67 protein-coding genes and 3 pseudogenes (2 of these 70 cut by a window edge) are annotated in these 57,671 nt (G+C 31.0%); 17 read left to right on the forward strand and 53 right to left on the reverse strand.

The genetic code is table 11. From position 1 onward, the window contains the following. A protein-coding gene (locus ABID96_RS12930; RefSeq protein WP_192602397.1) for a hypothetical protein crosses the window boundary here: on the forward strand, positions 1–87 show its final stretch. The gene continues 177 nt to the left of window position 1, outside the view; the window shows 87 of its 264 coding nt (coding positions 178–264); the start codon falls outside the window, past its left edge; the stop codon is at positions 85–87. 32 nt (positions 88–119) lie between these two features. Here the strand turns inward: ABID96_RS12930 and ABID96_RS12935 are convergent, their stop codons facing one another. From ABID96_RS12935 to ABID96_RS12950, 4 genes are all read right to left on the reverse strand, one after another. Next, the gene (locus tag ABID96_RS12935) at positions 120–1,199 is read right to left on the reverse strand and encodes a DUF4030 domain-containing protein (RefSeq protein ID WP_192602398.1); all 1,080 of its coding nucleotides are present in this window, start codon (positions 1,197–1,199) and stop codon (positions 120–122) included. Beyond that, on the reverse strand, positions 1,192–1,770 hold the full coding sequence (locus ABID96_RS12940) for a sigma-70 family RNA polymerase sigma factor (protein WP_192602399.1): 579 nt from the start codon (positions 1,768–1,770) through the stop codon (positions 1,192–1,194). The genes ABID96_RS12935 and ABID96_RS12940 overlap by 8 nt, the downstream gene beginning before the upstream one ends. Before the next feature lie 189 nt (positions 1,771–1,959). Continuing rightward, positions 1,960–2,811, reverse strand: coding sequence for a GNAT family N-acetyltransferase (locus ABID96_RS12945; RefSeq protein WP_192602400.1), 852 nt, complete (start codon positions 2,809–2,811; stop codon positions 1,960–1,962). Positions 2,812–3,056: 245 nt separating this feature from the next. Continuing rightward, positions 3,057–3,797 carry a DUF2161 domain-containing phosphodiesterase gene (locus ABID96_RS12950; RefSeq protein WP_192602401.1) on the reverse strand — a complete coding sequence of 247 codons (741 nt, stop codon included), beginning with the start codon at positions 3,795–3,797 and terminating at the stop codon, positions 3,057–3,059. Positions 3,798–4,167: 370 nt separating this feature from the next. On the opposite strand from ABID96_RS12950, the gene ABID96_RS12955 reads away from it, so the two are divergent. Further along, entirely contained in the window at positions 4,168–4,998 is an 831-nt protein-coding gene (locus tag ABID96_RS12955) for a hypothetical protein (RefSeq protein WP_192602402.1), read from the forward strand. Positions 4,999–5,969: 971 nt separating this feature from the next. Here the strand turns inward: ABID96_RS12955 and ABID96_RS12960 are convergent. The 4 genes from ABID96_RS12960 to ABID96_RS12975 all read right to left on the reverse strand — a co-directional run bounded on the left by ABID96_RS12960 (position 5,970) and on the right by ABID96_RS12975 (position 8,451). Further along, positions 5,970–6,368: a hypothetical protein gene (locus tag ABID96_RS12960; RefSeq protein WP_192603193.1), complete on the reverse strand. Its 399-nt coding sequence runs from the start codon at positions 6,366–6,368 to the stop codon at positions 5,970–5,972. Positions 6,369–6,591: 223 nt separating this feature from the next. Then, positions 6,592–6,759 carry a hypothetical protein gene (locus ABID96_RS12965; protein WP_192602403.1) on the reverse strand — a complete coding sequence of 56 codons (168 nt, stop codon included), beginning with the start codon at positions 6,757–6,759 and terminating at the stop codon, positions 6,592–6,594. 262 nt (positions 6,760–7,021) lie between these two features. Beyond that, entirely contained in the window at positions 7,022–7,600 is a 579-nt protein-coding gene (locus tag ABID96_RS12970; protein ID WP_192602404.1) for a dihydrofolate reductase family protein, read from the reverse strand. A 422-nt stretch (positions 7,601–8,022) separates the two neighbouring features. After that, a complete protein-coding gene (locus ABID96_RS12975) occupies positions 8,023–8,451 on the reverse strand; it encodes a hypothetical protein (protein ID WP_192602405.1) in 429 nt (142 codons plus the stop codon). A gap of 305 nt (positions 8,452–8,756) precedes the next feature. Here ABID96_RS12975 and ABID96_RS12980 point away from each other — a divergent pair, with 305 nt between their 5' ends. Next, positions 8,757–9,101, forward strand: a complete 345-nt coding sequence (locus tag ABID96_RS12980; RefSeq protein WP_192603139.1) for a DUF1259 domain-containing protein — start codon at positions 8,757–8,759, stop codon at positions 9,099–9,101. A gap of 350 nt (positions 9,102–9,451) precedes the next feature. Here ABID96_RS12980 and ABID96_RS12985 read toward each other — a convergent pair whose 3' ends face one another. From ABID96_RS12985 to ABID96_RS13005, 5 genes are all read right to left on the reverse strand, one after another. Next, entirely contained in the window at positions 9,452–9,703 is a 252-nt protein-coding gene (locus ABID96_RS12985) for a hypothetical protein (RefSeq protein WP_192602406.1), read from the reverse strand. 879 nt (positions 9,704–10,582) lie between these two features. Beyond that, positions 10,583–10,816 (reverse strand): hypothetical protein, encoded by a 234-nt coding sequence (locus ABID96_RS12990; protein ID WP_377896886.1) that lies wholly within the window; start codon positions 10,814–10,816, stop codon positions 10,583–10,585. A gap of 539 nt (positions 10,817–11,355) precedes the next feature. After that, entirely contained in the window at positions 11,356–11,889 is a 534-nt protein-coding gene (locus ABID96_RS12995; RefSeq protein WP_192602408.1) for a hypothetical protein, read from the reverse strand. A 280-nt stretch (positions 11,890–12,169) separates the two neighbouring features. Continuing rightward, complete coding sequence (locus ABID96_RS13000) at positions 12,170–12,556, reverse strand: hypothetical protein (RefSeq protein WP_192602409.1); 387 nt, start codon at positions 12,554–12,556, stop codon at positions 12,170–12,172. Positions 12,557–12,805: 249 nt separating this feature from the next. Further along, a complete protein-coding gene (locus tag ABID96_RS13005; protein ID WP_192602410.1) occupies positions 12,806–13,351 on the reverse strand; it encodes a DUF1003 domain-containing protein in 546 nt (181 codons plus the stop codon). Positions 13,352–13,957: 606 nt separating this feature from the next. On the opposite strand from ABID96_RS13005, the gene ABID96_RS13010 reads away from it, so the two are divergent. Beyond that, positions 13,958–14,239, forward strand: a complete 282-nt coding sequence (locus tag ABID96_RS13010; RefSeq protein ID WP_377896887.1) for a transporter — start codon at positions 13,958–13,960, stop codon at positions 14,237–14,239. A 656-nt stretch (positions 14,240–14,895) separates the two neighbouring features. Here ABID96_RS13010 and ABID96_RS13015 read toward each other — a convergent pair. The 6 genes and pseudogenes from ABID96_RS13015 to ABID96_RS13040 all read right to left on the reverse strand — a co-directional run bounded on the left by ABID96_RS13015 (position 14,896) and on the right by ABID96_RS13040 (position 20,652). Next, complete coding sequence (locus tag ABID96_RS13015; protein ID WP_192602412.1) at positions 14,896–15,204, reverse strand: hypothetical protein; 309 nt, start codon at positions 15,202–15,204, stop codon at positions 14,896–14,898. Positions 15,205–15,535: 331 nt separating this feature from the next. Then, positions 15,536–15,913 carry a cysteine-rich CWC family protein gene (locus tag ABID96_RS13020; RefSeq protein ID WP_192602413.1) on the reverse strand — a complete coding sequence of 126 codons (378 nt, stop codon included), beginning with the start codon at positions 15,911–15,913 and terminating at the stop codon, positions 15,536–15,538. Positions 15,914–16,385: 472 nt separating this feature from the next. After that, the gene (locus tag ABID96_RS13025; protein WP_192602414.1) at positions 16,386–16,841 is read right to left on the reverse strand and encodes a cell wall hydrolase; all 456 of its coding nucleotides are present in this window, start codon (positions 16,839–16,841) and stop codon (positions 16,386–16,388) included. An 86-nt stretch (positions 16,842–16,927) separates the two neighbouring features. After that, on the reverse strand, positions 16,928–18,034 hold the full coding sequence (locus tag ABID96_RS13030; protein WP_192602415.1) for a Ger(x)C family spore germination protein: 1,107 nt from the start codon (positions 18,032–18,034) through the stop codon (positions 16,928–16,930). Beyond that, positions 18,031–19,133 (reverse strand): annotated as a pseudogene (locus tag ABID96_RS13035) (GerAB/ArcD/ProY family transporter). Before ABID96_RS13035 ends, ABID96_RS13030 begins: the two are co-directional and overlap by 4 nt. 4 nt (positions 19,134–19,137) lie before the next feature. Further along, a complete protein-coding gene (locus ABID96_RS13040; RefSeq protein ID WP_377896888.1) occupies positions 19,138–20,652 on the reverse strand; it encodes a spore germination protein in 1,515 nt (504 codons plus the stop codon). A 359-nt stretch (positions 20,653–21,011) separates the two neighbouring features. Between ABID96_RS13040 and ABID96_RS13045 the strand changes: the two genes are divergently transcribed. From ABID96_RS13045 to ABID96_RS13065, 5 genes are read left to right on the forward strand one after another with little or no spacing between them, the layout of a single operon-like run. Further along, the gene (locus ABID96_RS13045; protein WP_069032682.1) at positions 21,012–21,257 is read left to right on the forward strand and encodes a spore gernimation protein GerQ; all 246 of its coding nucleotides are present in this window, start codon (positions 21,012–21,014) and stop codon (positions 21,255–21,257) included. A gap of 15 nt (positions 21,258–21,272) precedes the next feature. Further along, the gene (locus ABID96_RS13050) at positions 21,273–21,641 is read left to right on the forward strand and encodes a spore coat protein (protein ID WP_192602417.1); all 369 of its coding nucleotides are present in this window, start codon (positions 21,273–21,275) and stop codon (positions 21,639–21,641) included. Positions 21,642–21,660: 19 nt separating this feature from the next. Then, positions 21,661–22,797, forward strand: a complete 1,137-nt coding sequence (locus ABID96_RS13055) for a zinc-dependent alcohol dehydrogenase (RefSeq protein ID WP_192602418.1) — start codon at positions 21,661–21,663, stop codon at positions 22,795–22,797. Between the two features lie 17 nt (positions 22,798–22,814). Next, positions 22,815–23,009 carry a hypothetical protein gene (locus ABID96_RS13060; protein ID WP_192602419.1) on the forward strand — a complete coding sequence of 65 codons (195 nt, stop codon included), beginning with the start codon at positions 22,815–22,817 and terminating at the stop codon, positions 23,007–23,009. An 18-nt stretch (positions 23,010–23,027) separates the two neighbouring features. Next, entirely contained in the window at positions 23,028–23,327 is a 300-nt protein-coding gene (locus tag ABID96_RS13065) for a spore coat protein (protein ID WP_192602420.1), read from the forward strand. A 137-nt stretch (positions 23,328–23,464) separates the two neighbouring features. On the opposite strand, the gene ABID96_RS13070 is transcribed toward ABID96_RS13065, so the two are convergent. From ABID96_RS13070 to ABID96_RS13110, 9 genes are all read right to left on the reverse strand, one after another. After that, complete coding sequence (locus tag ABID96_RS13070; protein WP_192602421.1) at positions 23,465–24,562, reverse strand: L-dopachrome tautomerase-related protein; 1,098 nt, start codon at positions 24,560–24,562, stop codon at positions 23,465–23,467. Positions 24,563–24,890: 328 nt separating this feature from the next. After that, positions 24,891–25,214: a helix-turn-helix domain-containing protein gene (locus ABID96_RS13075; protein WP_192602422.1), complete on the reverse strand. Its 324-nt coding sequence runs from the start codon at positions 25,212–25,214 to the stop codon at positions 24,891–24,893. 331 nt (positions 25,215–25,545) lie between these two features. Further along, the gene (locus ABID96_RS13080) at positions 25,546–26,142 is read right to left on the reverse strand and encodes a protein-glutamine gamma-glutamyltransferase (RefSeq protein WP_377897062.1); all 597 of its coding nucleotides are present in this window, start codon (positions 26,140–26,142) and stop codon (positions 25,546–25,548) included. Continuing rightward, positions 26,102–26,386, reverse strand: coding sequence for a hypothetical protein (locus ABID96_RS13085; protein WP_377896889.1), 285 nt, complete (start codon positions 26,384–26,386; stop codon positions 26,102–26,104). The genes ABID96_RS13080 and ABID96_RS13085 overlap by 41 nt, the downstream gene beginning before the upstream one ends. An 845-nt stretch (positions 26,387–27,231) precedes the next feature. Continuing rightward, positions 27,232–27,594, reverse strand: a complete 363-nt coding sequence (locus ABID96_RS13090; protein ID WP_192602424.1) for a YciI family protein — start codon at positions 27,592–27,594, stop codon at positions 27,232–27,234. A 92-nt stretch (positions 27,595–27,686) separates the two neighbouring features. Then, a complete protein-coding gene (gene plsY / locus ABID96_RS13095) occupies positions 27,687–28,265 on the reverse strand; it encodes a glycerol-3-phosphate 1-O-acyltransferase PlsY (RefSeq protein WP_192602425.1) in 579 nt (192 codons plus the stop codon). Between the two features lie 204 nt (positions 28,266–28,469). Beyond that, entirely contained in the window at positions 28,470–28,922 is a 453-nt protein-coding gene (locus ABID96_RS13100) for a DUF4279 domain-containing protein (RefSeq protein WP_192602426.1), read from the reverse strand. A 684-nt stretch (positions 28,923–29,606) separates the two neighbouring features. Beyond that, positions 29,607–29,960 carry a DUF6054 family protein gene (locus ABID96_RS13105; RefSeq protein WP_192602427.1) on the reverse strand — a complete coding sequence of 118 codons (354 nt, stop codon included), beginning with the start codon at positions 29,958–29,960 and terminating at the stop codon, positions 29,607–29,609. A gap of 129 nt (positions 29,961–30,089) precedes the next feature. After that, positions 30,090–30,245 (reverse strand): hypothetical protein, encoded by a 156-nt coding sequence (locus ABID96_RS13110; RefSeq protein WP_192602428.1) that lies wholly within the window; start codon positions 30,243–30,245, stop codon positions 30,090–30,092. A 464-nt stretch (positions 30,246–30,709) separates the two neighbouring features. Here ABID96_RS13110 and ABID96_RS13115 point away from each other — a divergent pair, with 464 nt between their 5' ends. Beyond that, a complete protein-coding gene (locus ABID96_RS13115; RefSeq protein WP_192602429.1) occupies positions 30,710–30,916 on the forward strand; it encodes a hypothetical protein in 207 nt (68 codons plus the stop codon). A gap of 713 nt (positions 30,917–31,629) precedes the next feature. Here ABID96_RS13115 and ABID96_RS13120 read toward each other — a convergent pair. From ABID96_RS13120 to ABID96_RS13130, 3 genes are all read right to left on the reverse strand, one after another. Then, positions 31,630–32,121 carry a hypothetical protein gene (locus tag ABID96_RS13120; protein WP_192602430.1) on the reverse strand — a complete coding sequence of 164 codons (492 nt, stop codon included), beginning with the start codon at positions 32,119–32,121 and terminating at the stop codon, positions 31,630–31,632. Between the two features lie 222 nt (positions 32,122–32,343). Further along, complete coding sequence (locus ABID96_RS13125; protein WP_192602431.1) at positions 32,344–32,889, reverse strand: GNAT family N-acetyltransferase; 546 nt, start codon at positions 32,887–32,889, stop codon at positions 32,344–32,346. A 211-nt stretch (positions 32,890–33,100) separates the two neighbouring features. Continuing rightward, positions 33,101–33,619 (reverse strand): DinB family protein, encoded by a 519-nt coding sequence (locus ABID96_RS13130; protein ID WP_192602432.1) that lies wholly within the window; start codon positions 33,617–33,619, stop codon positions 33,101–33,103. 905 nt (positions 33,620–34,524) lie between these two features. Between ABID96_RS13130 and ABID96_RS13135 the strand changes: the two are divergent. Then, positions 34,525–34,707, forward strand: a pseudogene (locus ABID96_RS13135) (glutathione-dependent formaldehyde dehydrogenase); the annotation flags it as partial. A gap of 84 nt (positions 34,708–34,791) precedes the next feature. Beyond that, positions 34,792–35,220, forward strand: a complete 429-nt coding sequence (locus ABID96_RS13140; protein ID WP_056471533.1) for an ASCH domain-containing protein — start codon at positions 34,792–34,794, stop codon at positions 35,218–35,220. A gap of 536 nt (positions 35,221–35,756) precedes the next feature. Here ABID96_RS13140 and ABID96_RS13145 read toward each other — a convergent pair. The 10 genes and pseudogenes from ABID96_RS13145 to ABID96_RS13190 all read right to left on the reverse strand — a co-directional run bounded on the left by ABID96_RS13145 (position 35,757) and on the right by ABID96_RS13190 (position 41,014). Then, positions 35,757–36,197, reverse strand: a complete 441-nt coding sequence (locus ABID96_RS13145; RefSeq protein ID WP_192602434.1) for a hypothetical protein — start codon at positions 36,195–36,197, stop codon at positions 35,757–35,759. 118 nt (positions 36,198–36,315) lie between these two features. Beyond that, complete coding sequence (locus ABID96_RS13150) at positions 36,316–36,936, reverse strand: VanZ family protein (protein WP_377896890.1); 621 nt, start codon at positions 36,934–36,936, stop codon at positions 36,316–36,318. Between the two features lie 8 nt (positions 36,937–36,944). After that, positions 36,945–37,196 (reverse strand): hypothetical protein, encoded by a 252-nt coding sequence (locus tag ABID96_RS13155; protein WP_377896891.1) that lies wholly within the window; start codon positions 37,194–37,196, stop codon positions 36,945–36,947. Then, a complete protein-coding gene (locus ABID96_RS13160; RefSeq protein WP_192602435.1) occupies positions 37,180–37,611 on the reverse strand; it encodes a DUF4829 domain-containing protein in 432 nt (143 codons plus the stop codon). The genes ABID96_RS13155 and ABID96_RS13160 overlap by 17 nt, the downstream gene beginning before the upstream one ends. Positions 37,612–37,681: 70 nt before the next feature. Further along, positions 37,682–37,996 carry a hypothetical protein gene (locus ABID96_RS13165; protein ID WP_192602436.1) on the reverse strand — a complete coding sequence of 105 codons (315 nt, stop codon included), beginning with the start codon at positions 37,994–37,996 and terminating at the stop codon, positions 37,682–37,684. Between the two features lie 141 nt (positions 37,997–38,137). Further along, entirely contained in the window at positions 38,138–38,530 is a 393-nt protein-coding gene (locus ABID96_RS13170; protein WP_192603194.1) for a hypothetical protein, read from the reverse strand. 136 nt (positions 38,531–38,666) lie between these two features. Beyond that, on the reverse strand, positions 38,667–38,882 hold the full coding sequence (locus ABID96_RS13175) for a DUF6366 family protein (protein WP_192602437.1): 216 nt from the start codon (positions 38,880–38,882) through the stop codon (positions 38,667–38,669). Positions 38,883–39,528: 646 nt separating this feature from the next. Further along, a complete protein-coding gene (locus ABID96_RS13180) occupies positions 39,529–39,870 on the reverse strand; it encodes a hypothetical protein (protein WP_192602438.1) in 342 nt (113 codons plus the stop codon). Between the two features lie 155 nt (positions 39,871–40,025). Then, a complete protein-coding gene (locus ABID96_RS13185; protein ID WP_192602439.1) occupies positions 40,026–40,358 on the reverse strand; it encodes a SunI/YnzG family protein in 333 nt (110 codons plus the stop codon). A gap of 161 nt (positions 40,359–40,519) precedes the next feature. Then, positions 40,520–41,014, reverse strand: a pseudogene (locus tag ABID96_RS13190) (NUDIX hydrolase). 328 nt (positions 41,015–41,342) lie between these two features. Here ABID96_RS13190 and ABID96_RS13195 point away from each other — a divergent pair. Next, positions 41,343–42,536 (forward strand): FAD-dependent monooxygenase, encoded by a 1,194-nt coding sequence (locus ABID96_RS13195; RefSeq protein WP_192602440.1) that lies wholly within the window; start codon positions 41,343–41,345, stop codon positions 42,534–42,536. A 358-nt stretch (positions 42,537–42,894) separates the two neighbouring features. On the opposite strand, the gene ABID96_RS13200 is transcribed toward ABID96_RS13195, so the two are convergent. From ABID96_RS13200 to ABID96_RS13220, 5 genes are all read right to left on the reverse strand, one after another. Further along, a complete protein-coding gene (locus ABID96_RS13200) occupies positions 42,895–43,383 on the reverse strand; it encodes a hypothetical protein (protein ID WP_192602441.1) in 489 nt (162 codons plus the stop codon). An 85-nt stretch (positions 43,384–43,468) separates the two neighbouring features. Beyond that, on the reverse strand, positions 43,469–44,908 hold the full coding sequence (locus ABID96_RS13205; protein WP_483301359.1) for a flavin monoamine oxidase family protein: 1,440 nt from the start codon (positions 44,906–44,908) through the stop codon (positions 43,469–43,471). A 363-nt stretch (positions 44,909–45,271) separates the two neighbouring features. After that, positions 45,272–45,784, reverse strand: a complete 513-nt coding sequence (locus ABID96_RS13210; protein WP_192602443.1) for a DUF3189 family protein — start codon at positions 45,782–45,784, stop codon at positions 45,272–45,274. A 353-nt stretch (positions 45,785–46,137) separates the two neighbouring features. After that, positions 46,138–46,443: an ArsR/SmtB family transcription factor gene (locus ABID96_RS13215; RefSeq protein WP_192602444.1), complete on the reverse strand. Its 306-nt coding sequence runs from the start codon at positions 46,441–46,443 to the stop codon at positions 46,138–46,140. Positions 46,444–46,474: 31 nt separating this feature from the next. Next, positions 46,475–47,239, reverse strand: coding sequence for an SDR family NAD(P)-dependent oxidoreductase (locus ABID96_RS13220; protein WP_192602445.1), 765 nt, complete (start codon positions 47,237–47,239; stop codon positions 46,475–46,477). A gap of 651 nt (positions 47,240–47,890) precedes the next feature. On the opposite strand from ABID96_RS13220, the gene ABID96_RS13225 reads away from it, so the two are divergent. Together ABID96_RS13225 and ABID96_RS13230 are read left to right on the forward strand one after the other, a co-directional pair. Next, positions 47,891–48,997 (forward strand): GerAB/ArcD/ProY family transporter, encoded by a 1,107-nt coding sequence (locus ABID96_RS13225; protein ID WP_192602446.1) that lies wholly within the window; start codon positions 47,891–47,893, stop codon positions 48,995–48,997. A 378-nt stretch (positions 48,998–49,375) separates the two neighbouring features. Next, on the forward strand, positions 49,376–50,620 hold the full coding sequence (locus ABID96_RS13230; protein ID WP_192602447.1) for an NAD(P)/FAD-dependent oxidoreductase: 1,245 nt from the start codon (positions 49,376–49,378) through the stop codon (positions 50,618–50,620). A gap of 43 nt (positions 50,621–50,663) precedes the next feature. On the opposite strand, the gene ABID96_RS13235 is transcribed toward ABID96_RS13230, so the two are convergent. Then, entirely contained in the window at positions 50,664–50,792 is a 129-nt protein-coding gene (locus ABID96_RS13235) for a hypothetical protein (RefSeq protein WP_377896892.1), read from the reverse strand. Positions 50,793–51,374: 582 nt separating this feature from the next. On the opposite strand from ABID96_RS13235, the gene ABID96_RS13240 reads away from it, so the two are divergent. After that, on the forward strand, positions 51,375–51,581 hold the full coding sequence (locus ABID96_RS13240; protein WP_192602429.1) for a hypothetical protein: 207 nt from the start codon (positions 51,375–51,377) through the stop codon (positions 51,579–51,581). Positions 51,582–52,012: 431 nt separating this feature from the next. On the opposite strand, the gene ABID96_RS13245 is transcribed toward ABID96_RS13240, so the two are convergent. The 3 genes from ABID96_RS13245 to ABID96_RS13255 form a co-directional block, all read right to left on the reverse strand. Then, positions 52,013–52,840 carry an SDR family oxidoreductase gene (locus tag ABID96_RS13245; protein ID WP_192602448.1) on the reverse strand — a complete coding sequence of 276 codons (828 nt, stop codon included), beginning with the start codon at positions 52,838–52,840 and terminating at the stop codon, positions 52,013–52,015. Positions 52,841–52,929: 89 nt separating this feature from the next. After that, positions 52,930–53,613, reverse strand: coding sequence for a response regulator transcription factor (locus ABID96_RS13250; RefSeq protein WP_192602449.1), 684 nt, complete (start codon positions 53,611–53,613; stop codon positions 52,930–52,932). 251 nt (positions 53,614–53,864) lie between these two features. Next, positions 53,865–54,428, reverse strand: a complete 564-nt coding sequence (locus tag ABID96_RS13255; RefSeq protein ID WP_192602450.1) for a TetR/AcrR family transcriptional regulator — start codon at positions 54,426–54,428, stop codon at positions 53,865–53,867. 349 nt (positions 54,429–54,777) lie between these two features. Between ABID96_RS13255 and ABID96_RS13260 the strand changes: the two genes are divergently transcribed. After that, a complete protein-coding gene (locus tag ABID96_RS13260) occupies positions 54,778–55,089 on the forward strand; it encodes a hypothetical protein (protein ID WP_192602451.1) in 312 nt (103 codons plus the stop codon). Between the two features lie 328 nt (positions 55,090–55,417). Here ABID96_RS13260 and ABID96_RS13265 read toward each other — a convergent pair whose 3' ends face one another. The 3 genes from ABID96_RS13265 to ABID96_RS13275 all read right to left on the reverse strand — a co-directional run. Further along, on the reverse strand, positions 55,418–55,645 hold the full coding sequence (locus tag ABID96_RS13265) for a hypothetical protein (protein WP_192602452.1): 228 nt from the start codon (positions 55,643–55,645) through the stop codon (positions 55,418–55,420). A gap of 195 nt (positions 55,646–55,840) precedes the next feature. Continuing rightward, on the reverse strand, positions 55,841–56,338 hold the full coding sequence (locus tag ABID96_RS13270; protein WP_192602453.1) for a DinB family protein: 498 nt from the start codon (positions 56,336–56,338) through the stop codon (positions 55,841–55,843). A 1,069-nt stretch (positions 56,339–57,407) separates the two neighbouring features. Beyond that, positions 57,408–57,671, reverse strand: partial view of a hypothetical protein gene (locus ABID96_RS13275; protein WP_192602454.1) — the 3' portion only. 159 nt of this gene lie beyond the right edge of the window; only the last 264 of its 423 coding nucleotides appear in the window; its start codon lies beyond the right edge, outside the window; its stop codon occupies positions 57,408–57,410.

Genomic DNA, 57,671 nt, shown 5'->3' on the forward strand with positions numbered 1-57,671 from the left:
CTCCTGTTAATCAAAAAGGACTTCCTTACTAAGCTAGATTCAATCAACCAAACTATTAATTCATTTTTAAATAAAAATGACCACTAGATGTGGTCATTTCTTGTATATACGTAAATTCCTTAATCGTTTAATTTCTTTTTGTCTTTACTAATAATATTAATCTCGTAATTATCATCCTTGACATTTTGTTTCATTTCATCCGATTTTAAAAATTCATCAATTATTTGCGCCAGATTATGTCCAAACTCTTTTGCATTTTCATCTGTACTTTCTACAGTAGTTCTTATTTCTAATTCTATTTTTGGATAGACAGAATAGCCAATACCCTTCACTTTGTATTTACTTTTACTTATTATCGTTTCACCAATTAATGAGAGGTTATGTCCCCATCTACCATCTTGCTCTCTTTTGAGCATATTTACTTTTTTCACTTTGACAGAATATGTATCCAATTTAGTACGTTTAATAGCATTGTTTACAACCCTTTTTAACTCCTCAATTTTTAAGTCTTCGGTTGAATCTGGAATTTCCAATTCAACAAAAGGATTTTCGTTAGAAGAGGTTATTGATGTTGAAAGGACTTTAAACTTATTTTTTTTAATTTCATTTTGAATTGCAGTATTTATAATCTCATCTTCCTTCAATCTCTTCTGATCATCTTTACTTATGTAATTTTCTATCTTTCTAGCTTTTTCAACCCTTATTGAATAAGTATCATAGTTATTTTTTCTTAAAATGTTTTTTACATTTTTTTCAACTTCTTTTCTTACATCCTCATAATATTTATTCGATCCTTTAATAGAAATAAAAATCTCTTTTTTAGGTTGATAAACAACACCTATTGCATCTATTTTTATCCCATTCTCATTTAATTCCTCGGTAACCATTGTAATAAGAGGTTTTGAGACAAATAATTTTCCTAAATAAGGAATCTTAGCTACTACTTTTGCCATAGTAGGCGAAACGAAAGCCAATGTTAAAACCATTGCAAAAATTATGATAGCAACACCAGTATAAATTGATATGTACCTTCTAATTCTTCTCTTTGACTTATTCAAAATGAGAGGTAATTTTTGCGTTTCTTCATTCTTTTTCTCAGCTTCTATTGTTGATAAAACATTCTTTTTTATTCGCGATGCTATTTCTTCTGTAAATAAATGATTGTACTGTTCTTTAGACTGTTTTATTTCTTTATACATTAGGCATTTCTCCTTTCTTGGAATCAAGCTTTTTTCTCAACATCGACCGACCTCTAGCTAGTCTCGTTTTAACAGTATTTATATTAGTATCTAATGCATCTCCCATTTCTTCGATTTTAAGCTCATGAAAATAATGAAGAATGATAACCTCACGATATTTTACTGGTAATGAATGAACAATTTGAATGAGGTACTCATTTTGACTATTTTTTAAATAAATATCTTCTGTGCTTTCTCCTTTTCTACGACTCTCAAAGAATAAATTTGGAAAGTTTAATAGCATAGAACTATTTTTCTTTAAATAATCTTTTGCAGTATTGACCGTAATTCGATAGATCCAAGTTTTGATTGATGCATCCCCTCTAAAATTCTCTAGACTTTTGTAACATTTTAAGAAAACCTCTTGTGATATATCCTCTGCAACCCCTTTATCCTTTACATACGAAAATGCTATTAAATACACTTTCTGTGAATAGGTATCTATAAGATTATTAATAAACCAATCTTTATCAAATTCGTTTGTATTAAAATCGTATTGATAACTGAAATGACTATCTTTTTTATTAATCATTTAACATCCTCCCCTCCTCCACTCTTTAGACTAAAGAAAGAGTAATATGGTTTCACTTTTTTATAAATTTCAAATAAATTAATAGTTTTTAGATAAAAAACTTCTTTACTTATTGTAATATTTGGAACAAAAAAAATCCTTATGCAACTAACGCTTGAGTTAGTTGCATAAGGTTGTCTTAAAAAAATTTCATAAATGCTTTGGAATTACAACTGCTTTGCAAGCTTTTTCATAAAATTCAAGAGGACCAGCTTCTCCGATAATCGCATATTCATAGCCTATTTCCTTCATATCACTTAAGCAAAAGTGAAGCAGATTATATCCTATTCCTTTTATTCTATTTGAAAAAGTAGTTCCCATTGGACCAAATAAACCCTTTTTTCTTCTGACTACGTCAAAGCATGCAAAACCTACCACGTCATTATCATCTAATGCGATATAAATAGGAATCTCTTCAGTTGAAAATCCATTTTCGATAGAATCTAACCAACCATTTCCAAATTCTTTTTTTACGAAATTTTTCAATGATAAAGCATCACTCTGCTTTGCTTTTCTATAAGTTAAATTATTTGATTGAATATTTGGGAACGAATAATTCTTTAAAGAAACAATCATATCTCTTGGACAAGCTATAATTTCTAGAATACGGGAAATATCCAACCCTTCAATTATTTCAATTGTTGTAGGATCATTGCTTTTAATAATTGCATCTACTAAATGTCCTTCATTTAAAAAAATCTGTTTGAATCGTTGCATTCGATTACTTGCATTCTCCAGGAGTTGTTTAGTTGATAAGGAAATATTCATACTGAATGGCGCATACTTTACTCCTTGTTCTTCCTTATTAAATTGTATCTTCTTAACTCGTTCATTTAAAATCTCCCAAAGATTAGGATAATTATTGTTCAGCTCACAACAAACGCCTGTCTTTTCAATAGATATACCTAATAGTAAATGAACTGGATAAACAATCTTAGTTGTCCTTTCAGCTTCTTTTTCTGCATTATTAATTATTCTTAATAAACGTTCAGTAAATATCAAGAACCTTCATCTCCCATTAATTTTTAAATACAATTCCACAAAGTGAGTGAAAGTCCTTTTAAAAATAGTTCTTTTGGGATTTACTTTTTTAACTATACTGCAAAAAAAATGAAATAGGAGCTGATTGTTCAAGAATCAGCTCCTATTTCTAGAATCTTGTTGAATTAACGTATGCGTTAGTTTAATAAGTTGATGTAGTAATATTGTTCTTTTTTAAAAATCTCTCTTTCTTTAAGCAAATCTGATTATTTAATTTCAGAAGAGTTCTCTATTAATTCAGAATAATAATGTAAAAGTTGAGGGTACTCTTTTACCTCTTTTTTACCTATTTCGCTAATACTGTAAGTTCCCCTTTTAATCCTAGTAAACCATCCATAATAGTTTTTATTTAAGATTGATAATGTCTTTTTTCCAGTACCAATATTACGAAGTGCTTTAGGCGATAATGGGCCAAAAAGTTCAAAGCAGCAAGCAATATGTATACAACTTTCCTTATACGCAGTCATAATTTTTGTTTTGTTACTCCCACCGATATTATGGTCTCCATTTCTACCCTCTATTTCATCTAGAAGTCTTTTCCTTTCATTCCTACTCATTTGCATACTTTTTTTACGATCGAAATGGGATGGTGTAATTTTTATTTCCACCTGTTCTTTGCTTTTTTGGAATGAAACGATTATTAGACCTAACTCTAACCTTCTTATTAAATAACAAATATTTTTCCATTTCTTAGAGTATAGACTGTAATTTGGCTTTGGAATTGCTATATAAACATTTTCCGATAACCGCTGTCTTTTGGTCGCTTGTATTAGAAGTTCCACCCTTAGATTTAATTTTAATTCAACAATAATCAGTTCGTTCTCTTTCACAGCAATCAAATCACAATGATTTACTTCCCCATAAACCTCATATTCACGTTGAATAAAATAATTTTGAATAGGCTTATATAAATCAACTTCGTATAACTTTGCCGTTTTATTTTTCATTTCTGTAAAATACTCCCTCAAATTATTAATTTAAGTATAATACAATCCTACTTTTTTAGTTTTATAAATTCTGTTAATTTGTTGAGAAAATTAAATAAAAATGATTACCGAAGCAGACCATCGTTGTTCAACTAACGCTCTCGTAAGTTCAATTAGATCATGAATTTTCTAACTAATAATGACGGTGTTTTTTTACAATCATTAATATATGTTCCAACCGAGATTAAAAGGTATAATTATCTTGATAGCAAAACATATAGTACAAATATTATTGGATAGGATGATTATGCTTAGAAAAATCCTTATGTTTTTATTAGTAACTTTTATATTTTTTATTTCAAGCAGTCAATTAGCGAAGGAGAACAATAGTATGGACAAAGTAAAGTTGAATTATGGAAAATATTCAATCCCTAAAACATTGGATCATATGATTAATTTACAGAAACAACTGAACGATGAAGGTTTATTAGAATTCGGTGATATAGGAGGATTATACTTTTCATATGATGAGATAGATACTCGTTACTTAAATACACCAATCGATGTAATCTCATTTGCAAGACCTGGTTCTGATGGTGTGCATTTCGGATTTTTAACTGATTTTGGACAAGTTTCAGACTTAGAAAGTGCATTTATTGTTCGAGTTTCTCCTATGGATTTTGATAATCCTGTACAAATTGTCGCTAGAAACATTCATGATTTCTTAAGGCTTTTATGCTATGCTCCAAGTTCAGTAGAGTTAGTTGATATTACTACAGACAAAGAGTATTTTAAAAAATACCCCGATGTAGCAGCAAGTCATATAATAAAAGGTAATGATGTTAAAGTGAGAGAAATTCTTAAAAATCAATTTGCTCTTGAACCTATAGACTCCTTATATGCCTACTTGCAAACAGTTAAACAGGTAAGAGAAAATGAAATTGTTCTGCCAACAGAAGACGGCATTGGAGTAATTAGCAAAAATATTACAAACAAAGAAGACATTCAGACACAAGATTTATTTGATTTAGACGGTGATACTTTTTCTCCAGAAGATGTAAAAAATTTTTTCGAAACATCTTCCTATGAAGCTAGGTTAGTATTTTTAAGAGATGCTCAGTCTAAAGGCTTGCTTTATGATTATGAGGAGATGAAAAATGTCCTTCAAGAACAACTGCGCCTAATGCATTTAGATGATGATGCAAAAAGGGTTATGTATTGAGTTGAAATAAAAAGGATAGGAAAGCAGAAATATTTATCTGCTTTTTCTATCCTTTTTAGTTGATTAATTAATCAGCACTATATTTTTTTGAATTCCCCCCCCTTAAATAGTTGTTAAAAAAGGAAGATATCCGTTTAAGTAGAATTAACTATTTGTTAATAGCTAATTATTAATGGGAGAGATGTCCGGTGTTTATTAATAAATGGTTAACAAATAAAATTGACCTAATATTTTTTTGGCTCGTAACGATACTAACTTTAATTACTAATTTTGTGGTTTGGTATATTTATGACAAATATAACCCAGTTAATAACCCAAATATATGGGGCGATCTTATCTTTAACATAGTTAGTTTTTTATATTTCGAATTGTTTATTATTCTATCTGCCTTTATAGGAAAGTGGGATAGGCTTACGTTTTATATAAGTTTAACCGCTTTCTTGTTTTATCTAAAGGAGTTTGCAGTTACTATTAATAGCAGTGAATCTTCTGGTTCTACTATACTAACATTAATCTTTGCTCCAGTTATATTTTTAATTTATTTTATACCACTAATACTAAGCGCTAAAATTGTACAGTATTTAATAAGGTTTTCAAAAAAATAGAAGCTGAAGTAGCGGAATAAATGAGTCGGTTAATCGTAGGTATCATAGTTATTTTTGTCATTATCGGAATAATAGACCAAGAAATAATTCCTCACATAAACTGACTGATTTCCTTTATAAAAATTAGAACGAACAAAGTCCAATTCATTCCCACCGAGGAATGGAGGCTCTTCGTAACCACCCCTTTTACACTCTTTTTATTCTTTTCTATAACTCATTTAAATTACCTTTTTTCTTGTTCAACTATCTGCCAGTTATAGTAAAAAATGGACTACCGAAGTAGCCCATCGTTGTTGAACTAACGCTCGCGTTAGTTACATAAGGATTGTTAAAAAAGGTCTCTGTAATGAGCAAGAACTGTACATTTTAATACAAAGAAATGTCCTCTTTAATCTTCAAGTTAAGTTTCCCATCTTCATCAACAGATTTTATAGTTATTAAAATTTTGCCGGAATAACCACCTTCAAAATAACCAATAACAGTTTTTGTATGTAATTCACCTTTGTTATCTTTATACTGAAGTACCATTGAGCTCTCACCAACATCCTTAGTGGGATTTACGTCGAGATTGTAGTCTTTATGTGATGCTATTGAAGGTATCTTTATATCGGATTTAATATTATCATAGGTCAAATATAATCCTGTTATGTCTATATTCGATTGATTTTTTATTTTAATATCGAAACCACCATTTATAAGATCATAACCTTTTACTCCTACTATCCCTGTTATCAAAATCGCAACTATAACTAAATTTTTTTTCATTTTATCCCCTAATTATTAAATTAAAAACTTATTTTACATTTCCATTTCAATAAATTATAACATTAAGATTAAACTATGCTGCCAAGTAGTTGAACAAAAAAATCCAATTAACTTATATTTAAGAACTCCAGCAAATTTAATCATCATTTATAAATATGAGGGCTTAGATGACCATGAACGCATGCGTTAGTTGAGTTAGGATTTATTTATTTCAGTACTGATTTCAAATCCTAGGACGATCATTACTATGTGTATTTCTTGCAATTTCTTCATTCATTATATCTTTATTACTTTTAACTGGCGCTTTTGTACCATACTTTTTTTGCATAAAGAAGCCTAGTGCAATTGCTAATATCCCAATTCCCCAAAATAAATATCCAAATAGTGTCAAATAATTATCCTCCTCTAATTAAGAAACAATATTTACTTACAATAAATTTTATGGTTCTACTTTTATATTCAATAATTTGGTATAAAACCATATCCTCCAAATCCTTTTAATTCAACTAGATTTACACATTTACATTCTTTCAAAATTTACACCTAACTAAAAATAATGATTATAAATCCATCTTGAGTTTATTAACTATTAACTTATAGGACCTGCTATTGAACTAACGCATTCGTTAGTTCAATAGGGTTAATTTTTTTAGTTACGATTTTACAATATTATAAGCAAGGCCAATTACACCCGAATTAAATGTTTTGTTTTCGACAAGCGAGAGATTATGTTTATATTCCGTTCCCTTAAATAAAGGTAAACCACTTCCTATAATAACTGGTGAAATAGTAATTTTAATTACATCAATTAAATCAAGTTCCATAAGATGATGTGCAAACCTTGGGCTACCTAAAATAATTATATCTTTACCTGACTGTTTTTTTATATTTTTAATTTCTTCTTCGATATTTTCTTTTACTAATCTTGAATTATTCCATTCAGCTTTTTCAAGTGTCGTAGAAAAAACAATCTTCTGTGTATCTTCAATCCATTTTGCATGTTCAATTTCATGTTCTGTTGCTGTAGGGTTAGCAGGTACCGAGGTCCAATAATTTTTCATCATTTGATATGTTCCTCTTCCCCATAAAACTGTGTCAACAGTACTTAGAATTTCCTTTGCATGCTTTTCTAACTCTTCATTGTAGGATACCCATCCAATATCCATGCCCCCATTTGGTCCCTCTACAAATCCATCTAAAGAAGAATGTAAAAATAAAATAACTTTTCTCATAATGCCCTCCTATTTTCTAATTAAGGTTGTTTTATATATTTATATAAAAAGCAATACTGACAGTGGGTGTAATACTCTTAGTATCTCTCACTACATTTCCCAAAAATCAGCAGTATTAAGTACGCTATATTATTTTTCTATAAAATAGTTGTATATCCTCTTTCCTTATTCCGCTAAACTACCTGTTAGCAAAATAAAAAGACTACCGAAGCAGTCTTTTGATCATCTACTAACTCTCACGTTAGTTAGAAATTATTATGAATTTAGTGAAGCACCTGTTAGATAAAAACATTGTACATCCACCACAGAGATGCCACATTTCTTTTAAGTCTAAATATATACATTTTTTATAGTAGGTTAGCTTTATTTACTTATTAAACTAACACTCTAGTTAGATTAACTACGACTGTATAAAAAATGTTTCAATTAACAGTAGCACACTTTTTATCTATATAATTTATATTTATATTATTAAAATCTTTAATTTCTAAAAGATATGTAACACTAGGAATTTCATGTGACCAATTATAACTATACCATTCCATATTTACAAAATAAGATTGATTTACACATATTGCATTCCATGTATTTTTATTTTTTACACTTATGGAATACTTTTCAAAAGGTGTATATATATTTTGTACATCAACATAAAAATGGTTTCCTTTTTCCTTTTTTATGTATTTTTTTAATATATTTATTCTCATTGAACTTGAGTGATTAATCATTTTATTTTTTTCTACTTTATTTGGAAACATAATATTTATTATTTTAGGGTTTAGTTTAATAAATATAAAAAATCCAATTTTTATGGTTATTGATACTACAATTATTCTCAGAATCAATTTCATATTGTTACTCCAGTTCTTCTAATATTCTAACCATTTGATATCTGCATAACCGACTACTCCAAAATGATAGTACCACTCGCCATCCAAAGGACTAACGAACATGCTATCAATCTTCTTTTATCATTTCCTATTCAGCATATTTTTTCGTTAGTTCAATAAAAAAAGCCAGTTAGAAATAACTATTTTTTAGTGTCATAAACGATTATAAACTCACTTTTTTTTCATTTATTCATATCCTAATAACACTTGGGAGGAGATGAAAAGTTGTGACTAATGATGAATTGATTTGTAAAGAGTTTGCTAGAATGATCGGTGGCCAAGAGGGATTTGCCGGGGGGAAATGTGTGGCAACAATAAATCGAAATGAAATACCAGCAATAATATTAGGAAAGCGATTCAGAGTAACCTCTTCTTTCTCATTTGAATCGAAAGATAATCAGACTAAACAAGCATTGTGCTTAGGTAGAGTTGCACTCTTACAAAATGAAGTTGAGCATTTTGTTTCTTCAATTGTTAAACAAGGAATAGTTGTTTCTTCCATTCACAATGAGTGGCTATTTGATAATCCAAATTTGATTTACGTTAATATCGAAGCTGTGGATGATCCATTAGTTTTTGCAAGGAAGGTCAGAAAAGCGCTAAAGAACTAATAGATAACTGCCCCCATAAAAAATATAAATGATGAGAAATTAATAAAGAGTCACTAATAATTGTTACTCTTTATTAGTTTCAGTCTGGATATAATTTTTAAATTTACTTATTCAACTAATGCGCTCGTTAGTTATATAACTAAATTTATAATTAAAACAAGAATTGAATATAGAAATTAAATTTTCCATTGCCTCGTAAAATAGACGTACCCCAAATACAAGCACATATGAAAAAGTATTTATTACAACTCTTGTACTTAAAATAGTGCCGGGTAGTAAAATGAAATTCTCAGCTAAATGTTGTTCCATTTATTTAATGGACATCTCCAACATATATCTATTTCAAAGACTTACGTATTTATTCGTTTTTTAGAAGAGACTTTGATCAAAAATAAAAAGATTATAAAAACCGGAATTTGCACATACAGTCCGAGGATGAAACTGCTTGCTACACATGCACCAAGTCCAAAGAACCCTGTCTTTCTTACTCCCCTTTTATCGCTATAAATTAATAATATCACTCCTAAAATTATTCCTGCTAATAGCGTTCCAATAATTTCATATAAATTAGTAGAGTAACTTACCCCAATTGAACCATTCATTTCTTTCCCTCATCCCTAAACCATATAATGATTTAATTCTAGCTTTATATATTAATTCCTTGTTTATCAAACCACTAGTTTGTTCATAAAAAAGCAGACATTGATTACTCTTAAACTTCAACTAAAGTGCTCGTTAGTTGAATAAGGTAAATATAAAAAGTTATTGGTAGTTACTTAGATTTGAGTACCTTTACCAAACTTACAAACCAATACAAAAAAATCCAAGGGAGTATATAAAAAGTTAAAAATTGTAATAACATTTTTACATTAAAAAAATTGTTTAAGCAGTACAATACGAGTAAAAAAAGAATAACTAAGATTACTGTTTGCCAAATTTTAAATGAGTCTTTCATATTCCTTCACCTTTCCCTAAATTTCCATTTATGTTGGATTAAATCTATAAATTTCTATATGAATACTTCTTTCTTTTTTTCACCATTTATAATTCAAAGATAATCACTTTTGCTTGAACCACTTTATTAATTCCTTACTAAAAATAATACATATTCCAATTATCAATGTAATAACTGGGATCCATATTACACCTCCTACTTGTGTATAGTTATTAGCACTATTTACACAGATAGCACTTGAATTACAAATTGTATCACTTAAACTTTCTACTAATGGAATGAGGAAAAACATAATAGAGAATATAATACATACATTGCCCCTACTGACCTTTTCAAATGCTTGACCTCCTTTTCGACTTATTCATTTAACCCCCGTATAACTTCTTTTTCCATATTATGTAATTATTGTCCTTAAATGATATTGCATTCACTCGAACTTTTATGTTTAATAATTTACTAGTTGGAACAAAAAAAAGGATGCTAGCCTTTTTTGTTGTTCAACTAACGGTCTCCTTAGTTGAACAAGTTAATTGTTTTTTCCAAATCCAATAACTGAAATAATAAATCCTACAAATACAATTAAATTTTCTAATCCCTCAAGATATGAATTAGTATCAACTGTCATAATACCACCAACTAAAATGATACTTATTCCGAGTAGCATAAATTTAATACCCGGTTTCTCTCTGTTTTTTACAAGTAAATAAATAAAATAGCAAACTAATATCAAAATCAATATTAATGCAAAAATTGTATTCAACTCCATTCCCTTTAATTTTACATTTTACATTCTTAAGCCTCTTACATTCGACAAAACCATATAGTTTACCTTTTTTTACCAATTACCCTCTTTTAACTATCTTTCTAAGAACAAAAAAGGAGTCGATCATCATCGACCCCTAAAACTTTATAACTAACTCGCTCATTAGTTTATAAGGAATGTTTATTAAATAATAACTCCATCCTTTTCCTCCAGATGAAAGCTTAAAAGTAATAACCATAATATTTGAATTTCAACACTTAGATGACATTACCTTTTTGCATTTGAAAAATCTATTCAATCAAACTGCCATTTACTTCAAAAAAAGTCGCATCAGCGACTTGTGTTCTTGTTCAACTAACGGTCTCGAAAGTTTAATTGATTAATATTTCACTACTTGTTAGTCTCTCATAATCTTTAATAATTAAATTCTTTATGTAAATCTCAATTTCTTTTTTTGAATGCAAAATTAATATAAATTTTCCACCATTTATTTAACCTTATTCGCCTTGTTCATTTCATTACAAACAGTGTGGTGATTATTTTATTTTGCTGTGTAAAACTTTTTTCATTAACTCATTTGAAATAATCAAAGCCTCACCTTTACTATTGGCTGGTCCTGAAACCATCCACCCGTTTTCACCTGACCAACCTTGATTCCCATTCGTATCTTCCCTAAATTCCTCAAACGTCACTTTACTAAAATCTTTGTTAGCAAATAGAATGCCATAGCTATCGATATGTGGTTCACCCTTTTTAAAGTAGCCATACACCATTGTTCCCATGCCATTTTGATCAAAAATAATCTCTAATTTATGGTCTTTATTCGGAAAGGAATAATTTGCACCTTTTACATCAATTAACCCTTTAAACGTTCTTTTTCCTAAGAAAGATTGATGCAGCTTTCCTTTTATTTTTATCGTCACAGAATTTACCTTATCATTGCCGGAACCCAATTGATATTCAACACCATTTAATGACTCATTTACTTTCTTTGGAACGAATTTATAAACACTGAAGCCAAAAGTAATTAAAACAGCTAAAACTAGGCATGAAATTAATATCTTTTTCAAAAAATGCCCCCAATAATATAATTTATTACTTTAATAATATTCCATTTAATTCCAATAAGTCCTTTTAGTTTTAAACCAAACTGCCAAATATTTAAACAAAAAAAGCCGCATTAGCGACTCGTGATTTTGTTCATTTAACGCGCTGGTAAGCTGAAGAAGGTAACCTTAAAAATTGGAGTAACTGATGGAACTTATCTACATTAATGGGCTAAACTGCCAGTTTGTTCAATAAGCTTTTGAAATAGAAATTGGATTGTAAGAGAATTACCTTTTGTTTATATTAGTCTCTATATCCATACCCAATTATTTTATGTGATTTTGTATCTGCATAAACTGCGAACCCACCTAATGTGGGATTATCCTTTGAAGGATAGTCGACAATGAAAACTTCTTTTCCAATAATTTTTTTGTCTTTTATAATTCCCATTGATTCTCGAAGGATTATTTTCTGAACACTTGCACCTTTCCAATTCCCATCGATATGCTTTTTATCCTCATTAGTTAGTTGATTCCATACATTTTCCCTGACATCTAATTGTTGTTTTTCATTACTATTTGCTTCCTTCATTTGATGATGTTCTAATTTGTTTGAAGATTCTTTTTGACAACCGTAAAGAGCACAAAATAAAGGAACGGAAGATAGGGCTATCAGAAATAACTTTTTCAAAACTACACCCCCATACACATTTTTTTGATCATATTAATTTAATCTAAAATAAAGTATTCTCCTTTAATAGATAAAAACCTTGTTCAACCATACAGCGTGTTAGCACAATTAAAAAAGACGACTAAAATGTCGATCATTTTATGAAACTAACGCGCTCGCTAGTTCTATAAGGAAATCAGATTTATTACTTTTTCTTAAAAATGCAAATAAAAATGACCTTCACTACGAAGATCATTTTTTAATCATAAATTACTTATTTTTTTGCTTTAGTAATTCTTTAATTTCACTTAATTGGTTTTCTATATTATGGAGCCGACTTTGCATGTCATCGATCTCTTGTTCTGCTTTATAATTTATCGCGAAATCAATTACAGATTCATGCTTATCTCTTACAGCTTGACGGTTTTGACTCATCATAATGACTGGTGCTTGAAATGCTGCAATAAAAGACAGACATAAATTCAATAATATGAATGGCGCAGAATCAAAATGAAATGTTTTTGTGATAGATAAGCTATTCCAAATCATCCAAGCAGTAAGTGTACAACTAAACCAAATAATAAACTTCCAACTACCTCCGAATTGGGCAATTTTATCTGCAATCTTATCTGACAACTTTGTTGATTGTTTGTAATCACTATTCAGATGTTGCAGGATCTCTGATTCATATCGGTCCACAAGTCGGTCAATACGTGATAAATTTTCTTGGTTTAAATCAATATCAAAACCTTGTATTTTATGGGGTTTCTCAATTTGTTTTTTAAAATTAATTTGTTTCCAGATGTTTTGTACCATTTTCCAACCTCCTCTTTTTTAGAGGAAGCCACGTTTCAAAATCTCATTGAAGTCGGACTACATTTTTATGTTGCAATCCGCCTTGGATATTCAATTGTATGACTTCCTCTGATGTCGGTAAATTATCCGACTCACTTATACTGGGACTACCCATAAAAATGTTCCACCTCACTTTTTTCGTATATAAACACTTTAATATTATATGATGACTTATCCATTTGGACTATACTATTTTAGAACTATTTAATTAATCTTTCTATATTTATGAATATCTTCCTGAATTTCCATTTATAAAATCGCAAATACGACTTAATCGTTATTGAACTAACGCGCTCGTTAGCTCAATTTAAAATGTAACACTGTTTATACAACCCACCATCTTTTCAATTCTCTAGAGAAATACATACCTAATCCTATAAAGAAGAGTATAAATCCAAAACATAAGGTATAATTTGTAATTCTCCATATAAATGGGGGTGTATTTTAATCAGTTATTTACAAGTGTGAATTTTTTAAAATTTTATTCTAGGTTACTGTCCTTATTTTAACCTTCTGGTTGTTTATTCATATAATGTTGAAGACCTATCAGAAAAGGAGTGAAATTATATGGTATTCTTGCCCCCTCAAGGTCCAATGAGACAACAACCACAATCGCCTCCCCCAACATTCATTCCACCAAGGCCTTCAGTATCCTATATAATAGACTGTTTATACCAAAACACTTATGTTTGGCTAAAAAATGGGGATGGCTTCTGGTTTTACCCAACACGAGTAGAGTATGGTGAAGTTTCTGGTTATAGATGGAACGGTGCCTTCTGGATGTTTTATGGAATTGATCCAAGATTTATTGATGCTTCTGCCTGTTATCCAACTCCTACTCTTTATTAATATCCAAAGCTCCTTGTGGAAATTAATACCACAAGGCTTTTTTCTTTGATTGCCTCAACAAAAATCACCTTTTTTATAAACTATCCTGCCTAATATTTATAGGAGCCGATCATCCACCCAAAATTGTTATTCATCTAGCGCTTCAGTTAGTTCAACAAGTTCAAGAATCGCTAATTTTATCGCACTACTCCAAAAATCACCTGGCTGACAATCCAAAGTCTTACATATCAGTTAATCATTCATTTTTTGACTTTATATCTGGGGAATTTTTTAATGGATTTTGAATTGCGTCCACAATGGCCGCGATGATACTTGTTGCTAAAATACCCATTAGACATAATAATGTAGGACCCGCTGAGTCATCACTATTTGTAACTTTAGCAAGCACCATTAAGCTTACTAATCATATCTAAATGAGGAAAATAACTGTAAAAGCATTATTGTTATTGAATTATCCTTTTAATTTTGACAAAAATAAAAAGCATTTCTCATTACAAAGAGATGCTCTTACTTTAAAATGTTAAATTAATAATTTGTTCAACAAAACTTCTAAACTGTATAAAAACTATTTGTCTAACTTTTTGGGTTCACTTCATCTGCTGCCCCTTATGTTGTTGAACTAACGCGCCAGTTAGTTCAATAAAGACTTACCTAATTCAGTTATCTCTGTAGATATGGAAACTTCCCCTTGATGTAAGAAGGTGAACTCTATTCTTACCTTTTTTATAAACTATATCAGAACCGAATTGGTCAACTTTTCGCCAACCAGCTAGTTGTACCTGAAAATGGTACAACCTATTAATTCCATTCCATTCGTATGAAACACTGTTATCATCAAAAGTTTTTTCAATTTGTGCAGTAAGTGGTACTGGAAATTTGTTCAAAGAAGATGGTTTTAAACACACAAAATTTAACCCAATTACTATTATAAAAGTACCTATTATCCATAAAATTTTTCTCTTCATTTTTAATCTCCCAATAATACTTTTTAGACATTTTATGCACTCCGCATCTTCTTATTCTAACGGAAAGCATTCTAAGTTAATAGCAAATTTTAATATGTATTATGCGTATTCTTTCTTCGAATAATCTGTCAGTTAGTACAATAAAAAAATCGACTAAAAAGTCGATCATGTTGTTCAACTAACGCGCCAGTTAGTTGAAGTTCACGAGTCACAAAAGTAGCTCTTCTTTGAACATACCTTGTTTTTGCCTATGTTCAAACTCCTTAAAGTATGGTCAAGCTTACGTTTTAGGTCTTCCATTGAGCCTCTTTGTAAAGTTCAAATATATTTATTAACATCTCGGATTATTATTACGTTCTTCTGTGCATCTTAGGTAAGTAGCACATTTCTCTTTGAAACACTTAGTTACTGTCCCAGATTTAAGTTTATCTTTAAACTTCTCATAGCAGTAACATACTTCATCGTCCTGTAAAGGTTCATTCTTTCGACCAAAGACCATTGGTCCGATATCAGAAGGTTTTAAGTCTTCTATTCTGTTATCTTTTTTGTACTTATCTAAACAAGACTTACATATACAAGATCTTCTTACCTCTTTTGGTGATATCTGATTAAATATCTCTCTTGGGAAATACTCACCATTACACCAACAAGTCATCCCACTTGAGCACTTATTCTCATTACCACACATGGGACAGAGCTTAATTGCCATTAAATACCCTCCTCAATAATATGGTTAACAAAAAGAATTTCCCTTTAATTCTGTTCAATCATTTAATTGTTTTACTAAATTAATCCATTTAATTATATCAATCCTTATCTAACTAAATTGCCAAATACTTAAATAAAAAAGGCAGCCATTAGCTGATCTCTCTCTTAAACTAACGCGCCATTAAGTTGAAGAAGGTTGAATAGGAATACTTACATTTTATTAGTTTTTGATAAATCAAAGAATATCCCGAATCACCAGCAATTAGAATGGGGTTCGGTTCATTCTTTTTTACAATACAAATGGAAAAAGCGTACAAATGAAATCATTTACAGCGACGACATGCTACACTGGGGAGTTTCAAAAATAACATTCAACGTCTTCACTGACATACTTTGGTCATAAAAAATGCACCTCCAATTGTTAGTTGTGTCTAACAATTGGGGTGCATTTCAATTTCGGCTCTTTTTTTATTTTATATTTCGTAAATTTCCGCACATTCCGCCCCAGTCGGCTCATAAAAGCAATGATTCTTCCAAACTCCCGCATAAGGCTGACCATACCATTTAGGCGGACACTTGGTATTTTGAACTCCCGCACCCGATGGATTGAAATACCACAAAGAATACACAGCAGGATATAGTCGCCAATTCTGTAAACATTGTCTAGCAAGCTTCAAATAAGGCTCGGTCGCTCTTTGATAAAAAGATGGCGATTGAATCGCGTCGAAGGAAGCGTCACTCCCATGATATTGATAAATGACCTCTCGAATTGTATCAACATTTTTGAAATCTGAACACTTGACCAAGGCTCGATTTATCACGACAGCACCAACAGATAACATCCCCCTTTGTCCTTCCGCTTCCGCTTCGGTTCGGATTAATCTTGCCAATAATTCAACATCACTTTGAATGTATTTTATTCGAGCCATAGAAAAACCCCCTTTATTCAAGATATGATTTTTCGCAACTTTTTACGTTAAAAAAACTCGCTTTTAGAAAATGATTTTAATATCTGCTATTTAATTGTCCCCATCCCGCCAATTGTTACTCTTACTTTTACGTTTACATCAGCCTTTGATAATGTCTTTCCCCACTGATTTTGTACTTTCTTAAAATCTGGGTACATGTAGGCTCTTGCATATACACCTAATCCTATTGGATCGATTTTACTTGATTGAATTTTCTTAATCAGATTTTCAAAATCCTCCTTTAGTTTAGTTTCTATGGACTTTTGTAGTTGCGCAGGATCTTTCCTTACATTGTAAGTGAACAATCGTTCAGTTAATGCAATCCTCATTTTTACGTTTATATCAAACTTAAAATCTTTATTTTCTTTTCCCACTTTTGTCTTTACTTTTATACTTTGCGTGTAAAAACTTAACATTGGTTTATCCACTTTATTTGAGACAGTTGGAAGTTCTATTGTAATAGGAAATTCACCATTATTCTTGTGCTGCAATATTCGTAATAATTTGTTTTCGTATGGTGTTATTATTAATTTATACTTGTCTTCTTCATCTAGAAGGACGGAACCTTTCACATATACTTTATCTGTTTTTTTCATAACGGAAATGGTTGGAGTGACTCCTTTATCCATAATTTGTTTATGAAATTCTTGGAGATTAGTTTTAACAGTGATATTACGTCTATAGGCAGTATCAATCAATTTTGTGATATAAACTGGAAGACGAGCTTTATCTTTCGGTCTAAATAAAAATACATCCGATACTGGTCCATCAACAGCAACAACTCGAGGCGTTACTGTATTTTTAGGGTCTCGAAAAAAAGGATCCAGATAATCTGCCCAATGCTTTTGTTCTAAAAGGCGTTTACCTATTAAAATAACTTGCGTTTTGCTTCCAGTTGTCAAACCCATAACAGTAGAATCAAATTGATCTCTAGAACTCCGAATAGTAACTGCTTTCACAAAGTTAGTTTCATCTTTCTCCTTTGCTTCTTCCGCAAAAACCGGGCTTAACATGTATACCATTAAATTATCATTCTTATCTAAATCAATACCCATTATTAATGTCATAGAAACATCCTCAACATTTGTGTGATCGATGCATCCATTCATCGTAATAGACAACACCAAAATACAGCAAAGTAATCTCAATTTCAATGTTTCTTCCTCCAGGTAAACTTGTCATATATATAGCTATACATCCATAAACACACGGAAGATATATACGTCAAAATCAAACCTGAATTTGACACGATTTTTTGCCAGTTCTCTGATTGATTCCAAGTAGGATGAACGCAATATACTAACCCAATAATTAACAACAATAAGATAATGACATGGTGACTATGATCTTGTTTTCTTAGTAATTTACTTGAACAAAACACTGCACAATATACACATGTAATCCAAGCTGTAGCAACAACTATCAAATATATGGCCAATAAGATCATGTCAAATCGCTCCAAAAACCGAAACTCAATTACTTTAACTAAATTCAATACTGGTTGATTAAATTCTGTAATCTCATCCGGGCTAAAAAATGCAAAACATACAAGTGTAGTAAACAAATAAAATAGCATAGTTAAAGTATTCGCAACAATAACGCCATGAACTGCGTACTGCTTTTTTGTAAAAAAGGATATAAAAAGAACACAATATCAAAACCTAAAAATGCAAATATTGTTGTTGGTACTGCTGATAACACAGGTTTCCATCCTTCTTTAAGTATTGGAAGTATATTTAAAAAAGTACCATTGTCCCATATAGGTACCAAGAAAAGTAGTGGAATCCAAAGAGTCATATAAAAAGATAGTTCGCAATACCTCCCTATTATTTGAATACCATTACGAGCAACTAAAAAAGTGGGAATTGCAAACAACAATATTATAATATAGTCTGGAGTTTTTGGAAGAAGCCACCCTTTTAGGTAAAGCATGCCATTCACAAAAATAATACAGGAGTAACAAGCAAAATAGATTATGTAAATGACGATGGCGATTTTCCCAACTACCTTCCCAAAAAATCGTATAAGAATTTCATAAAGAGTATCATTAGGGTATTTTTGGGCTGTTTTGACCATAAAGATTCCAGCTGACATGGATAAAAGCCAGCCAATTATTATAGCTATCCACCCATCCGTTCCTGCTTTTTCAGCCAGTACTCTTGGCAGAGACAATACTCCAGTGGCAACTTGCATACCATTAATTAAGAATATATACTGTAATGTCGTAATTTCATTATTGGAATACTTATTCATAGTCTCACCCCTTGGAACGATTTCTACCTTGTCGAGTTGAGTTAATTGTCCTATTACTTTTTGGACGATTTTTCATTGCCCATTGAGGTAAACGCAAAAATGCATCTTTCATATCTGCAAAACGAAAGGGAGCCAACGGACTACCGTATGGAATTCCTAATGATTCCAAGCTAGTGAGATGAGCAACTAATGTCATCCACCCTATTACAATCCCAACAACTCCGAACATACTTGCTGCTAACATCATTGGAAATCGTATGAATCTTATCGCTGAACCCATATCATAATTGGGAATGATAAAAGAAGCGATGGCTGTAACAGCTACAACAATAATCATGATATTACTTACAATACCCGCCTGAACAGCAGCTTGGCCAATGATAATACCACCAACAATTCCAATTGTTTGACCTATGGGAGAAGGTAATCGTATAGAAGCTTCCCTCATCATTTCTAAGGTCAGTTCCATAAGTATGGCTTCTAAAACTGGAAAAAAAGGAACCCGAAACCTTGATTCAGCAATAGATAAGTAAAGTTGCATAGGAATAACTTCATAGTTAATGGAAATTAATGCTACGTATGTTGCAGGTAATAATAACGCAATCATAAAAGCTACAAAACGCAGTGAGCATATAAACGAAGCGACTAACCAACGGGTGCCATAATCATCTACTCCTTGAAAAAAAGAAATAAAATTTGTTGGAGCAATTAATACATGAGGAGATCGGTCTACAATTACAGCGAATCTTCCTTGAAGAATATGAGATACAGCAGTATCTGGTCTTTCTGTCATAATAAATTGCGGGAAAGGTGAATATGGATTATCTTCAATGAACTCGATAAGTTCACCGGTATTAATGATAGAATCCACATTAATCTTTTTTAGACGGTCTACTAGTTCCATTCGCAATTCATTTGAAGCTACATCTCTTAAGTATAGAATAGTAACCTTTGTTTTCCCTCTCTTACCGATTGTTACTTCTTTCAACATCAAATCTTGATGTGGAATATATCTACGAATCAATGCGATGTTCTGCCCATTTGTTTCTACAAATCCTTGATGGGCACCCTTTAGTGATATTTCATTTTTAGAATCTTCAATACTTCTTTGTGGCCAGCCCTTCGTATCTAATCGATTGACACTATTCATCCCATGGATAAATAAGACACTATCACCTTCTAAAATTGCATCTTGTATTTGAGCCCATTTATCGATTTTTTCAACTTGTCCAATTGAAATTGGCAATTCCATTGTTGGATCAAATGAGCTTTTCATTAATGGTGTTAATACGTGATTTTGTATTGCTTGTATATCCGTTAATCCTGCTAAATAAACCAGTGCTACATCTAATCCGTCGGAGTTGATTTGAAATCGACGAATTACTAAATCTGGAGATTCATTAAATAATTTCTTAATTTGATCCATGTTTTTGGATAAATCTTTAAAAATATAAATATTAATAATTCGATTTGGCTTGAAATTACGTCTGTCTTTTAAATTCTTCCAAACATCAAACATGGACTGTCTCCCTCTATACATTTTCACAATATTTTTTTAGTATCTGATATATATATAGAAATATACACCTTGATTCTTTAAGGGTTTATTGTGAGTGAAAGGTTTTCAAATTGGAGTACTTTTATTAAAAAAGGTGTTTGTATTTGATGAACCAATACAAATTTTAAAATATGATACAAATGAATTTATATCTATCATATTGCTGAATTAGCGTCTTAGTGCTAAATGAATTTTCTCCACTTTACGAAAATTGCAGCCAATAATTATAATTTACTATCTTTATAAAAAAAATATAGAATGTTTCCTCCTATACTTGGAACAATACCAATGTATTTACGTAGAAAGGAGGGTAATTAGAAATGGATAATCAAAAATTAGCCGATCATGAATCATTGGATTTACATGAAGTTATTAATTTCAAAACCCTTTGCTTAGCGAAATCAAAACTAATGCAAGGATTGGTATTTGATGATGATTTGAGAGCATTAATGCAAAAAGATGTTGAACAATCCATGCAAGCACTAGGAGAATTACAGTCAATTTATCAACGGGCACCTTTTGAAGCTCCTGTTCCTCAAAACCGCCCAACACCAATAATAGATTAAAAGGAGACAAATTCATTGAATAATGACTATTTAGACCCAATAAACTCGCTACATGTACCTGAGCTAGCAGATACCACATTTGCGATGGATTTTCTTCTTCGTGCTAAAGAAGGTGTTCGCAATATTGCGGTCGCATTAACAGAGTCAGCATCACCTGATGTTAGAACTCTCTTACGAAGCCATTTAATGCAAGGGATTGCTATGCACCAAGAAATTACAGATCTAATGATTAGTAAAAAATGGTTCCATCCATACGAACTAAGTGAACAATATCAATTAGACCAACTGTCTGCCAACAATACATTAATGATTGGCAAAATGAATCTATTTCCTGCTGATAACAATAGAAAAGGCTTGTTTGACCGAACACCTGATGAACATTAACACTGGAGGCTTGTAACCAATGAAGGCAGTAACTTATCAAGGTATTAAAAATGTAGAAGTGAAAGAAGTTCCAGATCCGAAGATTGAAAAACCAGATGACATGATTATAAAAGTAACAAGTACAGCTATTTGTGGGTCTGATCTTCACCTAATTCATGGCATGATTCCTAACCTGCAGGAAAACTATATTATAGGCCATGAACCAATGGGAATCGTAGAAGAAGTAGGCCCAGGTGTGACTAAGGTAAAAAAGGGAGATCGAGTAATTATACCTTTTAACATAGCATGCGGTGAATGCCATTACTGTAAAACAAATTTGGAAAGCCAATGCGATAATTCTAATGATAATGGTGATATGGGTGCCTATTTCGGATATTCTGGTAATACGGGTGGCTATCCAGGTGGGCAAGCCGAATATTTAAGAGTGCCATTTGCCAACTTTACCCATTTCAAAATTCCAGAGACTTGTGAAGAACCAGATGAAAAGTTAGCAGTTATTGCCGATGCGATGACTACTGGTTTTTGGAGTGTTGACAATGCAGGCGTAAAGGGTGGAGATACAGTTATTGTTCTTGGCTGTGGTCCAGTTGGTCTTTTTGCTCAAAAATTTTGTTGGCTAAAAGGAGCAAAGCGTGTCATTGCCGTAGATTACGTAGACTATCGTTTGCAACACGCCAAACGTACCAACAAAGTTGAGATTGTAAATTTCGAACACTTTGAAAATGTAGGAATGCATTTGAAAGAAATAACGAAGGGCGGCGCTGATGTTGTCATTGATGCAGTAGGAATGGACGGTAAAATGTCTGATTTAGAGTTCCTGGCAAGCGGATTGAAACTTCATGGTGGAGCATTTGGTGCGTTTATCACGGCTACACAAGCAGTTCGTAAAGGCGGGACAATTCAAGTTACTGGTGTTTACGGTGGGAAATATAATGGATTCCCAATGGGAGATATTATGAACCGAAACGTCAATATTAGATCTGGACAAGCACCTGTGATTCATTATATGCCATATATGTTTGAATTAGTGTCGACCGGGAAAATTGACCCAGGTGATGTCGTAAGTCATGTACTGCCACTAAGTGAAGCAAAGCGTGGCTATGAGATTTTTGACACAAAAATGGATAATTGTATAAAAGTCCTGTTGAAACCTTGAGGAAGGAGGTATAAAAAATGAACTACGCCTTACATGAAGTTCTTGAGGTCCATGAGATGGCTGCATTTAAGACCACTTGTTTAACTAAATCCAAAACGATGAAAGCGTTAGTCACAGATCAGCTATTAAAAGATATTATGCAGCAAGACATTGATCTATCTACTAGACAATTACAAGAATATGCTTCAATCCTTTCCAACGCTAAGCAGTAAATTAGGAGATGAATAAACATGAATCCAATTATTGAAACTTTAACTGGCATGGACGCAATAACGGATCAAGTGGTTGCAATGGATCTACTCATTTCAGCTAAAAGTGGTGTTAGAAATTATGCCATGGCAGTTACAGAGGCAGGAACGCCGGAAATTAAAGAAATTCTTACTCGCCATTTAGAAGAAGCTCTAAATATGCATGAACAACTATCCACATATATGGCAGAAAAAGGATGGTACCATGCATGGGATACAAACGAACAGATCAGCTTGGATTTAAATAATATCAATACAGCATTGAACTTACCGACATTATAAAAAGTTTCCAGGAACAGTTTAACACTTACCAAATAAACTGTTCCTATTAAACCATTTTAGTTTATTTGACAGAAGTTAATACAATTAATACTTCATGTTTACTCGTGCTTGTTTTACAAATTAATTCACTATTTTTATTATGAAAATGTCGGAGCAGGGAATTCATTAATTTTGATACGAAGTAAACTATAAGGTTTCTGTCGTAAGTCTTTTCCATAATGAAATCTAGGCTGTCGATGTAATTGATTCACAATAACATACAGATATTGATCCGGACCAATTGAAAAAGTATCTGGCCACAAAATTCTCGGATCATGTACAATAGTTTCCATTATGCCATTTGGAAATATCTTACGGATACTGTTGTTTTCATAATCTCCAGCATAAACAGTTCCCTTTGCATCGGTGATCATTCCATCAGATGCACCTTTTTCTCCCCAATACTTCACATGATATGGTACATCCATTTCCGATATCGTTCTGTCTCTCAGGGCTTCTGTTGAAATCGAGTACAAATGACGACTGGTTAGTGGAGCAAAAAATAATATCTTTCCATCGGGAGAAATCGCAAGACTATCAGACGCCAATCTAAATGCAGAAGTTGAACCGTCTTTGTTTCGATTCATTAAAATTTGTCCTTCTACCTTTGGTAAAAAATAGGGATCGGGTGAAGTTGAATTTGCCCCGTTTAACCGTCTAAACGCATTTCCATTTGATAAATCTACGACGATAATAGCTCCTGGCCCTCTTGAAGAAGAATCCGTTATATAGGCATAACCTGCTTTTCCAACACGAAAATCAAAACGGACATCATTCAGATAAGTTGTAGGCAGGACCACTTCTTCTGTAAAGGTATATACTTTTCTTATTGTATTGGTTTCTAAATCAACAGCGACTAATTTTGCCCCCCCCTTAATAGGTTCAGAAAAATTGGGTGCGGCTGTATCTAATATCCAAAGCGTTCCCCTTCCATCAGCAACTACACTTTGGACACTGATAAAAGTCATTGTGATATTCTCGGGGTTAACCAAATTGGTTTGTAAATCAGGATAAGGCTGCAAATTATCGCCAACAATTTCCCCCACCGTAAATTTAACATCGTCTCCCCATTTCGGAAAGCAAATGAAAATACGACCGGTTTCTGAAACAGTAACACCTGTAGGCATAGCCCCATAAAATTCATAAACTAGTTCTAAATTACCGAAATATTTTTCACTAGGTAACATAGGTTTCATAATATCCTCCTCTAGTATTCAAGCGGGATATCACCTATATATGATTTGTATTTTTTCTAGTGCATGTTTCTATATAAGTTTTTTCTCTGAAATTGTTCCGAATTTAAAAAACGTTATTCAACAAGTAAAAGACCGTTCCGATGAGTTAGAGAATAAGGTGAATCCTAATGTTCAATTAGGCCTATCCTAACAGTGGCTCAAGATCTTCAACTTGTTTATCTATCCACTAGTTTGTACATAAAAAGCAGCCATTGGCTACTTTTAAACTTCAACTAAAGCGCCAGTTAGTTGGATAAGAAATTAAATAACATTTAATGATTTTATCAATTTAAGGTATAGTAGTTAACTCCACATTTAATAGCCACTTATCTATCGCTGACTTAGGATAATAAAACTTTGATCCGATTTTTATATGAGGAAGTTCGCTCGTATATACATCGCCACCATCAGATAACTCAGTTAATTGTTGAATTTCCTCTTTACTTAAACCTAGATAATTTACTAATTCTGACTGTGTTAGTAACTGATGCTGAACTGAATGTTTTGTCTCAACGGTTGGTTGAATGCTTAATGCATTAGGGATTATCCAACTTCCTATTACTATGCATATCCCTAAAAAACATATTGATAATGCTACTAAATTACTTTTCATTTCTTCACCTCTGTTTATTTAATTCAATGATTTTACGAAATTTTAAATAATCCCCCTATATTTAACAATAATTGTCGTTACTAAGGACGTTTTTAAATTTATTATACCATTCCTTTTTTCCCTATCCGCTATTTCTCAAAATAAAAAGACTGTCGGTAACAGTCTTAGTTGTGTTCAACTAATGCGCCAGTTAGTTGAATAAATTGATCGATATACTTTATAAAATCAAAGGTCATAGAGTTAACAAAATTCTATGACCTTTGTCAATTGTTACTTATTATTTTAACTAAGTATTCTATAAATATTTTTAAAAAGTTCTACTAATTTCTTTTTAAGACATGTTATTTATTATCCATTTTAACAAGTACATATAACGTTCAAATGAAATCGAACTTTCGTTATGATGGAAGACTATATTATTATATTTAATTGTATAGTCTCGTTGCCAATTCGATAATTCCGCCAAATGATTAAAATTCGGACTTGTAACTGAATTAGTCAGGTAGGCTGACCGATATGAGCCTGGCTTTCTCATTTTATTTAGGGCAAAAATCATTTGTCCAGCTGTTAATATTCCTAGTCCGTGTCCAAAATACGTACCATCTCCAAGATTAACTGCATTTTCTCCTCTCCACTCAGGGGTAAGTGGATCAAAATCAGGATTATTAAAATATACGATATCTCCAGGATAGGATGTCTCAGAATATTGCGCATTTATTCCCAAGTCAGAATCAGCATGCCAACCGTATAAATAGATGTTTTGAAATATTTGATTAAATAAGTATTCGCCAATAAGACTTAGGACGGCATGGTAATTGATAATAACCATTGCCGTTGCACATTCAAACGCATAATATGAACTGTTAAAGTAAATATCTTTAATCGCATCAGACGGTTTTACGCTCTTGTCGCAATAGGAATCCTCCAGTTCTCATTAAACGCCAGTACTTAGGATTACATTGAGATCTTTCAAATACTGCAAACCTCACTCTACTTTGATACATAGCTCTTGCACTTAAAATGATATTAGTTCGTAACATATGTTCAAACTCATAAATAGAACGATACACATTCACCGTTGATTGTTCATTCATCAGTTGAAATAACTTTCTTACATTACTGTTAGATGACCCTGAGTTATTTTGTTGAATTGGCCTAGAAAAATAATTCATAATATACCTCTTTTCAACATAAAGTATTAATTTTATGTATACCCATCATATTCAAACATAGCTTTGAAGTGTATATTCCCCGAAGAACCTCAAAAAAATATGAACTGAAATTCCAATGTAAACTAACAAGAAATAAAAAAACGCACCAAATTGTTAGATGTGACTAACAATTTGGTGCAGTCTAATTTTGTATAACAAAGTCCATTGTGACTTTTAATCTTGTTATAACTAACGCGCCAGTTAGTTCAATAAGAACCATATACAAAAAATATATAACTTGTCCAAGCAAATTCATTTAATTTACATATTTATATATAGTCCCTTATTTCAGTTAGAGAATTCTCCAAACCCACATTTTCATCTATTCTTTCAACCTCCTTTTATAACGGGGGTTGGAATACATAATAACCCCATGAGCCTTGATAGGTTCATGGGGTACATTTTTTAAGAATATGTAATAATTTTATCCATGCAAAAATTAAAAAACCAATTGCTATGTTGCTCTTGTTCTTCAACTAATGCTTTCGTTATTTAGATTATTCTATCTTTTGAACTTTTATTTTGTGTAAAAAGCGGTAAATAATCATACTAATGATAAAAGTTACAAATAAATACCAAAAGATTGTCATCGATATTACACCAATACTATCGCCTAAATTCATGTCTGATATATAAAAATCGAAGAAGTACAAACTGCTTAGAATGCTAAAATAAATCAAAATGAATTGAAACTTATTTTTCATAAAATTAACCTTTGTCTTGTTTATTAAACTTAAATTAAGAATTAGTCCATAACTATTATACCATTTCTTATAGTTAATCCAATGATTAGCCTATCTATCTATCTATTCGAATACTTGGCGAAGCTCAATCTGTCCTTCTCCAAGACCATGTGGATCTGGCGCGCGCATCGCCCAGTTGATGGCTTCCTCACGAGATTCCACATCTATGAACCAGTATCCTGCAATCAACTCATTGACTTCAGCGAAAGGTCCTTCTGTAATGGTCGGCGGTTCTCCAGGAACAGGGTAAGTAATACGAATACCGTTGGAGCTTGGATGGAGTCCACCGACTGACACCAGAACACCAGCTTTCTCAAGTTCTTCATTATATTTCTTCATCGCAGCAAACATCAGTTCCATCTGCTCACTTGGCATTGTCCCTGCTTCAGAATCCTTTGAAGCCTTTACAACCATCATAAATTTCATAAGTAACTCCTCCTCTAGGTTATGGCTTTTTACGGTTAATCTTTCCTTTAACACTGTTCAACTAACGCGCCTGTTAGCTTAACAAGTAAACCCTAATTTTTAACTATTTTGTTCTCCGTTCCATTTACAATTCTCTTTATATTTTGTCGATGTAGAATGATTATTGCTACGCTTATTAGTAGAGAAAGGGCAATGAGAACTTTATCTTCAAATATAAGACTGTAAATGAATAATGCTATACTAGCCAACATTGAACTTAGTGATACATACTTAGTAAATAGCAAAGTTAACACAAACACAACAAAACCAACAAAAACACCTATAGGAATCAAAAATAAGAAAACTCCTGTTGCTGTCGCAACAGCCTTTCCACCTTTAAAACTGGCAAAAACAGAAAATATGTGCCCTAGTATGGCTAATAATCCACATACAATAGGGTTAACTGTAGAACCAAGTATTAGGGGAAGTAAACAAGCAAATGTACCTTTTAATATATCAGCAATTGCAACAATTACTCCTGCTTTTATGCCTAAAACTCTATAAGCATTAGTTGCACCAAGATTACCACTACCGTAATCACGAATATCTTTTTTATAAAACATTTTACCGATTACTAAAGCAAATGAGATTGATCCAATTAAATAACTTAGAATCAAAGTTAAAATGTTCAAAGTATTATCTCCTTACATAGTTTGTTAAGTAATTATTTCTATTTATTACATATGATTTCCTTCAATCCTTCTTATGTCTTTCCCGATTCCGTTTCACCTGCTTCTTCAACTAAACTGCCAGTCAGTGCAATAAAAATAGACCACCGAAGCAGCCTATCTTTGTTGAACTAACGCGCCAGTTAGTTGTACAGTGTATGTACTTCTTTAGTCATCCCAATCACTATCATATGGATTTGCATATAAATCTATCTCGATTGATGCTCCTATCTTTGAACAGAAGTTAATGACTTCTTGATCATAACCCATTGCTGGGCATGAACCTTTTTCTATAATTGGAACTTGCATAAGTATAAATTGACAATCATATTTTTTTTTAATCATAATTAATTGGTTAACTTTGATTAATAGAGGTGCAATTAACTCCTTAGCCTGTATACAAGCATCTAGTGTCTCGATATAATCTGTTCCTAATTTCCAACTTGTATAAGTTCTAAAGCGTCTTTTTGTTGTGATTATTTTAGAATTTTTTGTTCTTTTAATCTCTTCACCTTTTATAAAAGAATTAGTTGGATAAATACCTAATAATTCAGTTACATATTCTAACGGAAAGTCATCGCCTTTTATCTCAAAATACGTCATTACATTTGTTTGATCCATATTCATCTCCTCAATGATGTTCAACTCTCGCGCCAGTTAGTTGAACAAATAATGTATTCCAGTCGAAATAATAAAAGCTAAAAATGTAGTAATAACTATATCAATAACAACTTTATTCTTTGCAGTTTTTTTATATTTAGAGTCCAAAAAATATCTTAATATGTAAAAAACAGTAAAGCATCCGAGTAGTTCAAAAAAATTCATTTCTATCTCTCCAATACGTATCTGTTAGAAATTGTTTATAGGAGTTTCCCTATAGATTTACGAAACAGTATTTGAAAATATTATATTGGTTATAGTTGCCTTTCTTATTTAACTTTGTGTCTTTTCAGTAGGATTAAAGTATGATTCTACGTACTGGGAAAACTGAAGAAGTATCCCTACAAGAAATAAAATCCACCCTACTCCTAAAATAGGCCCTTCAAAATTATTAAAATATGTCAAAGTTACAATTATTAGTCCATATTTTTCATATGTAATCCTTTTTCTTAGTTAATACTTTTTAAGTGTAATATTGTTAGAAAATTTTGGATAGCGGTATATTTTGTAAAATCCTTGTTTAACTGAAGTGATAATTACTTCAATAAAAAAAGCCGCATCCGCGACTCATGATCTTGTACAACTAATGCGCCAGTTAGTTGTATAAGCAAACTAACTAGTTAACCCTATATAGAAGATTTAGTTTTATCTATCCTCTATAATTTCTATAATGTTTGATGCCAGTTTATTTCTAATTGGTTTAATAAAACTTTTCCCTGCTCCCCATCCAATATCGAATAGTCCCTCTCCATTACCAGATGAAATACACTTAACACATGTTTCTCCACTAAAATTATCAATTGTAACTGTCAAAGTAGCTGTACTGTTGTTTCTAATGAAAAATTTTTCAAATATAAGTATAGCAATCTCTTTTTCAACAGCTTCAACAACTTTGTAATCCTCAAATATCAATTTTGACTTTAATTCCACATCTTCAAAAATAAGTTGCGCCGCTTGAACGGGCTTAACATTTACAGTGAACTCTAAATAATGTTTCATATAATTAGTTGCTCCTTTAAAATCCATAACTTTGTTTCAGCCTGCTCAAAATAAAACAGTGGTCTTAATAAATAATCCTTCAAGCAACCTATGCTACACAACTAAACGTATGCATTAGTTAAATAAGCATTATTTTTTCTCTAATTCGCTAATTCTCTTTTTTAACTCATTCATCTTTTTATTTGAAAATCCCTTAATTTTTTTTATAATCTTAAAAATTGCATACCCTATTAAAAATATAATTGCCAAGTCTATCAACGCATTTATTAAACTAAAATTACCCATTTTTCATTCTCCTAGAAGCCTTATTTTTATGCGACAAAAATAATTATATTCTATATTCATAGATACTGCCCATTAACAATATAAAAAAGACCGCCGAAGCTGTCTTTTTGTTTTTCGACTAACGCGCCAGTTAGTTTCATAACCTAAAAATTTAAAAATCAAAATATAATACTATTCATTCTTCATTTAATTCAGCATTGAATTATGAATGCTTCGGAATATATTTTATATTCATTTTTGTAGTCAATGAAAATCTTTAGGTTTGAATTTCATTAGACTCTGAACCAATACTATAAATAATAGTATAAGTGTTATTACCTTTTTATAGAATTACTGTTAAATTTTGAAACCTATTTAAATAAATCACATTGTTTTTTATTAAATCAACTAACGTCTAGAACGCTTGTCCAAACAAAATCATATGATATTAAGGTAGTTAATCAATAGGATAAGGAGTGCTTTTCTTGAGTTATAATCGTAATAATAATAATGTTGGTGGAGAAAGTGATCGAAACAGAAATAGAAAAAATGTTACATTAAACGCAAAAATCACGGTTGACCGAGATGAATTTTGTCGTGCTGTAGATCGTTGCAACGATGATAGAGTTGCTGGTGCTGAGGATCGACGCGATGACAGAGATCGTAATAATTGTGGTTGGAGATGGATCTAATAGTGATTCTTATATTAATCCTTTGAAAAAACTGGGTTAATTTCACTAAATAATAAATTACTAAAATAATCTTTATTTTTAAACAGAGTCTCCTTATAGAAGACTCTGTTTTTTCTTTATTCACTAACGCGCCAGTGAGTTGAACAACCTTACTCTTTAAAATAAAAAATCTTCAAATGTTCAATGTTTAAAGTTTAAATACTATCCAAGTAAACAATCCAATTATTATTAAAAGAGGAATCCACCAAAAGAATGCAAATAACTCCAATAAATACCCCATATCCATTTATCGTCACTCCATATTAAATTCTATTCTGCATTTTGTAAAACTAACGCGCCAGTTAGTTCAACAAGAAAACACATATCCTTTATGGAAGAGAATGTCGATAAGATTTCTTCATAAAAACTACCAAAATAAAAATTGAATTCAATTATTTCTATTTCTAATAAATCTCCAATTAATAAATACCAAAGTAGATAATAACACTATTGCCGAGAACCACAAATAAAAGCCAAGATTAATGTTCTAGAAATATGTTCTTCCATTTCGTTTCCTGAATTTATATATATCTATAATATCGCATATTACTATTTTAATCTGGCTCTTCTTCAACTAAGTTCCAATGTAGTTCAATAAAAAAATCGACTAAACAGTCGATCATTTAGTACAACTATCGCGCCAGTTAGTTACGTAAGAAATCCCTCTATTATCATTATTTAACTATTAACTTGATATTCTCTATCTTCATTTCTACATACTTTTTATCCTTCAATTTACCACTATTAGATTCAAAAAACCTTGTCATCGCCGTTATTTTATATGAACCTTTTTTCTTAATACTAAACGATTCTTTTTCCGTTAAAGTATCTCCATTTTTTATCTTCGAATCTTTGCCTGTACCTGTATAATAAATATTTTCTTCAATATTCCGACCGTATTTATCAGTAATCAAAAATTCAATATCCTTACTACTGTGTAGTAAATATGTTTCTTCTGTACCAAAATATTTTATCTTACCTTCTAAATTAAATTTTTTCCCACCTTTTACTTCTTTCGGTGTTTTTACATATAACATAAAGTCACCATTTTTCATTTTAGTCGATACAATTTTGTTTGAAGTCTCATTTTTATTCGAGCAAGCAATCATAATCAATGTACATACAACTACCACTATTCCTGATTTTAATCCTCTTTTTAATAACACTTTTTATATCCCCTTTTATATTACATGTTCCTACTAGCTCCGAATGCGTCTCTATTTTTTTTCTTTTAAAACCTCATAACTTATATAGAATATAACATTTTTTATGTTTTTCTAAATCAACCAAACTACCCTTAAACACAATCAATGGACCTATTAAAACAGTCCTTTCGGATCTTCAGCTAACGCGCCGATTAGTTCTATAAGATGGATTGATTTCTAACCTTATCCGTTAAACCTTCCCATTAAGATAGTATTATAGTAATTCCCGTCAGATAAAATTTTGTCTTGTTTTAAGACACCTTCCACTTCAAAACCATATTTTTTATAAAGCATAATAGCTTTATCATTGGTTTCGAGAACCGTCAAAGTTATTTTCTTAATTCCATTTAAGTCTGCCCAATTAATAGATTCATTTAAAAGGTTTTTTCCTATACTATATCCCCAATATTCTTTTAACACACAGACTCCAAATTCCACTTTATGTGACGTTCTTTTCAATTTGTTCCCTTCACATCTTGAGAAACCTACAATTCTCTCATTAACTTCAGCTACTAAAAATAGGTTACTTATACTTTCTGTATCATCTTTAATTATCAGTTTAAAACCAGATTCATCTATGTACGCCTCGCCTTTTTCTCTGTCTAAATTTTCCGTTTCACCATCTATTTGTAATCTTACTTCAGACAAATTTTTCGCATCTTTCTCTATTGCAGACCTTACAGTATAACGTAAATTTTGAATATAAAAATCTTTTTTATTAACTATCATAACAATGACCTCCCGTTTACAACCTTTTAGCTCAGATTTTATTAATTCACCCTGATTTTATCAGATATTCTTATATAATTTTTTAGCTAGTTAGTCCAATAAAAAAAGCCACCAAAGTAGCCTTTAATTGTCAAACTATCGCGCCAGTTAGTTCAATAAGAAACTTTAAAGATAGTCAACCGATGAATAATAGTTCCATTTATTTAATACTTTAATCATTTTGTAATTCCCTTAACATTTGGAATATTTGACCTCTATGATGTGATTCATGCTCAATTAAATGGTAAACAACCCACTCAGGTGTAACGTCATAATGTTCAAGTACTCTCGGTCTACGCCAATCATTTAAGTCCATTGTTCTAAAATGTGAAAGAAATACTTCTCTCACTTTATTAAGGCGGTAAAAATGTTCTTCTAAACTTTGCCCCTGAATATGAATTAATGCACCGTCATCAGAACGGTCTTCCAATTGAAACAAAGAGCGTATTTCAGAATCCCATTCTGTACCAAGGACTTCTACATAAAACCAATCTGCTTCAATCAACGCAATGTGATATAATAAGGAGCTAATTGTTTGTCTTTCATCAATTTTTTTGTCTACTAAATTTGGGTTAATTGTAGTTAATTTTTTAATAAGGGATTTCCGAACATCTTCTAAACACCATAGCCATCGGCCAATTTCTTCTTCATACCCTGGAATTGAATATATCTGGAAATTTCTTCTCTCCAATGGAACAACCTCCTATGTTATATCTTCTTAAATTATATACTCTAAGTTTAGTATTTAAACCTTTAATAAAATCGACTGGATTTTTATGAAAAGCCTATTCCTATTTTAATAATAAATATTTTTTCTTTTTAAACACGTGTGGACGCAATAATAAAAATAAAAAGAGCCACAAAGGTAAATACACCCCTTGTGACTCACATCCTTAATAGTATTAAAGACCATGCTTTCGTTCCCAAGACTCAATCCTTATAATTAAAAGAAATACGCTGAATTTTAATTTCTGTATGAGTGAGAGGCTACAAAAGTGATTTCCAAGGTTAGATTCATTAAATTTTTCATCGACCATACTCACTCCCTTCTTAAATATTAAGAAAATTATAACAACTTTAAAATATTTAATCAATAATATTTTTTTAAAATAAGAAACTACCGGTAAATTCTCAAGGTAATTTAAAGTCTCAAGGTAATTTAAAGTCTCAAACCATTCTCTTTAATACATTATGTAAAGTTTAGTATTAATTCTTATGTAACTAACGCGCCAGTTAGTTATATAGGAGATTCAATCTACAAACTATTGCTTTTTTTAGTTTATTGTACTTTTGGAAAACTGACACTTGGGTTAAGTTTAATGTGAACTCTTGTTTACTCTCTCGTACTGTATTTTGCGTAAGCCTAAATGTCTTTTTCTAGTAATTGATTTATCAGAACTTTTTTGAGTTGACTGCGGCGACTTGATTCTACAAAAAGGTATTTTCCATTACACATTTGCATTAAGAAATGCAAAAGAATTTTTAAAAATTGCATTGAATAACGTTTATTTCATTTGGATATTTTATGGAAGTATCATAAATTCAGGAGGTAACACATGAAAGCAGTCACGTACCAAGGTATTAAAAATATGCAGGTTAAAAATGGGACAAGCTCCCGTGATACACCTTATACCTATATTATTTGAGAAAATTACATCTGGAGAATTTGATCCAACCGAAATTGTAAGCCATCAAATCCCTCTGGATCAGGCAAGTGAAGCTTATCGGATTTTTAACGACCATCAGGATGAATGTACCAAGGTCATTCTAAAACCATAATTAAAAACAAGAAGTAAAGCCGTACTCTTCGGAATACAGCTTTTTCCATATGATATATATATATTAGGAAGTGTAATTACATATATGAAGGTACTTTCAATGATTCAACCTTGGGCCAGCCTTTTCCTTTTTAATGAAGCACAATACGAAACAAGAACATGGAAAACTAAATATCGTGGTCCATTGGCGATTCACACAAGTAAAAAAATAGATAGTAATGTTTGTAATAACAATGCAATTCAGCATTTGCTTAGTAAGCACGAGTTGAATAGGAGCAATCTACCAACCGGCATGATTATTGGTGTCTGTAATCTTATTAATTGTTTAAAAGTAATAGAAGATAATCAAGAAAGTGCAGTATTGGAAGATGGACGTATTGTTTCAGGAAATGACTACTTCTTAGGAGATTTTAGAGTAGGGAATTATATTTGGGAAGTTTCCAATAAAGAAATGTTAATCGATTTTATACCAGCTAAAGGAAAATTAGGTTTATGGGAATACGATATAAATTAGTTGTTTACTTCTGGAAAAAAACACTAATAATGCGTTAGCGCTCAACAGTGAATATTTTCAGTATGAAATTTTATTAATTGTATTGTATATATTAAACAAATCTTCTTTGCCGACCATCCCACTATATAGTGAAATAGAGGATGATTGATTTATGATCATCCCTTTTGTTCTTCAACTAAAGAGCCAGTTAGTTCAATAGCTTTTAGTAATTTTTATACTTATTCTTATCAGGAAAAACTTTAAGATATGTGATAAAAATATTTATTACAAATATTAGAAGTAATATTAATTGTATAGGTACACTATTGTAAAAATACTCTCCTATAAAATCAAGAATCTTATATTCAAAGTAAAGGATTGCGATGAATGTAAATATCCTTATTACCAATGTAAATCACCCTCTACTCATTAAACTATTACTAATATTATATATATCATTTCTTTTCAACTTAACTGCCTGTTAGAACAATAAAAAATGGACTACCGAAGCAGCCCATCGTTGTTCAACTAATGCGCCAGTTAGTTGAATAAGGTTCCTATAATTTTTCAATTAAAAATACCAAATCATCAAAATTCGTTTCAAACCCTAAATCATTACATTTATAAATAATTTTACCTTCTTGCTCTCTTACTATCATCCCCGATGAGTATGACTGTGATTGCCTTCCATTGCCTTTATCCCAGATATTATAAAAGCTTAAATAACCATTTTTCGAATGACATTTGCAAAGAATCTCTTTAGGAGAAGTGTCTTCCCATAAATTAATACTCGGGTAGATTTCTGCACTAAGAGTTGGTATTTCAATCCCCATATCTGTACTTAACCATATACCTTGCCTATGTAATGAACCTTTATTAATAAATTTAATCTTTATTATTTGTTGATCTTTTATTGGTTGTACTTCCCATTTAATAACGTTGCTCATTCCCGTTTCAGAAAATGCTTTATTATAAATTCTCTCGATTCCAATGTCCATTTCGCTTCTACAATTCGAATAAGTTTATATTTATTTTACACCATAAAAAAAGCCGCATATGCGACTCTTGATCTTGTTCAACTAACGCGCCAGTTAGTTGCATAAGAACATAAATTATTTAAATATCAAGATGATTTAATCGTCTAAATGCTTTTTTTGTTTTACTCAAAAATAATATTGCAAGACTATAGATGAGATAACCTAAAATAGTCCCCAACACATTACAAATAACATCGTCAATGTCTATGATCCTTCCTAAGCTTACTCTTAAGAGATTTTCTACGAATTGTAAAGATTCGATACCAAGTGAAACAATTAATCCGATCATTAAAATGTTTTTAAACCGTTTGCAATCCTCCCATATTAAAGGGGCAAAGAGACCAAGTGGCATAAACATTACAATATTACCACCTACATTTCTTACAATCAGCTTAATCATAAATATTGTGTCACCACTATATGCTATTCCAACTTCATTAATATCTCTAATGATTGAAACAAAAGGTATGTAGTTTATTGACCAATAAGGAAAATGAAATTTCCCATGAGGATGTATGTATAATGGGAAAAGTGTCACAGAAATAACCATTAGTGAATATAAAACAAGCAAAAGTCCTATTAATTCTTTATACCAAACAAAAGTCTTATTGTTTTTCATTTTTAATACAATAATAATTGCTCTTAAAATTAAGTAGCAAAAAACAACAAAAAATATAACTATATCTCGGATAAATAACACCGAACCAATCACCCTTTTCCTATGTTAAAATATAAAATCTCTAATTGAAATAACGTTAATCTTTTTAATGGTAAAATATTCCATTTAATAAATTCCCTATAATTACCTAAAATCCCTTTTTTTTCAATTATCCTATTAGAACTAGACTGCCAAATTCTTAAATAAAAAAAGGCAGCCATTAGCTGCTCTCTCTCTTTAACTAACGCGTCAGTTAGTTGAATAAGGATTTTATCCTTTCTTGTTTCAATATCCCCAATCATCAACTTGCCATTTCCCTGTCTTACTGTCCCTGATTAAAGTCCAACTCCAATTGGACTGAGTGGAGTTTGGCTCGAAACTTCCATCACCGCCAGAAGAGTTCACATTAAAATTAGATAGTAAAACAATTACATTTTTTTCTTTCACATCATTTTCTGAGCCTCGGCCATTTTTCAAATATGCTTCGGTTAAAACATTAGCTTCTTTTTCCGAATACCATATGTCTGTAAGCTCGCATCCTTTAAAATTAAACTTTTTCTTCACAGTAATAACTGCTGAATTTATTTCATCTTCAGTAAACTTATTAGATTTTTCAATTCTTACCTGCACTTTATCCGTTAAATGTTTATATAGATTAATTGAAAACACAACAACCAATAATGTACAAATAGTAATAAATATTTTCTTATTTTTCATAAAAAGAACTCCTAATTTTAAAAATCCATATATTTAAAATACAATTTTACAAAAATTTATTAAATACCAATTATTTTCGAAGAGTTCCAATAACATTTTTATTTTCGCCATCTACAAAAACAGTGATCGTATCGTCAGTGCCATCGAATTTAAAAGTTACTGAATATAGTTTTTTGTTATTAAAATCTTCATCAATAATAGTAGCATCTATTGGTAATTGGTCGACTTTTTCTACTACTCCTTGTTTATCACTTAGTGCAACCTGGTCACTTCTCATTAAGCTGGCATAGGCAATTCCTTGAACATCGTCAGTATTATTTTTACTACAAGCAGCTACAGAAAGAATAGAAACGAATATTAAACACATTAAGACAATTTTTTTCATTTGATAACCTCTCATTTTTTCCATAATATGTTAATTTCTACTCATAGCTGTTATTACCTTCTTTTATATATAAAAATGAAAAAGCTGCAATGAAGCAGCTCTTGGTCTTCAACTAACGCGCCAGTTAGTTCAATAAGAAATTCATCTATTTGTTACAGTTGATTCAGTGTCTTCAACTTGAATTTTCCCATTCTCATCAACCGATTTTAAAGTAATTAACGCATCTCCATAACTATCTTTTTCAAAATATCCTAAAACATATTCTATGTGTAATTGTCCATTACGGTCTTTATAATGCAGATCCATTGAATCCTTCCTAAAATCTCCAGTTGGAATTACATTAAATTTATATTCTTCACCTGAGGATATCGAGGGTATTTTAATAACTGAGGTTTTATTAGTAAGATATAAACCTGATATTTTTTTGTTCGTTTGATTTTTAATGGTGATGTCAAATCCTTTGTGACCTGAAAATAGAAAAAAACACCCAATTCCAATAATTCCTAATAACAATATTACAATCAATTTTTTCATGTGCTACCCTCAATTAACTTAAAATTTGTCTCTTTAAATAATAACATATTATATTTTTCCGTATTTAACTAATCTGCCTGTTGGCACTATAAAAGGACTACCGAGGCAGTCCATGGCTGTTGAACTAACGCGCCAGTTAGCGAAAGAAGACAGAATATATTATAGTCCCTAATATTAGTACAAGAATAAGTATTCCAGTACCTTTCCATCCCAAACTATTTACCAAATCTACAAGACTGCCATTGTTTGCCCTGTTAAAAACATCATTCAGATTGCCAGTTGGATTACCTTTTAATTCTTGTTGTCTTAATCTATCTCTCTTTTGTTCAGGTGTTTCTTTGTTTTCTTGCATATAAACACCCCCAATAAATTAAATAACCATTCTTTATTTATATATTTTACCACAAATAACCATCATCCTTGTTGAACTATTCTGCCAGATAGTCCAAAAAAAGCTGCCGAAGCAGCTTACTGTTGTTGAACTAAAGCGCTAGTTAGTTTCATAAGAGATCAATAAACATTTATGACAATACTGCATCAACCTGATTCTTCGTATGTCGAAATTAATAGATTTTATTTAGTTAGAAAAAGTATCGTAAATAGTCAATAATATGATAAGAAAACTAATTGAACACAATAAAATTTGCATCTTCCGATTAGGTTTTGTTTTTTTATTTTTCCCCTTAACAAAATAATAAACAAGAGGACCCACTCCAATTGATAGATAACTAATTTTTAAAATCATTTCCAATACTTTTCCCCTCCTATAATTTAGTAACCCTTAGTTTTAATTATACACTTCATACGATTTGTGAAATTTGGGGGAATCTTGTTTTCAATTCAAAAATTCTAACTCAATTAAACTACTGGTTAGTACAACAAAAAAAAGACCACCGAAGTAGTCTATCTTTGTTCAACTAAAGCGCCAGTTAGTTTCATAAAGATTATATAGATAATATCCATTGCAAGCTTCATTTAATTACATCAGGAATGGATTATTACATGTCAGATTGCCAAGCGATAATAATAAATGTCGTCCAACTGACTGCCCAAAAGAGTAACATGATACTAAAACTAATAAACATCATATAGAATCCATTTAGAAAATCACTACTGATGTTTTTAGTTTTAAAATATACAACTTTAATAACAATTGATAAAACTATGAAAAAGTAAGATAAAACAGCACCTACCCAATACCATTTCATATTCACTCCCGGTCCAAAATCATAAGCCATATCTTGGAATTTTTGACTAAAATAAACGGCTATTGTTGATAAAATCAAACCAATGATTGCCAATAGTAGTCGGTAATACTTAGAATCTTTTAGTTTACTCATTGATGAACTCCTATAATATTTCTATTTAAGTATATTAAGAAGTTATTATATCATTTCTTATTCAACTATCATGCCATATGCTGCAATAAAAAAAATGCCGAAGCAGTCGTCGAACATTATACAACTAATGAAAAACGCCCATTTTGATTGGTTTGTTACTCGATAATTAAATGTGCTACATTCAATACGTCTTTGCAATCACTGATAAAGCGTTGATCATTTTGTACATATAGAGCATAACTCGTTGATTTCGTTTGAATTAATACTCTGTCGCTTGTTCTAGTCGGAAAACCCATTGTACGTTCCGCTTTAGGTGCATATTCTTTCGGAATTTTGATTGAAACGATTTCCTCTTTTTTTATTACCTGCTTATCAGAAGCATATTTAATGATAATTTCGGTTTCAGTGATATTCACTTTTAAAAATAGATAATTGAATAAGAAAAGTATACCTACTATTAAAATTGACATTCCAATAGTAATCCACATAAAGATTTCCTCCTGCTTACATTGTATTTATATATCCATATTTTACCATTCGTTATGGTAAGAATATTTAATAATTTTTTTATAAACAAAAAAAGACTGCCGAAGCAGCATATCGTTGTTCGACTAACGCTCACCGTTAGCTGTATAAGATCATAAACATTTTATAAATCTTTATCAATAGCATAGTCTAGAATTGATTGGTATACGCTATGCCACTCATGGTAGTAAGTTCTGATTTCATTTGAATTAATTAATTTCCTTTGGGCTGATTCGTGTTTACCTTCAAAAGTGTGGAATTGTCTAATGTCCATGTGGTAGAATACTTGATAACCAACTTTAGGATATCTACTCTTTTCACTCCATTTTGGATTTTCGTTGTGATCAACTATTATTTATCCAAGAAGATCACATTTGCCCTCAACATATCCCTCTTCCATTGCTTCACGTTTAAAGCATTCTTCAGGAGTTTCATATAAATCTATGTGACCACCAGGAAAATCCCACCCTCTATGATTTAAATTGACTAATAATAACTTGTTATTATAAAAACAAAGTCCATGAACACTTGTTATTAGGTATTGAGTTGGTAGTTGATTATCCTGTTTCCAGGTTAATTTTATTTTTGCTTCTCCCCAATTTACATAAGTTGTTGTCATATAACATCACCCTTTTTTAAACCAGTTAATATGAATATAACCAAAGAACTTGTATAGACTTATTCTCTTTTTTATTCGTAGAATCCTTTTCTTGAACTATCCTACCAGTTTACTCGAATAAAAAAGAGCTACCGAAGCATCTCAGTGATGTTCAACTAACGCGCCAGTTAGTTCAACAACATTAATAAAACTCCATGACATTTGTTCCAGCAATCAAATCATGAATTCCTCTTTTATTAATATCTCAGTGCCATACATATGTTAAAAAGCCGCGAATATACTGGTGTTATGTTTTAACTTTCATTAGGCTAGGAGTGAATAAACAATTATGATGCAGCCGATTCGTGTTCTTATTTCCGGTGCGAGCATTGCTGGACCAGCTCTCGCCTACTGGCTTCACCGCTATGGTTTTGAGGTGACTATTATAGAACGGGCGCCCACTTTACGCCCAGGTGGATATGCCGTTGATATCCGCGGTGCTGCCATTTTGGTACTTGAGCGGATGTGTATTCTTGATCAAGTTCGTGCAGCAGATACTCATATGACTGGTGTTTACTTTGTGAACAAAAAAGGGAAGATCAAAGGTCAAATGAGCGAAGCCAGTATAGGTAATCAGCATGGAATGGACATCGAAATTTTGCGTGAGGATCTAAGTAATATTTTGTATGATTTGACCAAGGATAAAGTTACATATATTTGGGGTGATTCAATTACCTCAATAAATGAGTCTGAAACCGGAGTAGAAGTTCAATTCATAAATAGGAAGCCACAGATATTCGATTTGATCATTGGTGCGGATGGAATCCATTCAAATGTGCGTAACTTGACTTTTGGCGAAGAAGAACAATTTAAACGTACTCTGGGTTGTTATATCTCGATTTTTAACCTTGAGAATTACCTTAACCTCGACCACTGTCAGATGTTTTTTACGGTGCCAGGTAAAACTGTTGGTTATAGCGCAAATAATAACACTGAGGCAAAGGGCATGTTTGTGTTCCAATCAGAATCACTTAAGTATGACCGCTATAATCTGGAAGAACAAAAGAATCTTATTAACAATGCTTTTAAAGAGCTTACGGGTTGGGAAACACCGAGTTTACTTAACAAATTGAAAGAATCTTCAGATTTTTATTTTGATGAAATTTGCCAGATTCACATGCCGACATGGTCAAAAGGTCGGATTACATTGGTAGGAGATGCGGCGTATTGTCCATCACCTCTTTCAGGTCAAGGCTCTAGCCTCGCACTTGTTGGAGCATATGTATTAGCAGGGGAACTCAAAGCTGCTCATGGTGATCACACCAAGTCCTTTATTTCCTATGAAAAAGAGATGAGAAATTTTGTTCAGAAAAACCAAAAAATAGCGCTATTAACTGCTGGAGGTATGATTGAAAAATCAAACTTAAAAATTAAGTTGCGCAATTTAATGTTACGTTTTCCCATCGTTATGAGTACCATGTTTAAAATGATTACGAAAATGATCGCTAAAGCTGCCAACGAGATTGAATTGAAAGATTATTAATCTTATAGTTTCTATGTTTGAATAAGATTCGATATAAAAGAAGAGCCAAACTTAAAGTATGAGCTCTTTTTTGTTTACTTTCTTTTGATAATTTAACTTAAACACATCACTAGAAAAGCAAAATATCCAACCATAAAAAAGAACAGCTTTGATTTTATTAAAATTCAATAAAATGTTTATTTATATTTAAATATCCAAATATAATGTCACACATTTTATAAGGCAAAAGAGGATAGATGAACAGGATTAAAATACCTGTATTCATCTATCCTCTCTTTTGTACAACAAATGACCTCATTTACCACAACAAAATGTTCTCTGTTATTGAACTAACTCGCCAGTTAGTTTAATAAGAAATTTAGTTCTTTCCAAGAATATCTTCTGGTCCCCACACTGCTAAACTATCATTAGGACAAGCCACTACTAACCAAATATCATTATCCATTGAAGTATCAATGACACCTACCTGCCAACTTTCATATTTATCGTGATGTCCCCATATGAAGAGAACTTCTCCTGTTTCAAATGTTAAGAATAAATGAGGACTTTTTTTAGATAATGAAATATCTTTAATTTTTTTTAATCTTAACTCACAAAGTAATTTTGAGGATTCAACCAAATTTAGTTTAGGAAGATCATCATGTAATGGTATTTCTTTGGGCATTGTATCAAATATACAAAAATCACTCTCAATATTAATGTAAATCTGTCCTTTAATTCGATCTGAATTAGATTCGCTTTCAGAAATATGTAATTTCAGTCCGTAAAACATCAACCCTTCAACTGTCGCTCCATTACATAAAAAATCTAAAATTTTAATACCAGCTGACCTTTCCTCTTTTTCCATTGGAATAACCTCCAACCTACATACTGAACTAATTTAACAATGGAATTACTGTTGAACTAACGTGCCAGTATTAATTGTATAACTTTTATTGGATTTTATTAATTTCAACAGCAGTACGAATACCTGCTTCAATAGCTCCTTGTATCCATCCTGGTGTAGATGATGTGTGAGAGCCAGCAAAATGTATTCTTCCTTCTGGACTACTAATAGATTGGCCAAATTCTTTTTGTTGGTCAGGTTTATACATAATAAATGCTCCTCCAGAAAAAGGATATTCCATCCAACTATGTGTATATCCTACAATAAACTCCGAATAAACTAGATTCCCAAATATAAATGAAAGATTATTTAATGCCATACTTATTCGATCTTCTTCAGTCATACTTTCCCAAATATCAGAATCGTCTCCCCAAGTATAACTTGCTAATACAACACCTGTTTCATTGGAACCTAAGTTGTGGCTAGGGAAATATGAAAATTTGATAGGTAAATCAGTCGTTATTTTACCACCGAACAAACCTAATTTTTCCCAAAACCTTGTTTTAAATTGCAATCCAATTTTAGTTGAACTAGTATAGTGTATCTCCCTGATGACTTTCCATTTATTACGAGATATGGATTCAAATGGGAATATGTTTACGAAGTTTAATAATGAATAGGGTATAGTTGTAATAACATAGTCACAAATTAATTGATGTTGTGTCTTATTTTTTTCATGTCGAGTATTAATCATAACATTTCTTTCACTTTGAACAATTTGTGTAACTCTTTGGTTTAGTATTATATCATTTTTCAATTGTGGTAAAAATGAATATGGAAGTTGGTCATTACCGCCTGTAATTTCATAAAGTTTTAGATTTGGGGTCAAGAGTACAATAACTTCTCTTAATATTCCTGTAAAAGCGAGTTCGGGAAACCCTTCTATTCCTACAATCGTCTTAATTAAATCAATTGCTTCAGGAGACAAAGACATACCAACAGGATTATATCTTAAAAATTCATGCATGGAAAATCGATCATACAAATTAACAACTACGTCCCAATTATTTATAGGGTCTTGATTAATAAAATCAATGACTGGTCCGATTGCTAGTTTAAGTAAGTCAGTTGCAGATTTACCTTTTTCATCCGGCGCCAAATTATACCCTAATGAATCTGGTTTATTTGCATAATTTTTTTCATTAGTTAGTACATTATTAGTAAAAATTAAATCATTTGGTGTACTATTAATAAATTCGTTTAAAGGTAACTTAAATTTATCAATGTATGCTAATGTTAAAAGATGAATGGAAGGTATCCGCATCGCACCGAGGTCTAAATATTCATTATTTATAAAAGGCGCCCTTTTCGTATAAATTCGTCCACCAATTCTATTATTGGCTTCTAAAATTGTAATTTGATGCCCTGCATCTTTTAAAAGTGAAGCAGTAACCAAACCTGATATTCCCGCTCCAAGAATTACTATATTTTTAGGGGAATTTGATTTATGTAATCCATTCTTAATAATCGATAACATTTCATCCATTGAAGGTAGTAATTTTGAATTCAAAGACATCAACTCTTTCTTTTAAAATTTAACTACCAATACCATTCTATTTAAAAATAGTTCGTCTAAGAACAATTGAACAAACTTGAGTTGTACGATAATGAGTTCTCAATACCATTTCAATATGAAAGTGAATCAATATAAACAAAAAAATGGGTAGAAAGCAGATAATGTATCTGTTTTTTCTACCCTTTTAATTTTCCAATTGATTAAAGTTAACTTGACCATCATTAAATAGTTTTGTAATGCATCCCCTTATTGAAATAAACTGCCATTTAATACAATAAAAAAAGTGAACAATGATATTGAACACGCCAGTTAGTTATACAAGAAAGGGACATTTTACTTAAACATTTCATTATCTAAAATAATCACGTTTTCATTAAAAGAAGTATGACCAATATGTTTAGTGTGTTCAACCAACCTGTAAATATTATCACAGCATTGTTTAGCACCAATTATTAATAATGGTACACCTATAAAATCAATTTTCAATCCTCTTGAGAAAAATCCCCCAAATGACATAACAATTGGAACGGTTGGTGAAGTGTTCGAGAATACTATTTTTTCATTGAAATGAAAATTATTTTGTAGAAGTAAGGTCAATTCTTTTAGTGCAGGAACAAGAAGTTTGTTCCTTTTTCGACCAATTGTATAAACAGAGTTGCCATCTTCATCTTTCCCATGAAAAATGAGCTTTCCAAAATCCTTTTTTGTTAATTTATTAAAGTATTCTATATTTATTATTTCCTCAGATGTTAGTTTTCTTTCTGACTGAGGTAATTGTTTTAAATGATATGCTGCAGCCATAGAAGTCGTATGCGTTCCACCATAATCATTATAAATATAAATCATAGGATGTCTCCTTTATCTTTTTATCTATTGATATTATGGGCTTTTATTCTCTTGTCAATACCACCTTCAGTTTCTTACAGAACTATCCTGTCAGTTAAGGAAATAAAAAAGAGTTGCAGAAGCAACTCTTGAACAAGTCTTTATAAATATAAATAAATTGGGAGACTCGAAAATAAAGGGACTACCGAAGTAGTCCGTTGTGCAACTAACGCGCCAGTTAGTTGTACAATAAATTTTCTATTCACTTTTTGCAGGAACCAAGATTTATTGCTTTGGAAAGTTCAGAAACAGATGAAAAACTTATATAAACATTTTTATCACGAATTGTTTGTAGCAAAATGAATCTGAATATATCAATAGATACATTCAGATTCAACAATATTTATTAATCTTTTTAATTGTTCAATTGATTGACCTAAGGAAAGTGAATATAACCTCTGTTTTCCCTTTTTCTCTATTTCAACAAGATTATTGTCTTTCATTATCTTAAGGTGATGAGAAATTGTTGGCCGTGATAAATTTGATTTCTCTGAAATTTCATTAACGCTTAAAAATTCTACTTCAGCAAGTAATAATATTATATCTTGTCTGGCTGGATCACTTAATGCATGGAATAATGGAATACATTCTCTGAAAACATCTATTGGTTTGTTTATCATTTTTTTACACCTCATAATAATGATGAATTACTCACTTTTCACCCGCAACATATTTTGCAATTTTAGCTGACAGGCTTCTCGGTAGAAACTTAGCAGAATAAGCTCCTATTTTATTAAAAGTTCCAGTTATAACCACTCTTTCCCCTTTCATAAATGATAGGTAGCCCGTTTTTGCAACATTACTAGAATTCATCGCTTGACTAAACATTTTAGTATCTTCTACATTAGCAACTGATCCGAAATTAGTTTTTGTTGCACCAGGACAAAGTGTAGTAACTGTTATGTTCGTTTCTGATAACTCTTCTACAAGTGCCTCTGAAAACGATAAGACGAAAGCTTTTGTTGCATAGTATACTGCCATTAATGGACCGGGTTGAAATGCTGCTGTACTTGCTACATTTAAAATTTTACCAAAATTCTTTTTCTTCATTTTAGGTAGAAAATAGTATGTTAACTCTGTTAATGCCATTACGTTTAAATGAACCATATTTAATTGCTTATTAATATCAAGTTCATCAAACTTACCCAACAAGCCAAAGCCTGCATTATTTACTAAAAAATCAATTTCAATGCCAAGGCTTTCAACTTCTTCAAACACTTCTTTAGCAGAACCTGGTACACTTAAATCTTTCGAAATAATACTCACATTTAGATTAGAATACGTCAGTTTAATTTCCTCTAGTTTTTGTGTATTTCTTGCAACTAATACAAGATCATATCCGTCATTAGCGAATAACTTTACAAACTCATATCCTAATCCACTTGTAGCTCCAGTTATTAATACTGTTTTTTTCATATTTAAGACTCCTTACTGTATTAGTATTTTTTCAAGTTGATACGTTTAAACTTATAAATATATAGTATATAGCAATTTAATACTTGTCAATTATTAAACTTCAATTTTACTCAAATTACCACCTCTATTTTTTTCCTTACTATAAATCTCTTTTAGCTCTAAAATAAAGTTCTTACGAGAAACTGAATCATACTTTTTTATTCACCAATTAAGATACAATCGCTTTATTTAACTTAATTGTCAAATAGTAAAATTGGAGCCGTTCATATTTTATCGGCTCGAAATGAGTATTTAACTAACGCACCAGTTAGTTGTAGATGGATTGGAGAATTACTAGTTAATTACAAGGAGGCCATAAAATATCAGAAAACGCCAAGCAGATAGCTGTAATAATCCAATCGTATAAATCCGGGCTTTTATATCAATGCAAGCCCCACCCTCATATAATTGTAAGTATTAAAAAATCCCCCTTCCTTAACCTACATAAGCTCTCACAATTGAAGGGAATATTTTAAACATCGTTACGCCATATAACGCTATAAAACTAACCAAAAGTGACGCAGATAAATCTATACTTTCACATACTTTGGTAAACATAGGTAATCATAATAATGTTGACAGAGAATTAAATTAAATTATTGAGGTAATATGATGAATCGCAAATTAAAAATTAGTGGCTTCCAATTATTTTGTATGATTTTTTTGTTTGAAGGAGGAACTACAACGGTTTTCGGCCTTGCTCATAATTCAAAACAAAATGGTTGGATTACTATACTTATTAGTCTTATTTTGGGTTGTATATTATTATTTGTGTATATGAAATTATATGAAATATATCCCAGTTTACCTTTCACAAAATACATTCAACTAATATTAGGTGAATTTGCAGGAAAATTAATAGCTTTAATTTATATTGTATATTTCCTTTATATTGCAGCACGAGATTTACGTGATTTTGAAGAAGTATTAGTTATTACTCTATTTAATTCTTCGTCTATAATTTTGATTGGAATAATTATGATGTCACTAATAATTTATAGCCTATATAAGGGACTTGAAACATTTGCAAGAGCTAATGAAGTAATTTTTATGTTAATTGTTATGACGATGTTTTTTTTAATTGGAGCAGAAACAATTTCTAAATTACAGAACTTTAATAATCTAAGACCGGTTTTAGAAAATGGAATACAACCAATCTTGAAAGATGTCTTTCCCACTACATTAACTTTTCCTTTTGGTGAACTCATAACGTTTACTATGATTTTTCCCTATGTAAATAAAACAAAAAATACTTTTAAGGTAGGTTTTTTAGCGATAATAGTCACAGGTATATTAATGATTATATTCAATATTAATAACATAGCAATCTTAGGCGCTTCATTATTTGAAAGAACTTCTTTTCCACTTTTAACGGCAGTTAGTTTTGTTAATATTGCACATTTTATACAAAGACTAGATACATTTATTATTATGTTAATGGTGTTTGCAGGATTTATAAAAATTACTATTTTTTTCTATTGTGCACTTTCTGGTTCTGCCGATCTATTTAATGTAAAGAAAACTGAAAAGCTAATCTACCCTCTTAGTATTATAATTATTTTGCTTTCTTTATTTATGGCCCCGGGTTACTTAGAACACATTAAGGAAGGGTTTGATATAGTCCCGTATTATTTACATATACCTCTCCAAATCATTATTCCTGTATGTCTGTTATTAATTGTTCTGATTCAAAGAAATATAAAATTTTCAAAAAAATAATAATTACTTATCCACTTTATTTTTAAGTATGAAAAAGGGATAGCAGTAGCTACCCCTTTTTAATCATAAATTTCAATACAGGTAGTCGATCATATATAATAATGCGCCTCCTCTTTTCCGTTTCTTGCTCTCAGTATAAGTGCAGATTTAATCGAACTAAATTGTTTGCGCTCACTTCTCCTGCCTTTGTGTTTTACTTGTCAGTTTCTCGAAAGAACTGGCAGATGCTTTTTCTATTTTAAATTTCATTTCAGTTACCTTCATTTTTTCACAATTTATTTAATATTACATAGTGTTAAATCTGAGTAGGATTTTTTGCATACACAAATTGAGGTTGGAAATAGTAAAAATATACTTTTTAATAACTGGAGGATATAGATGAATTTACAATCTGGAACCTATTATTGGCCTACAACTTTTCCTGATGCTCCATCATATCCGGCGCTGGAAGCAGACCTTTCTTGTGATGTTTTAATCATCGGAGGGGGAAGCTCAGGGGCACAATGTGCATATTATCTTTCCGATACAAATTTAGATGTGGTTGTAATTGAAAAATCAACCATTGGCTGCGGCAGTACTAGTTCAAATACGGCCCTTCTTCAATATTCCGGTGAAAAAATGTTTACAGATTTGATCAACACCTTTGGAGAAGGTTACATCGAAAGGCATTTACAACTACTGAAGGAAGCCATAAATGAAATTGAAGTAGCCTCAAAAAAAGTCATCATTAATTGTGAGTTCAATAGAAGAGATACTCTTTATACCGCAAGCTGTCGTGACGACGTTGAAAATCTAAAAAAGGAATATGAATTCTTAAAACAGAAAAACTGTGAACTTACTTTTTTAACAAAGGATGAAATTGAAGCAAAATATCCATTTAGCAGGGATGCCGCTATTTATTCATACAATGATGCAGAAATCAATCCTTTCAGGTACACCCATGCACTTTTGGAGTACACCGCAAATAAAGGAATCCAAATATTTGAACATTCGGAAATGAACGGTCACCATTATGATAAAGAACAAGATAAGGTGATTGTAACTACAAAGAATGGTCATTCTATCAAAACACGCTATATTATTTATGCAGCAGGTTATGAAGGAATTGAAATTCAAAAGGAGAAAAAAGCTTCCTTTGTAAGTACATATACCGTAACTACCCAACCAGTCAAAGATCTTTCCAAATGGTATAACAGAACACTCATTTGGGAAACCGCTCGTCCATATTTATTTATGCGTACAACTAGAGATAACAGGATTATCATAGGCGGACTTGATGATAATACTTCGTACCCTGAAGATCGTGATAGTAAACTGATTCACAAGAAGAAGAAACTGATAGAAGAGTTTAATAAAATGTTTCCAACTATTCAAATACAGCCAGAATATTACTTAGCAGCATTTTATGGAGGCACATTCGATGGCATTCCAATTATTGGAAAATACGATACATTTCCAAATAGTTATTTCCTATTTGCCTTTGGTGATAACGGGACTGTTTACAGTCAGCTGCTTTCGAAGCTTATTGCAAAGGAAATTATTGAAGGGGAATGTCCAGATTTAGCTTTATACTTGCAAAATCGACCTTTGCTAAAAAGTGGATTTTTTGTTTCTTCTAATTGATTCTATTTAACATATAGGCTCTTCTAAACTTTAATGCTGATTACTACATAAAAATAGAGGAAACCCCTTTGAGGGTTTCCTTGTTCATTGTAATGTATTCTTCATAAATTTCTCCCCACACCGATGATACAACAAACTTTTTATTCCTCTTTCTTTTTGGTTTATTAGTCATTTTAACTTCCTCCTATTTATTTGATGAGTTAAGCATAGGAGGAAGTTATGAACTGATTATGAACTTTTTAATATCTAACTTAAAATAATTAATTACTATTTCTTTATATCTATAAAGGGTCGTTCATGGTTTTTATAAACTCTAATTATGGATAAATAATTTTTTTAATTTAAAACCATAATCATTTATCCATTTTCCATAATAAAAAGGCTACCAAAGTAACCTCTTGTATTTCAACTAACGCGCCATTTAGTTTCATAACCTAAAAATTTAAAAATCCAAATATGATACTAATCATTCTTCATTTAATACTGCATTGAATCATGAATGCTTCGGAATATTTTTATATTCATTTTTGTAGTCAATGAAAATCTTTAGGTATGAATTTCATTAGATTCTGAAGCAATACTATAAATAATAGTATAAGTGTTATTACCTTTTTATAGAATTACTGTTAAATTATGAATCTTATATAAATAAATCACATTGTTTTTTATTAAATAAACTAACGTCTAGAACGCTTGTCCAAACAAAATCATATGATATTAAGGTAGTTAATCAATAGGATAAGGAGTGCTTTTCTTGAGTTACAATCGTAATAATAATAATGTTGGTGGAGAAAGTGATCGAAACAGAAATAGAAAAAATGTTACATTAAACGCAAAAATCACGGTTGACCGAGATGAATTTTGTCGTGCTGTAGATCGTTGCAACGATGATAGAGTTGCTGGTGCTGAGGATCGACGCGATGACAGAGATCGTAATAATTGTGGTTGGAGATGGATCTAATTTTGATTCTTATATTAATCCTTTGAAAAAACTGGGTTAATTTCACTAAAAAAAAATTACTAAAATAATTATTTAAAACAGAGTCTCCTTATAGATGACTTTGTTTTTTCTTTTTTCACTAACGCATGTGTTAGTTATACAAAATGTCGCTATACAAATCGACCTACCATAAATAAAATCATTCCCAATGTCATAAAAATTAATTGAAACTACACGAGTAGCATCAAATCTTATTTTTTTTCCTTTTATCTCATAAAGAATACTGAAAATAAAAGCTACATATAACGCAGTGATTATAATTGGTAATATTGATTGTTGAACTAAACTGTCTGTTTAATGAAACAAAAAAGAGCCACATCTGTGACTCTTGTAACACCTCTTTTAAGCTGGTTCTAAGGAATATTAATAACACCTTAACGAAATCAGATATATTAATTTTTTGTATAAAATGCTTCAAGGTAGTCCAAAACGAACTTTTCCATTGAAATCGGATCATTACCGAGTAACACTTCTAAATCAGATGTTACTGTTTTAGCTAACCCTAGCTTGGCTGTTGTATAAATAGCAATCATCACGACGATAAAATCACGTTTCATCCCTTTTTTTCTCTTTTTTCTCCAGAAAGTTAAAATACTTGGATCTGAATAATGGATTTCTTTACTTAAATGTTTTGATAGTATGTCTGCAACTTCATAGTAACTAAGGGCTTCTTTACCTGTTAATGAATATGCCTTAAAACGATGACCACTTTCTGTTAATGTTTTTGCAGCAACTACTCCTATATCACGCACATCAATAAAACTTGTTTTTCCTTTTCCCGCAGGAACAAAAATGATATTTTCATTTAACAATTCCTCGCCGTGTTGTGTTAGTAAATTTTGCATGAAAAAGCTAGGTCTTAAAAAGGTATATGGAATACCAGATTTTAGTATTAGTTCCTCAATTTTTGCATGAGGAAATATTCTATTTTTTTCTGCTCCTAATAAAGATAAAAATACTATGTGATCAATTCCAACCTCTTTTGCTATTTCAATTACCGGTTCAAAGTACTTTTTTTCCGCAAGATGTGGTGGACGAATTAGAAATAATTTCTTGATTCCTTGAAGAGCCGGACGAATTGAATCTGGATCCTCAAAGTTTAAATAGATATTTTCTGTATTTTTTCTATGTGTTGATATTTTAAAATCTATGTGTAATCTTTGTAATTCTTTTACAACTTCTCTTCCAACATTACCGGTAGCCCCAGTTACTAAGATCATATCTATCTCATTCCTTTTCTTTTTATGTTTTTACTATAAAGTTGTGCTAATTTTATTAAAAACATAACTAACGACTTGGAGCTATTCCTTTAGATTATTATCCATCTATTTTTAACTGCTTTAATTACAGCATTTAATCGGTCTTGGACCTCCATTTTTTGTAATAAATTACCTACATGATTTTTAACCGTTTTATCAGAAATGGTCAGTTCCTTACTAATCTCTTTGTTAGAGAGTCCCTTAGATAGTAATCCTAAGATTTCTATTTCTCTACTAGTAAGAATTAGTTTCAGATCAGTATCATCTAGTTGCCTATATATTTCATGAATTTCATATAATTCTTTATAATAATTGAAAAAATCGTCTGTGAAACGTGTATCTAACATAAAATGTCCAATATGTACCTGCTTTACTAAATCTATTAGAAATAGTTCACTTATATCATTAAGACAAATTCCTTTAACACCAATATGGATTAGTTTATTAATTGTAAACATATTAATTGAATCTTTAATAATAATTATTTTTGTAGAGGAATCTAGTGAAATTAGTTTCTTTGCATATTCTTCCGTTTCTTTTGAAGGGACTTGAATAATAATGATTGATTCGAATTGATCAATTCCATTTGATAAAATCTCTTTAGAAGAAATATAAGAATTTATATTATAAAACTTTAATATATTATGTATTCCTGTAACAAATAATAAACTCTCTACAATCACCACAGTATTTTGTTTTTTACATATATTATTTGTGCATTCTTCTAACATCATAATTGCCTCACCTTTAAATTGTATTTTGAACATTAATTACCGCTTATACATTAAGGAAAATTCTTGCATTTTCCATAAATTCATTTATTTCACGTTCTTTAATAATGACTATACTTTTAAGATGATGATGTTAATTATGTGACTTTTTCTATTCTTATAAGGCATAGTTTGACATGTTTATCTAAATCTCTATATTTTCATCATATTAAATATAGACCAGTCTATATAATTTTATTAAATGAACCATTATTTCATTTAAGGAGTAATGGTATTTGCTTTGCTAACATTCTTAGTGGTTCCCCGTTTCCATTTGTAAACGATATAAGGCATGCACCTTCAATCATAAAATTAAGAATAACTCCTAATTCTTCAGCTCGTTCTTGATCAAAACCGGAGATCATTAATTTCTGAGAAAATGCAGTTTCAAATTTTTGGTATGAATGTTGGCAAGTTTCTCGTATTGTTTCACTAACTAAAGATGTTTCTAATGCAACTGTTGCTATTGGAAGTCCAGTCATTGGTCCTTTTTCAAATTGTTCCGCCATCCATAAAATAAAATTTTCTATTGCACGTAAAGCATCTGGAGAACTTTGTAATCCTTCATTTATGTAATTTAATATAAAGGTTGAAGTTAATTCTACTGCCTCAATAGCTAGTTGTTCTTTACCATTAGGAAAATGATAATATAAAGAACCTTTTGGCGCACCACTTTCTTGGGTAATTTGATTTAGGCCAGTTGCATGATACCCTTGTAATTGAAAAAGCCTAGATGCAGTTTTGAGTATTTTTGTCCTCGAACTTTCCTTTTGTTCCATTAATATAACTCCAATCAATTACTTAACATTTTTCTCATTTTTCTACATTGATAATAGATAACATTTATAATTAAGTCAACTAAACTTTAGAATTAAAGTGTGAGAAAGTAAGTTTAAAAGATCTTATTTCTAACGCGCCAGTTAGTTGAATAAGGAAATTGATATTTATAATCAAAATATTGATAATAACAACAATAACAATAATCAGTTATGGATCGACTGGAAAATTATTATCGGTAATAAATTGGGACAAATGAGAATGGTTATATATTTGGGTACCCGTCTAGTCATTGGATAAACACCTATCATAGGATATCACAGGAATAAAAAAGGGAGGTATAGTTAAAAGATGAGTCATATGTATCAAAATTACATGCCTTACTATCCAATTCAGCACTATCGACAATTTCCTCAATATCCGCAATCGGAAATATGGGCAGATCAAGTGATAAAGCAGCCGTTATATCCTCATTTAAAGAATACGGTATTCAGGGAAATTGCCCCTTTTGTTACTTATGGTCTGAATGAAGCGAAAGCAACTTCATATGAGCATGCATTACAAGAAGTTGCTGCAATGACCTATTTAATTGGAAGGGGAATGGATCCAAAAACTGCTTATTTAACAGTTGAATCGTGGGAAGTAAATGAAAAATTTTATTAAAATAGATGAAGAATGATTTGTTTAAGAAGATGATATAGTCTATATAAAAACCTTAACTAACAAGTTCTCCTTTAATATATTTTCGCAACAATCGGGCGTTATCCTAATAATTAGGATAACGCATGTTAATAAAGGTCGGAAGATGATATAAGATTTCCAAATTGGAAACCATTTTAGTGAGAAAATAATTAATTCTAATTCAACAAACACATTCGTTAGTTCAATTTGAAATAAACTTTCTTGTTTTATGTTAATCATTTGCTGGATTTTTTGATGTGAAATTACTTTTCCCATTTCAACCTATCAAAAGCATAGCTTATACTAATACTTATAACTTTCCCATTAGAGTGTGAAAATGAAGAATCCAAATTTTTTTGGGTCTACATACATAAATTGATTGTTCTTGGTCTTCATCTTTATAGTAATTTTCACCATATATTGATATTACATTTTTATTTGTTGTTCCACTTCTAATTCCTTTATCAGTTGAAGAATGAACATTATCTTGTAAAGTCGTAACTTGTAAAATTTCACCTGTTTCTCTTTCAACACTCATAATAATATCTTCATTCCAATATTGGTCTCCCCGCCTAACTCCCATATTTACATTTTAAATAATAGATTTTCGAATGTTCCAATAAATCCCATATATTATTGTTAGCAATATAATTAGACCAGTTCTTATTCAACAAAGGGCAAATAGGAGCCTCATTGGCTCCCATGTGTTATGAAATTATTTTTGAACTAGAGTTTAGGCTGGATAACCTCCGGTTGGTGGTGGCCAAGAGCTAAATAATCTGCGGATTAGTACGATTTCACCTAAATGATAGGAGTTGTGAGATGCAATATTGCGTAGAACACCACCTGGTGATTCGCCTGGCCATTTCTCCAATGATTTGTCCAATTGAACAGTTTGGGCAATCGTACATGCCTGTTCTATCCCTTGAAGAAAATGCTGAATAACCTGTTTCCACTCTTCCTCATTACTTGGCCCCTCTTCAACAGGCCAGCTTTCTTTTACATTGGAAGGTAATTCAGGCTTCTCTCCTTGTGCGAATAATAAGAGAAAATCTTGCCAGTATGTCATGTGTTTGACTAATTGATAAATAGTATAAGGTAGTTCTTCTTTTCTTTTTCCCGCAAGATCCATGTTTATATCCAACAAAGCATTCTTGATAGGAAGATGACCTCGTTCTCCTCTTAATGATTTTATTAATGTGTCACTAAACGCTTTATTTGATTGCTCCATAAAACCGACTCCCAACATTTTTATTCTAAATTACTGAATTTATTGTTCTTTTAACTCTATTATCTAAATATATAATTGAAAAAATTACTGATCACAATAGTCAAATCGAATTTTTCATCTAAACCATATGATGATAAAAAGTCCACTCTTTAACTAATTACACTACTTTTTCAATTCTGTTTTTAATTATACTGATTAGAGTAAACTCTAAGTCAATAGATAAATGAATGATTAAAAGCTTTGACTTCTCCTTTAACTATTATGCAATATAGTGAAATAGAGGATGATCGTTTAATGATCACCCTCTATTTGTTGTTCAACTAATTCGCCAGTTAGTTAAACATTAACTATTTATCTCTTTAGCTAATATAATTCATATCTTGCATAATATGGAAATAGAAGAAATCTTATTATTAAAAATATACTATTTAATAATCAATAGAAAATCTTTAGTAAATAAAAATGAACATAAAAAATTATTAATGGAGTCGAACATCGTCATCGACTCCTTAATTTGTTCAACTATACCGCTAAATTAGTTGTGCAAGTATTTTTTTATCTATTATTTAATGTCTTCATATTAGTATTTAACGTCTCAATCATTTTTACTGGATTATCTGCCCTGAACACTACAGTTTTAACATATTTTTTCCTTCCATATGTACTTTTCATTAAAGTAGGTTCTTTTAAAAAGATTTCGTACTGTGGAGAGTCAGTATTCAATATTGCAAAGTATATTTCTTTAGATGTTTTTTCAAAAATATCACTTTTTTCATTAGCAATTCTTACACTTTCTATATTTCTAATATCCAGTTTAATACTACTTTGATACCCTATTCGGATTATAATCCTGTCCAAGGATATTATATGAGGCAAAGATTTAACAGAATTATATAGCCCTATTATATAGATCAAAGCGTAAATATTTAGTATCGTAAAAATCCAAGCAGCAATGTGGCTCCATAAGTGGATAAGAAAATGAATTAATAGTCCTTCCAAGATAATTAAAATTGAAATTACTATTACAATCGTTTTTATTTGTGAAGAAATGTGATAAGAAAAAGCTTTTTCATGTTTTTTTATGTTTGGCTTTTTGAACCATCCAAGTGGAATAATAGAAAATACTTAATTCAGATATTATCGCTTCTAAAATAAAACCTTTTCCCAATTTGGGCTCAAGTGACATTCTAGTTATTTCAAGAAAATCATTTTTTTTATCATTATTTATTCTGTAATAACTAATTATAACTTTAATGATACTATATAAAATTGCAGCCACCATAATAACTAATATAACTGGTAGAAGCCAAAACAAGCCCTGATTAAAGAATCC

It is taken from the genome of Gottfriedia sp. OAE603 (assembly GCF_040543965.1).
GTDB classification, from domain to species: Bacteria; Bacillota; Bacilli; order Bacillales; family Bacillaceae_G; genus Gottfriedia; species Gottfriedia solisilvae.

What these genes read in the sequence shown, in the direction of transcription:
- ABID96_RS12935 (WP_192602398.1), bottom strand. Translation starts at nt 1,199, where the DNA reads ATGTATAAAGAAATAAAACAGTCTAAAGAACAGTACAATCATTTATTT.
- ABID96_RS12940 (WP_192602399.1), bottom strand. Translation starts at nt 1,770, where the DNA reads ATGATTAATAAAAAAGATAGTCATTTCAGTTATCAATACGATTTTAAT.
- ABID96_RS12950 (WP_192602401.1), bottom strand. Translation starts at nt 3,797, where the DNA reads ATGAAAAATAAAACGGCAAAGTTATACGAAGTTGATTTATATAAGCCT.
- ABID96_RS12955 (WP_192602402.1), top strand. Translation starts at nt 4,168, where the DNA reads ATGGACAAAGTAAAGTTGAATTATGGAAAATATTCAATCCCTAAAACA.
- ABID96_RS12960 (WP_192603193.1), bottom strand. Translation starts at nt 6,368, where the DNA reads ATGAAAAAAAATTTAGTTATAGTTGCGATTTTGATAACAGGGATAGTA.
- ABID96_RS12970 (WP_192602404.1), bottom strand. Translation starts at nt 7,600, where the DNA reads ATGAGAAAAGTTATTTTATTTTTACATTCTTCTTTAGATGGATTTGTA.
- ABID96_RS12975 (WP_192602405.1), bottom strand. Translation starts at nt 8,451, where the DNA reads ATGAAATTGATTCTGAGAATAATTGTAGTATCAATAACCATAAAAATT.
- ABID96_RS12980 (WP_192603139.1), top strand. Translation starts at nt 8,757, where the DNA reads ATGATCGGTGGCCAAGAGGGATTTGCCGGGGGGAAATGTGTGGCAACA.
- ABID96_RS12985 (WP_192602406.1), bottom strand. Translation starts at nt 9,703, where the DNA reads ATGAATGGTTCAATTGGGGTAAGTTACTCTACTAATTTATATGAAATT.
- ABID96_RS13005 (WP_192602410.1), bottom strand. Translation starts at nt 13,351, where the DNA reads ATGGTACAAAACATCTGGAAACAAATTAATTTTAAAAAACAAATTGAG.
- ABID96_RS13010 (WP_377896887.1), top strand. Translation starts at nt 13,958, where the DNA reads ATGGTATTCTTGCCCCCTCAAGGTCCAATGAGACAACAACCACAATCG.
- ABID96_RS13015 (WP_192602412.1), bottom strand. Translation starts at nt 15,204, where the DNA reads ATGAAGAGAAAAATTTTATGGATAATAGGTACTTTTATAATAGTAATT.
- ABID96_RS13020 (WP_192602413.1), bottom strand. Translation starts at nt 15,913, where the DNA reads ATGGCAATTAAGCTCTGTCCCATGTGTGGTAATGAGAATAAGTGCTCA.
- ABID96_RS13025 (WP_192602414.1), bottom strand. Translation starts at nt 16,841, where the DNA reads ATGGCTCGAATAAAATACATTCAAAGTGATGTTGAATTATTGGCAAGA.
- ABID96_RS13040 (WP_377896888.1), bottom strand. Translation starts at nt 20,652, where the DNA reads ATGTTTGATGTTTGGAAGAATTTAAAAGACAGACGTAATTTCAAGCCA.
- ABID96_RS13045 (WP_069032682.1), top strand. Translation starts at nt 21,012, where the DNA reads ATGGATAATCAAAAATTAGCCGATCATGAATCATTGGATTTACATGAA.
- ABID96_RS13055 (WP_192602418.1), top strand. Translation starts at nt 21,661, where the DNA reads ATGAAGGCAGTAACTTATCAAGGTATTAAAAATGTAGAAGTGAAAGAA.
- ABID96_RS13060 (WP_192602419.1), top strand. Translation starts at nt 22,815, where the DNA reads ATGAACTACGCCTTACATGAAGTTCTTGAGGTCCATGAGATGGCTGCA.
- ABID96_RS13065 (WP_192602420.1), top strand. Translation starts at nt 23,028, where the DNA reads ATGAATCCAATTATTGAAACTTTAACTGGCATGGACGCAATAACGGAT.
- ABID96_RS13070 (WP_192602421.1), bottom strand. Translation starts at nt 24,562, where the DNA reads ATGAAACCTATGTTACCTAGTGAAAAATATTTCGGTAATTTAGAACTA.
- ABID96_RS13075 (WP_192602422.1), bottom strand. Translation starts at nt 25,214, where the DNA reads ATGAAAAGTAATTTAGTAGCATTATCAATATGTTTTTTAGGGATATGC.
- ABID96_RS13085 (WP_377896889.1), bottom strand. Translation starts at nt 26,386, where the DNA reads ATGAATTATTTTTCTAGGCCAATTCAACAAAATAACTCAGGGTCATCT.
- ABID96_RS13090 (WP_192602424.1), bottom strand. Translation starts at nt 27,594, where the DNA reads ATGAAATTTATGATGGTTGTAAAGGCTTCAAAGGATTCTGAAGCAGGG.
- ABID96_RS13100 (WP_192602426.1), bottom strand. Translation starts at nt 28,922, where the DNA reads ATGGATCAAACAAATGTAATGACGTATTTTGAGATAAAAGGCGATGAC.
- ABID96_RS13105 (WP_192602427.1), bottom strand. Translation starts at nt 29,960, where the DNA reads ATGAAACATTATTTAGAGTTCACTGTAAATGTTAAGCCCGTTCAAGCG.
- ABID96_RS13110 (WP_192602428.1), bottom strand. Translation starts at nt 30,245, where the DNA reads ATGGGTAATTTTAGTTTAATAAATGCGTTGATAGACTTGGCAATTATA.
- ABID96_RS13125 (WP_192602431.1), bottom strand. Translation starts at nt 32,889, where the DNA reads ATGATAGTTAATAAAAAAGATTTTTATATTCAAAATTTACGTTATACT.
- ABID96_RS13140 (WP_056471533.1), top strand. Translation starts at nt 34,792, where the DNA reads ATGAAGGTACTTTCAATGATTCAACCTTGGGCCAGCCTTTTCCTTTTT.
- ABID96_RS13145 (WP_192602434.1), bottom strand. Translation starts at nt 36,197, where the DNA reads ATGGACATTGGAATCGAGAGAATTTATAATAAAGCATTTTCTGAAACG.
- ABID96_RS13155 (WP_377896891.1), bottom strand. Translation starts at nt 37,196, where the DNA reads ATGATTGGGGATATTGAAACAAGAAAGGATAAAATCCTTATTCAACTA.
- ABID96_RS13160 (WP_192602435.1), bottom strand. Translation starts at nt 37,611, where the DNA reads ATGAAAAATAAGAAAATATTTATTACTATTTGTACATTATTGGTTGTT.
- ABID96_RS13165 (WP_192602436.1), bottom strand. Translation starts at nt 37,996, where the DNA reads ATGAAAAAAATTGTCTTAATGTGTTTAATATTCGTTTCTATTCTTTCT.
- ABID96_RS13170 (WP_192603194.1), bottom strand. Translation starts at nt 38,530, where the DNA reads ATGAAAAAATTGATTGTAATATTGTTATTAGGAATTATTGGAATTGGG.
- ABID96_RS13175 (WP_192602437.1), bottom strand. Translation starts at nt 38,882, where the DNA reads ATGCAAGAAAACAAAGAAACACCTGAACAAAAGAGAGATAGATTAAGA.
- ABID96_RS13180 (WP_192602438.1), bottom strand. Translation starts at nt 39,870, where the DNA reads ATGAGTAAACTAAAAGATTCTAAGTATTACCGACTACTATTGGCAATC.
- ABID96_RS13185 (WP_192602439.1), bottom strand. Translation starts at nt 40,358, where the DNA reads ATGTGGATTACTATTGGAATGTCAATTTTAATAGTAGGTATACTTTTC.
- ABID96_RS13195 (WP_192602440.1), top strand. Translation starts at nt 41,343, where the DNA reads ATGATGCAGCCGATTCGTGTTCTTATTTCCGGTGCGAGCATTGCTGGA.
- ABID96_RS13200 (WP_192602441.1), bottom strand. Translation starts at nt 43,383, where the DNA reads ATGGAAAAAGAGGAAAGGTCAGCTGGTATTAAAATTTTAGATTTTTTA.
- ABID96_RS13205 (WP_483301359.1), bottom strand. Translation starts at nt 44,908, where the DNA reads ATGGATGAAATGTTATCGATTATTAAGAATGGATTACATAAATCAAAT.
- ABID96_RS13210 (WP_192602443.1), bottom strand. Translation starts at nt 45,784, where the DNA reads ATGATTTATATTTATAATGATTATGGTGGAACGCATACGACTTCTATG.
- ABID96_RS13215 (WP_192602444.1), bottom strand. Translation starts at nt 46,443, where the DNA reads ATGATAAACAAACCAATAGATGTTTTCAGAGAATGTATTCCATTATTC.
- ABID96_RS13220 (WP_192602445.1), bottom strand. Translation starts at nt 47,239, where the DNA reads ATGAAAAAAACAGTATTAATAACTGGAGCTACAAGTGGATTAGGATAT.
- ABID96_RS13225 (WP_192602446.1), top strand. Translation starts at nt 47,891, where the DNA reads ATGAATCGCAAATTAAAAATTAGTGGCTTCCAATTATTTTGTATGATT.
- ABID96_RS13230 (WP_192602447.1), top strand. Translation starts at nt 49,376, where the DNA reads ATGAATTTACAATCTGGAACCTATTATTGGCCTACAACTTTTCCTGAT.
- ABID96_RS13235 (WP_377896892.1), bottom strand. Translation starts at nt 50,792, where the DNA reads ATGACTAATAAACCAAAAAGAAAGAGGAATAAAAAGTTTGTTGTATCA.
- ABID96_RS13245 (WP_192602448.1), bottom strand. Translation starts at nt 52,840, where the DNA reads ATGATCTTAGTAACTGGGGCTACCGGTAATGTTGGAAGAGAAGTTGTA.
- ABID96_RS13250 (WP_192602449.1), bottom strand. Translation starts at nt 53,613, where the DNA reads ATGATGTTAGAAGAATGCACAAATAATATATGTAAAAAACAAAATACT.
- ABID96_RS13255 (WP_192602450.1), bottom strand. Translation starts at nt 54,428, where the DNA reads ATGGAACAAAAGGAAAGTTCGAGGACAAAAATACTCAAAACTGCATCT.
- ABID96_RS13260 (WP_192602451.1), top strand. Translation starts at nt 54,778, where the DNA reads ATGAGTCATATGTATCAAAATTACATGCCTTACTATCCAATTCAGCAC.
- ABID96_RS13265 (WP_192602452.1), bottom strand. Translation starts at nt 55,645, where the DNA reads ATGAGTGTTGAAAGAGAAACAGGTGAAATTTTACAAGTTACGACTTTA.
- ABID96_RS13270 (WP_192602453.1), bottom strand. Translation starts at nt 56,338, where the DNA reads ATGGAGCAATCAAATAAAGCGTTTAGTGACACATTAATAAAATCATTA.